The sequence below is a fragment of the Lagierella sp. ICN-221743 genome, from assembly GCF_037890055.1.
Classification (GTDB): Bacteria; Bacillota; Clostridia; order Tissierellales; family Peptoniphilaceae; genus Mediannikoviicoccus.
This window is the reverse complement of record NZ_JBBKBD010000007.1, coordinates 1-57,671: the sequence shown is the minus strand read 5'-3', so window position 1 is coordinate 57,671 and position 57,671 is coordinate 1. Positions and strand designations below refer to the sequence as shown.

At 32.8% G+C, this 57,671-nt stretch carries 56 protein-coding genes (1 of these 56 running past the window's edge); 32 read left to right on the top strand and 24 right to left on the bottom strand.

The features are described from left to right. The 3 genes in view from rbsK to WKS98_RS04840 are tightly spaced (at most 7 nt apart) and all read right to left on the bottom strand, a layout consistent with a single transcriptional unit that may run on beyond the window. Positions 1–276, bottom strand: partial view of a ribokinase gene (rbsK, locus tag WKS98_RS04850; RefSeq protein WP_498917384.1) — the start only. The gene continues 654 nt to the left of window position 1, outside the view; the window shows 276 of its 930 coding nt (coding positions 1–276); its start codon is at positions 274–276; its stop codon lies beyond the left edge, outside the window. 7 nt (positions 277–283) lie between these two features. Then, on the bottom strand, positions 284–922 hold the full coding sequence (deoC, locus tag WKS98_RS04845) for a deoxyribose-phosphate aldolase (RefSeq protein ID WP_498917383.1): 639 nt from the start codon (positions 920–922) through the stop codon (positions 284–286). 1 nt (position 923) lies between these two features. Next, a complete protein-coding gene (locus WKS98_RS04840; RefSeq protein WP_498917381.1) occupies positions 924–1,937 on the bottom strand; it encodes a LacI family DNA-binding transcriptional regulator in 1,014 nt (337 codons plus the stop codon). 166 nt (positions 1,938–2,103) lie between these two features. Here WKS98_RS04840 and WKS98_RS04835 point away from each other — a divergent pair, with 166 nt between their 5' ends. Then, positions 2,104–3,267 carry an amidohydrolase gene (locus WKS98_RS04835; protein WP_498917380.1) on the top strand — a complete coding sequence of 388 codons (1,164 nt, stop codon included), beginning with the start codon at positions 2,104–2,106 and terminating at the stop codon, positions 3,265–3,267. A 20-nt stretch (positions 3,268–3,287) separates the two neighbouring features. Continuing rightward, positions 3,288–3,989: an MgtC/SapB family protein gene (locus WKS98_RS04830; RefSeq protein ID WP_498917378.1), complete on the top strand. Its 702-nt coding sequence runs from the start codon at positions 3,288–3,290 to the stop codon at positions 3,987–3,989. Between the two features lie 100 nt (positions 3,990–4,089). Here WKS98_RS04830 and WKS98_RS04825 read toward each other — a convergent pair whose 3' ends face one another. Together WKS98_RS04825 and glpK are read right to left on the bottom strand one after the other, a co-directional pair. Beyond that, positions 4,090–4,632, bottom strand: a complete 543-nt coding sequence (locus WKS98_RS04825) for a TDE2712 family protein (protein ID WP_498917376.1) — start codon at positions 4,630–4,632, stop codon at positions 4,090–4,092. Between the two features lie 59 nt (positions 4,633–4,691). Further along, on the bottom strand, positions 4,692–6,185 hold the full coding sequence (gene glpK / locus WKS98_RS04820; protein ID WP_498917374.1) for a glycerol kinase GlpK: 1,494 nt from the start codon (positions 6,183–6,185) through the stop codon (positions 4,692–4,694). Between the two features lie 181 nt (positions 6,186–6,366). Between glpK and WKS98_RS04815 the strand changes: the two genes are divergently transcribed. From WKS98_RS04815 to WKS98_RS04780, 8 genes are all read left to right on the top strand, one after another. Continuing rightward, positions 6,367–6,873 (top strand): NADH-quinone oxidoreductase subunit NuoE family protein, encoded by a 507-nt coding sequence (locus tag WKS98_RS04815; RefSeq protein WP_498917373.1) that lies wholly within the window; start codon positions 6,367–6,369, stop codon positions 6,871–6,873. Positions 6,874–6,920: 47 nt separating this feature from the next. After that, a complete protein-coding gene (nuoF, locus tag WKS98_RS04810; protein ID WP_498917440.1) occupies positions 6,921–8,744 on the top strand; it encodes an NADH-quinone oxidoreductase subunit NuoF in 1,824 nt (607 codons plus the stop codon). A gap of 9 nt (positions 8,745–8,753) precedes the next feature. Then, the gene (locus WKS98_RS04805) at positions 8,754–9,719 is read left to right on the top strand and encodes an NADH-quinone oxidoreductase subunit G (protein WP_498917371.1); all 966 of its coding nucleotides are present in this window, start codon (positions 8,754–8,756) and stop codon (positions 9,717–9,719) included. After that, positions 9,712–10,167 carry a ferritin family protein gene (locus WKS98_RS04800; protein ID WP_498917369.1) on the top strand — a complete coding sequence of 152 codons (456 nt, stop codon included), beginning with the start codon at positions 9,712–9,714 and terminating at the stop codon, positions 10,165–10,167. Before WKS98_RS04805 ends, WKS98_RS04800 begins: the two co-directional genes overlap by 8 nt. Before the next feature lie 9 nt (positions 10,168–10,176). After that, complete coding sequence (fdhF, locus tag WKS98_RS04795) at positions 10,177–12,918, top strand: formate dehydrogenase subunit alpha (RefSeq protein WP_498917367.1); 2,742 nt, start codon at positions 10,177–10,179, stop codon at positions 12,916–12,918. 116 nt (positions 12,919–13,034) lie between these two features. After that, positions 13,035–13,340 carry a hypothetical protein gene (locus WKS98_RS04790; RefSeq protein WP_498917366.1) on the top strand — a complete coding sequence of 102 codons (306 nt, stop codon included), beginning with the start codon at positions 13,035–13,037 and terminating at the stop codon, positions 13,338–13,340. A 42-nt stretch (positions 13,341–13,382) separates the two neighbouring features. Continuing rightward, positions 13,383–15,881, top strand: coding sequence for a hypothetical protein (locus WKS98_RS04785; RefSeq protein WP_498917364.1), 2,499 nt, complete (start codon positions 13,383–13,385; stop codon positions 15,879–15,881). Next, entirely contained in the window at positions 15,860–16,696 is an 837-nt protein-coding gene (locus WKS98_RS04780; RefSeq protein WP_498917363.1) for an ATP-binding cassette domain-containing protein, read from the top strand. Before WKS98_RS04785 ends, WKS98_RS04780 begins: the two co-directional genes overlap by 22 nt. 31 nt (positions 16,697–16,727) lie before the next feature. Here WKS98_RS04780 and WKS98_RS04775 read toward each other — a convergent pair whose 3' ends face one another. The 4 genes from WKS98_RS04775 to WKS98_RS04760 form a co-directional block, all read right to left on the bottom strand. Beyond that, positions 16,728–17,933 carry an FprA family A-type flavoprotein gene (locus WKS98_RS04775; protein WP_498917362.1) on the bottom strand — a complete coding sequence of 402 codons (1,206 nt, stop codon included), beginning with the start codon at positions 17,931–17,933 and terminating at the stop codon, positions 16,728–16,730. 9 nt (positions 17,934–17,942) lie between these two features. Next, a complete protein-coding gene (locus WKS98_RS04770) occupies positions 17,943–18,770 on the bottom strand; it encodes a tRNA 2-thiocytidine biosynthesis TtcA family protein (RefSeq protein WP_498917438.1) in 828 nt (275 codons plus the stop codon). 91 nt (positions 18,771–18,861) lie between these two features. Continuing rightward, positions 18,862–19,338, bottom strand: coding sequence for a 23S rRNA (pseudouridine(1915)-N(3))-methyltransferase RlmH (gene rlmH, locus WKS98_RS04765; protein ID WP_498917360.1), 477 nt, complete (start codon positions 19,336–19,338; stop codon positions 18,862–18,864). Continuing rightward, on the bottom strand, positions 19,335–20,126 hold the full coding sequence (locus WKS98_RS04760; protein ID WP_498917358.1) for an MBL fold metallo-hydrolase: 792 nt from the start codon (positions 20,124–20,126) through the stop codon (positions 19,335–19,337). Before WKS98_RS04760 ends, rlmH begins: the two co-directional genes overlap by 4 nt. Positions 20,127–20,233: 107 nt before the next feature. Here WKS98_RS04760 and WKS98_RS04755 point away from each other — a divergent pair, with 107 nt between their 5' ends. Together WKS98_RS04755 and WKS98_RS04750 are read left to right on the top strand one after the other, a co-directional pair. Beyond that, positions 20,234–20,776, top strand: coding sequence for a CinA family protein (locus WKS98_RS04755; protein ID WP_498917356.1), 543 nt, complete (start codon positions 20,234–20,236; stop codon positions 20,774–20,776). Positions 20,777–21,232: 456 nt separating this feature from the next. Further along, positions 21,233–22,330 (top strand): hypothetical protein, encoded by a 1,098-nt coding sequence (locus WKS98_RS04750; RefSeq protein ID WP_498917355.1) that lies wholly within the window; start codon positions 21,233–21,235, stop codon positions 22,328–22,330. Positions 22,331–22,364: 34 nt separating this feature from the next. Here WKS98_RS04750 and rsmG read toward each other — a convergent pair whose 3' ends face one another. The 8 genes from rsmG to rpmH all read right to left on the bottom strand — a co-directional run bounded on the left by rsmG (position 22,365) and on the right by rpmH (position 28,741). After that, a complete protein-coding gene (gene rsmG / locus WKS98_RS04745; protein WP_498917353.1) occupies positions 22,365–23,072 on the bottom strand; it encodes a 16S rRNA (guanine(527)-N(7))-methyltransferase RsmG in 708 nt (235 codons plus the stop codon). Then, positions 23,065–24,963 carry a tRNA uridine-5-carboxymethylaminomethyl(34) synthesis enzyme MnmG gene (gene mnmG, locus WKS98_RS04740; protein WP_498917351.1) on the bottom strand — a complete coding sequence of 633 codons (1,899 nt, stop codon included), beginning with the start codon at positions 24,961–24,963 and terminating at the stop codon, positions 23,065–23,067. The genes rsmG and mnmG overlap by 8 nt, the downstream gene beginning before the upstream one ends. A gap of 1 nt (position 24,964) precedes the next feature. Continuing rightward, positions 24,965–26,329 carry a tRNA uridine-5-carboxymethylaminomethyl(34) synthesis GTPase MnmE gene (gene mnmE, locus WKS98_RS04735; RefSeq protein ID WP_498917349.1) on the bottom strand — a complete coding sequence of 455 codons (1,365 nt, stop codon included), beginning with the start codon at positions 26,327–26,329 and terminating at the stop codon, positions 24,965–24,967. Positions 26,330–26,408: 79 nt separating this feature from the next. Beyond that, positions 26,409–27,272, bottom strand: coding sequence for an RNA-binding cell elongation regulator Jag/EloR (gene jag / locus WKS98_RS04730; protein ID WP_498917348.1), 864 nt, complete (start codon positions 27,270–27,272; stop codon positions 26,409–26,411). Positions 27,273–27,284: 12 nt separating this feature from the next. Further along, positions 27,285–28,013, bottom strand: a complete 729-nt coding sequence (locus tag WKS98_RS04725; protein WP_498917346.1) for a YidC/Oxa1 family membrane protein insertase — start codon at positions 28,011–28,013, stop codon at positions 27,285–27,287. A 14-nt stretch (positions 28,014–28,027) separates the two neighbouring features. Then, positions 28,028–28,240, bottom strand: coding sequence for a membrane protein insertion efficiency factor YidD (yidD, locus tag WKS98_RS04720; protein WP_498917344.1), 213 nt, complete (start codon positions 28,238–28,240; stop codon positions 28,028–28,030). Further along, a complete protein-coding gene (gene rnpA / locus WKS98_RS04715) occupies positions 28,240–28,578 on the bottom strand; it encodes a ribonuclease P protein component (protein WP_498917342.1) in 339 nt (112 codons plus the stop codon). The genes yidD and rnpA overlap by 1 nt, the downstream gene beginning before the upstream one ends. 28 nt (positions 28,579–28,606) lie before the next feature. After that, positions 28,607–28,741 (bottom strand): 50S ribosomal protein L34, encoded by a 135-nt coding sequence (gene rpmH / locus WKS98_RS04710; RefSeq protein WP_055077886.1) that lies wholly within the window; start codon positions 28,739–28,741, stop codon positions 28,607–28,609. 451 nt (positions 28,742–29,192) lie between these two features. On the opposite strand from rpmH, the gene dnaA reads away from it, so the two are divergent. The 15 genes from dnaA (at position 29,193) to WKS98_RS04635 (ending at position 44,753) form a co-directional block, all read left to right on the top strand. Continuing rightward, positions 29,193–30,581, top strand: a complete 1,389-nt coding sequence (dnaA, locus tag WKS98_RS04705) for a chromosomal replication initiator protein DnaA (RefSeq protein WP_498917340.1) — start codon at positions 29,193–29,195, stop codon at positions 30,579–30,581. A gap of 233 nt (positions 30,582–30,814) precedes the next feature. Continuing rightward, the gene (dnaN, locus tag WKS98_RS04700; RefSeq protein WP_498917338.1) at positions 30,815–31,915 is read left to right on the top strand and encodes a DNA polymerase III subunit beta; all 1,101 of its coding nucleotides are present in this window, start codon (positions 30,815–30,817) and stop codon (positions 31,913–31,915) included. Then, positions 31,915–32,121, top strand: coding sequence for a S4 domain-containing protein YaaA (yaaA, locus tag WKS98_RS04695; RefSeq protein ID WP_498917336.1), 207 nt, complete (start codon positions 31,915–31,917; stop codon positions 32,119–32,121). Before dnaN ends, yaaA begins: the two co-directional genes overlap by 1 nt. A 9-nt stretch (positions 32,122–32,130) precedes the next feature. Further along, positions 32,131–33,246 (top strand): DNA replication/repair protein RecF, encoded by a 1,116-nt coding sequence (recF, locus tag WKS98_RS04690; protein ID WP_498917334.1) that lies wholly within the window; start codon positions 32,131–32,133, stop codon positions 33,244–33,246. An 11-nt stretch (positions 33,247–33,257) separates the two neighbouring features. Next, positions 33,258–35,171, top strand: coding sequence for a DNA topoisomerase (ATP-hydrolyzing) subunit B (gyrB, locus tag WKS98_RS04685; protein WP_498917332.1), 1,914 nt, complete (start codon positions 33,258–33,260; stop codon positions 35,169–35,171). 11 nt (positions 35,172–35,182) lie between these two features. Continuing rightward, positions 35,183–37,615 carry a DNA gyrase subunit A gene (gene gyrA / locus WKS98_RS04680; RefSeq protein ID WP_498917330.1) on the top strand — a complete coding sequence of 811 codons (2,433 nt, stop codon included), beginning with the start codon at positions 35,183–35,185 and terminating at the stop codon, positions 37,613–37,615. Between the two features lie 11 nt (positions 37,616–37,626). Continuing rightward, positions 37,627–37,935 (top strand): STAS domain-containing protein, encoded by a 309-nt coding sequence (locus WKS98_RS04675; protein WP_498917328.1) that lies wholly within the window; start codon positions 37,627–37,629, stop codon positions 37,933–37,935. Between the two features lie 3 nt (positions 37,936–37,938). Beyond that, on the top strand, positions 37,939–38,283 hold the full coding sequence (locus WKS98_RS04670; protein ID WP_498917326.1) for an ATP-binding protein: 345 nt from the start codon (positions 37,939–37,941) through the stop codon (positions 38,281–38,283). Between the two features lie 5 nt (positions 38,284–38,288). Further along, complete coding sequence (locus WKS98_RS04665; RefSeq protein ID WP_498917324.1) at positions 38,289–39,071, top strand: SigB/SigF/SigG family RNA polymerase sigma factor; 783 nt, start codon at positions 38,289–38,291, stop codon at positions 39,069–39,071. Then, the gene (locus WKS98_RS04660) at positions 39,058–40,089 is read left to right on the top strand and encodes a cell wall-binding repeat-containing protein (protein ID WP_498917322.1); all 1,032 of its coding nucleotides are present in this window, start codon (positions 39,058–39,060) and stop codon (positions 40,087–40,089) included. Before WKS98_RS04665 ends, WKS98_RS04660 begins: the two co-directional genes overlap by 14 nt. 20 nt (positions 40,090–40,109) lie before the next feature. Then, the gene (locus WKS98_RS04655; RefSeq protein ID WP_498917321.1) at positions 40,110–41,495 is read left to right on the top strand and encodes an aminopeptidase; all 1,386 of its coding nucleotides are present in this window, start codon (positions 40,110–40,112) and stop codon (positions 41,493–41,495) included. A gap of 155 nt (positions 41,496–41,650) precedes the next feature. After that, complete coding sequence (locus tag WKS98_RS04650) at positions 41,651–42,409, top strand: acyl-CoA dehydratase activase (protein ID WP_498917319.1); 759 nt, start codon at positions 41,651–41,653, stop codon at positions 42,407–42,409. Next, a complete protein-coding gene (locus WKS98_RS04645; protein ID WP_498917317.1) occupies positions 42,409–43,203 on the top strand; it encodes a 2-hydroxyacyl-CoA dehydratase family protein in 795 nt (264 codons plus the stop codon). Before WKS98_RS04650 ends, WKS98_RS04645 begins: the two co-directional genes overlap by 1 nt. Before the next feature lie 13 nt (positions 43,204–43,216). Next, a complete protein-coding gene (locus WKS98_RS04640) occupies positions 43,217–44,500 on the top strand; it encodes a double-cubane-cluster-containing anaerobic reductase (RefSeq protein WP_498917315.1) in 1,284 nt (427 codons plus the stop codon). Further along, positions 44,490–44,753, top strand: a complete 264-nt coding sequence (locus WKS98_RS04635) for a putative Se/S carrier protein (protein WP_498917313.1) — start codon at positions 44,490–44,492, stop codon at positions 44,751–44,753. Before WKS98_RS04640 ends, WKS98_RS04635 begins: the two co-directional genes overlap by 11 nt. 25 nt (positions 44,754–44,778) lie before the next feature. On the opposite strand, the gene WKS98_RS04630 is transcribed toward WKS98_RS04635, so the two are convergent. Next, positions 44,779–45,498: a YoaK family protein gene (locus WKS98_RS04630; protein WP_498917311.1), complete on the bottom strand. Its 720-nt coding sequence runs from the start codon at positions 45,496–45,498 to the stop codon at positions 44,779–44,781. 129 nt (positions 45,499–45,627) lie between these two features. Between WKS98_RS04630 and WKS98_RS04625 the strand changes: the two genes are divergently transcribed. Continuing rightward, positions 45,628–46,380: a DUF1287 domain-containing protein gene (locus tag WKS98_RS04625; RefSeq protein WP_498917309.1), complete on the top strand. Its 753-nt coding sequence runs from the start codon at positions 45,628–45,630 to the stop codon at positions 46,378–46,380. Between the two features lie 54 nt (positions 46,381–46,434). After that, a complete protein-coding gene (locus tag WKS98_RS04620) occupies positions 46,435–47,994 on the top strand; it encodes an ABC transporter ATP-binding protein (protein ID WP_498917308.1) in 1,560 nt (519 codons plus the stop codon). A gap of 21 nt (positions 47,995–48,015) precedes the next feature. Here WKS98_RS04620 and WKS98_RS04615 read toward each other — a convergent pair whose 3' ends face one another. The 6 genes from WKS98_RS04615 to WKS98_RS04590 all read right to left on the bottom strand — a co-directional run bounded on the left by WKS98_RS04615 (position 48,016) and on the right by WKS98_RS04590 (position 52,484). Beyond that, a complete protein-coding gene (locus WKS98_RS04615) occupies positions 48,016–48,297 on the bottom strand; it encodes a DUF5960 family protein (RefSeq protein WP_498917306.1) in 282 nt (93 codons plus the stop codon). After that, complete coding sequence (locus WKS98_RS04610; RefSeq protein ID WP_498917304.1) at positions 48,294–48,644, bottom strand: hypothetical protein; 351 nt, start codon at positions 48,642–48,644, stop codon at positions 48,294–48,296. Before WKS98_RS04610 ends, WKS98_RS04615 begins: the two co-directional genes overlap by 4 nt. Then, a complete protein-coding gene (locus WKS98_RS04605) occupies positions 48,641–50,053 on the bottom strand; it encodes a Y-family DNA polymerase (protein WP_498917302.1) in 1,413 nt (470 codons plus the stop codon). Before WKS98_RS04605 ends, WKS98_RS04610 begins: the two co-directional genes overlap by 4 nt. A 20-nt stretch (positions 50,054–50,073) precedes the next feature. Further along, positions 50,074–50,631 carry an ImmA/IrrE family metallo-endopeptidase gene (locus WKS98_RS04600; protein WP_498917300.1) on the bottom strand — a complete coding sequence of 186 codons (558 nt, stop codon included), beginning with the start codon at positions 50,629–50,631 and terminating at the stop codon, positions 50,074–50,076. Positions 50,632–50,659: 28 nt separating this feature from the next. Continuing rightward, on the bottom strand, positions 50,660–51,073 hold the full coding sequence (locus WKS98_RS04595) for a helix-turn-helix domain-containing protein (protein ID WP_498917298.1): 414 nt from the start codon (positions 51,071–51,073) through the stop codon (positions 50,660–50,662). A 448-nt stretch (positions 51,074–51,521) separates the two neighbouring features. After that, positions 51,522–52,484, bottom strand: coding sequence for a helix-turn-helix domain-containing protein (locus WKS98_RS04590; protein ID WP_498917296.1), 963 nt, complete (start codon positions 52,482–52,484; stop codon positions 51,522–51,524). 189 nt (positions 52,485–52,673) lie between these two features. Between WKS98_RS04590 and WKS98_RS04585 the strand changes: the two genes are divergently transcribed. The 3 genes from WKS98_RS04585 to WKS98_RS04575 are packed head-to-tail and all read left to right on the top strand — an operon-like array spanning position 52,674 to position 57,488. Next, on the top strand, positions 52,674–54,428 hold the full coding sequence (locus WKS98_RS04585; protein ID WP_498917294.1) for an ABC transporter ATP-binding protein: 1,755 nt from the start codon (positions 52,674–52,676) through the stop codon (positions 54,426–54,428). Beyond that, positions 54,412–56,133 (top strand): ABC transporter ATP-binding protein, encoded by a 1,722-nt coding sequence (locus WKS98_RS04580; RefSeq protein WP_498917293.1) that lies wholly within the window; start codon positions 54,412–54,414, stop codon positions 56,131–56,133. The genes WKS98_RS04585 and WKS98_RS04580 overlap by 17 nt, the downstream gene beginning before the upstream one ends. An 11-nt stretch (positions 56,134–56,144) precedes the next feature. Further along, complete coding sequence (locus WKS98_RS04575; protein ID WP_498917291.1) at positions 56,145–57,488, top strand: MATE family efflux transporter; 1,344 nt, start codon at positions 56,145–56,147, stop codon at positions 57,486–57,488. The last annotated feature ends 183 nt before the right edge of the window (positions 57,489–57,671 follow it).

Sequence of the window (57,671 nt, the reverse complement as noted above, 5' to 3'; positions counted from 1 at the left end):
TGTACTCTCATTAGTTTTTATTACATGCTTTTTATCCATTCCCAGGGAGTCCATGGTGTTAAGACATACTTTTGAAAACTCATCTTCCCCAAGCTTTGTCATCATAGTTACATCAGCTCCAGCCTTATGTGCTGCCACACATTGATTAAAACCCTTTCCTCCAGGTCCCATTGCAAAATCTGTTCCCTTTACGGTTTCTCCTGGACTTGGCAAATGTGGTCCCCTTGACATTAAATCAACTACAAAACTTCCAAATACGACTGCCTTTTTACCCATTTTGCACCTACTTTACTATATTTATTCCAGAGCTTGCTCCAATTCTATCAGCTCCTGCATCTATCATATTAATAGCATCTTCTTTAGTTCTAACTCCTCCAGACGCCTTTACTTTAAGCTCGTCTCCAACAACAGACTTCATAAGCTTAATATCTTCCACCTTTGCTCCACCTGTTGAAAATCCTGTTGAAGTCTTTACAAAGTCTGCCTTTGCAACCTTTGCAATTTCACATGCTTTTTTCTTCTCTTCTTCATCAAGTAAACATGTTTCTATAATCACTTTTACAACCTTGCCATTTGCAGCCTTTACAACTTCTTCAATATCTCTTCTAACCAAGTCATAGTCCTTGTCCTTAAGTGCACCGATATTTATTACCATATCGATTTCATCAGCACCATTATCCACACAGTACTTTGTTTCAAAGGCCTTTGCTTCAGTTGCCATGGCCCCAAGAGGAAAGCCTACTACACAGCACACCTTTACATCAGAACCTTCTAGCTCTTTTTTTACAGTTTTAACATGGCAGCTGTTTACACAAACAGACATAAAGTCATATTCTCTTGCTTCCTTGCAATATCTTAAAACATCTTCCCTCTTGGCATCCGCCTTTAAAATTGTATGGTCAATCATCTTATTTAAATCCATTTTACTCCACCTTTCTTTTCTCTGAACCTCTTAAAATCAATTCACTTGGCACTATAATCTCTTTGTTTTTTACAACCTTTCCATTAATCATCTCAAGTAGAAGCTTCATAGCTTCCATTCCCTGCATTTTTGCATGTCTATGGACTGTAGACAGATTGAAATTTAAAATGCTCAATACTTCAATATCATCAAAACCTACTAGAGAAATATCTTCACTAAGTTTTAATCCTTTTTCATTAAAGGCTTTTGTACATCCCAGTGTTGAAAAGTTATTTGAAGAAAAGATTGCCGTTGGAGGATCTTTTAAATCCAATAAACTTTTACAACCACGATAAGCCTTTTCAAGTCTAAAATCTCCATTTACTATATAATTTGGATTTATTTCTATATCGTAATCCTTGAGAGCTTTTAGGTAGCCCAAGTATCTTTCTCGACCTGGCTTAGAATTCATAGGCCCTGTTATTATTCCAATTTTCCTATGACCCTCATCCAACAATGCTTTTACAGCTTCGTAGCTAGAATTGATATTGTCTACGAATACTGAAGGTAATTCTAAACCATCTATATCTCTATCTATAAGAACTATTGGAAGACCTTGACTATGTAAAAGTTTCAATCTATCTCTGCAGTAAACATTGTCACAAGCTACGGGAGCAATAATTAGTCCTGCTAAGTCATGACCAACAATACCTTGTAAAAATTTATTTTCTATTTGAATATCTTCATTTGAATTTAAAAGCTGAATATTAAAATCTCTACTACCTGCAACTGTACTAATACCTGTGGTCATCTTAGAAAAAAATTCATTTTCAATATCAGGAATAACAACTCCGATGTATGATGACACTTTTTTACTTAAACTTCTAGCAGTAAGATTAGGTACATAATCATACTTTTTTATAATTTCTGTAACTTTTTTCCTTGTCGCATCACTTACATATCCAGAGTCATTTATAACTCTAGAAACTGTCGCTGAAGAAACACCGGCAATTTGAGCAATGTCCTTTATATTCAAGCTCTCACCTCCTGTAATCGTTTGCCTCCAGTGTCAATTGTGTAACCGATTACATTTTTAATATATCATCTTAATTTTACAATGTCAATATATAAATTTAACATTCTTGAATTTACAACTAGAGTGTAATAAACTGGTTTTAACGAAGTATAGAAAGGAAGATAAAATGTTACTTATAAAAAATATAACAATTCACACAATGGACGAAAAAATTTCTAAAGAAGGATTTTTTGGTTCCATTGTAGTTGAAGAAGGAAAAATTAAAGATATTGTTAAGGGAGATTTTGAAAAGGACTTTTCCGGAGAAGTTATTGATGGAAATGGTCTTGAAATATATCCTGGATTTATTGACTGCCACAGCCATCTTGGCCTAGACGGTTCAGGTATTGGATATGAAGGTCAGGACTTCAATGAGCTAAATAAATTTTTAACTCCTGAACTTAGGGGACTTGACGGACTAAATCCCATGGATCCATCTTTGAGAAAGGCATATGAAGGCGGGGTTACAACCGTTGGTACCGGCCCTGGCTCCGCAAATATAATCGGTGGAACTTTTGTAGCTATTAAAACTTTTGGAAAGCGCATTGATAACATGATTGTTAGGGACCCCGTTGCAATGAAATGTGCATTTGGAGAAAATCCTAAGAGGGTATACCGCGAAAAGGGAATCAGTACAAGGATGTCCACTGCTGCAAACTTTAGAGATATTTTAAATAAGGCCAAGGAGTATATGGAAAAGAAAGAATGTGCATCTGGTGATAAGAGTAAGAAACCTGAATTTAATTCGAAGTATGAAGCCCTTATTCCAGTTTTGAAAAAGGAAATTCCTCTAAAGGCCCATGCACATCAAGCAAACGACATCTTTACCGCCCTTAGAATTGCAAGGGAATTTGATTTAAATATAACTTTGGAGCATGTTACTGAAGGCCATTTAATTGCTGATGAACTTTCAAAGGAAAAAGTAAGACTTGCTGTGGGACCGTCTCTAAGTCACCCAGTTAAGTTTGAAATGCAGTATGTTACCTTTGAAACTCCAGGAGTACTATCAAAGGCAGGATGTGATGTTTCTATAATTACTGACGCTCCAGTAATTCCACAAGAGTATCTTCCACTTTGTGCAGGCCTTGCGGTGAAATGGGGCATGGATGAAGTAGAAGCCTTAAAGGCAATAACCATAAACCCTGCTAAGCATCTTGGTATTGAAGATAGGGTTGGTTCCATTGAAACGGGCAAGGACGCAGACCTTGTAATTACAAATGGAAATCCTATGAAAATTGAAACAGAAATAAAATATGTATTAATTGATGGAAATGTAGTTTTTAATCGTTAATATGGAATTGTAGGAATAAAATGGATGTAGTATTAACACCCACTGAAATAATTATTCGCCTTTTAATATCATCTTTAATAGGATTTGTAGTCGGCCTTGATAGAGAAAAACACTCATCTGCTGGAGTAAGAACCAATATGATACTGGCAGTTGGTGCATGCATAATAACTTTAGTTCAAGCAAATATGACAGAGCAAATTATAAAATGGAACATGAACCATCCCGATTATATTGGTGTACTAAGTGCAGATACAGTTAGACTTACTGCTCAAATTATTTCAGGTATTGGATTCTTAGGTTCAGGACTAATTTTAGTTAGAAATAAGGTAACCGTTAATGGAATGACTTCTGCCGTTTCACTTTGGACCGTTGCAAGTATATGTATTGCTGTAGGATATGGTGAATATGTAATATCCCTACTTGGAAGCGGATTACTAATTATAATTTTAACCTTATTGAACAATAAAAAGATAAGTCGAGGTATAATGACTTTAAAAATTAATTTTAGAGGAAACAAAATAGATAGAACTGAACTGGAAACTTTTTTAGAGGAGTATCACAGTAAAATCAAAAATTATACCATGGAAAATATAGTAAATAACGACGAAAATGAATATAGATATGTATTTGAAATAGAATATCGTGGATTTGTAGATAAGATAAAATTTATTGACAGCTATGTCGAAAAAAATAAAGATATAAATTATATTGAGCTAATTTAGAAAAACATAATGAAAAGCACCGGGATGTGTGAACTGACCCCCAAAAGTTAGACCAAAAACTAACTTTAGGAGGTCAGTTCAATGACCCAGTGCTTTCTTTTTACTTTTCTAGTAATTCAATTAATTTTTCTTCAATATAGTCATCCATTGGCTTTCCTGAAATGGTGATTTTTTCATTGTCAAAGATGTCAACCATTATCTTGAAGAAGTTTATAATTAGACGATTTCCGTCAATATAGTATTCGTCCATATGTCCTGGTACAAATACTATTTCAATCTTTTCGTATCTGTCCTTGTTAGGATGGTTATTTACAACTTCTAGGAATTTGTCTGAGTGAAGTTGCTTTACAGGTGTTACCATAAGATTTGTAAATCCTAAGTCTTCCATCATCCACATATTGTTGTTCCAGAATTTTCTTTCTGGTTTTGTAGTGTCGGATAAAAGTTCTCTATTTGAAATTGAAGAAAGAACTCTTCTTGCTTCTTCTTCAGTGAACTCATCGTTGTAAACATATTTCATGTCGTCCATAGAAGCTACTGATCTAATGTAGTCTTCTCCTGTCTTTTCCCCTTCACTACTTGCTTGCCAAAAATATAATAGAGATTCTATTATATCCAAGTTTGTTTTAATGCTTTTTGCCATTTTTTCCTCTCCTTATCAAATCAAATATTACTTCACTATATATTATACTACTAATTTTCTTATTTTTTAGCCCAAGATAGAGAATATGTCACTGCTTTTCTCCATCTTTCTATTTTTTCCATTCTAATTTCATCGCTCATACTCGGTTTAAACGAAACTTCTTTAATATCCGCCTGCTTTATCTCATCAAGATTTTTGTAATATCCCTTGCCCAGAGCAGAAATTAAATACGCTCCCAGCGCTGTAGTCTCTGTAAGACTTGGCCTGATTACATCAACACCTAGAATATCTGCCTGAAACTGCATAAGTAAATTGTTGTTGCTGGCTCCTCCGTCAACTTTTAAAATATGGAGTTTGTCGTTTAAATCTTTTTCCATAACTTCAATTACATCCCTTGAAAGATACGCCATGGACTCAAGGGTTGCACGAATGATGTGATATTTATTTACACCTCTAGTTATTCCAACTATTGCACCCCTTGCATATTGATCCCAATACGGTGCGCCAAGTCCTGTAAATGCGGGAATCACATAACAGTCATTGGTGTCTTCAACCTTTGACGCCATATACTCCGAGTCCTCTGAAGTATCTAAAATTCTAAGCTCATCCCTTAGCCACTGTATGGCTGACCCTGCAACGAAAATGGAACCTTCTAAGGCATAGTCCACTCTGTCTTCAAGTCCCCAGGCAATTGTGGTAACCAGTCCATGGTCCGAATACACTGGAGTATCTCCAGTATTCATAAGTAAAAAGGCACCTGTTCCATAGGTATTTTTACAATCACCTTTTTGAAAGCAGTTTTGTCCAAATAGGGAAGCCTGTTGGTCGCCAAGAACTCCAGTTATTGGAATTTCTCCTCCCATATATGACTTGTCTGAGTATCCAAAGTCTCCGGCAGATGTTCCTACCTCTGGGAGAATTGCCCTTGGTATGTCCAGTAGCTCCAATATTTCGTCATCCCATTTAAGTTCTCGTATATTGTAGAGCATGGTCCTTGATGCATTTGACTTCTCCGTCTTGTGAACTCTTCCTCCCGTAAGTTTCCAAACAAGATAGCAGTCCACCGTTCCAAATAAAATGTCTCCTATTTCTGCCTTTTTTCTTGCACCTGGAACATTATCAAGAATCCACTTTATCTTTGTTGCAGAAAAGTATGCATCGGGAACAAGTCCCGTCTTTTCCTTAATCATCTGATCATGGCCCTGTCTTTTTAATTCATCGCAGTAGTCGGCGGTACGTCTACATTGCCAAACTATTGCATTATAAACTGGCTCCCCCGTATTTTTATCCCATAGTATGGTAGTCTCCCTTTGGTTTGAAACGCCAATTGATATAATATCTCTCCAAGTTATACCAAGCTTTGACATGGCTTCCACACAACACCCAACCTGAGTGGACCATATGTCCGTAGGGTCTTGTTCCACATAGCCAGGACGGGGGAAAATCTGTCTTATCTCCCTTTGAGAAACGGATTTTACTTCTCCTCTTTCATTAAATAATATGCATCTGCTGCTCGTGGTTCCGGCATCTATAGCCATAAAATACTTTTCCATATTTCACCTCTTTTTATATTATACAGGATTTACAATTTAATTTATATCCAAGGTTCTTTATCTACTTAAAGGTAGTTGATAAAATCCATAATTTGTGAAATAATATAAGTAGTGAGTAAAGGCTAAGCGTGCATGAATACGTTTACTTTGAAAACATTTTCACAATCTAGGAGGGGTGTATATGAGCTTTGCGTTTGATTTTGAAGCAAATGCCGATAAGTTGGTAGAGTTTGAGAGCTTTATTGACGAAAAGAAGAATCAAAAGGGCTCTCTTATGACCATATTGCATGAGGGCCAAAATTTATTCGGATACTTGCCTATAGAAATTCAACAGATAATTTCAAAAAAGACAGGTGTTCCAATTGCAGAAATATATGGTGTAGTTACTTTCTACTCTCAATTTTCTTTAATTCCAAAAGGTAAACATGATATTGGAGTTTGCTTAGGTACAGCATGTTACGTTAGAGGTGCTCAAAAGATTTTAGATGAAGTTTGTGACAATTTAGGTATTGGAGTAGGTGGAACAACTCCTGACTTAAACTTCTCTATTCAAGCTACAAGATGTATAGGGGCTTGTGGACTTGCGCCTGTTATGACCATAAGCGGCGATGTTTACGGTAAATTAAAAAGTTCTGACGTAAAAAAGATTTTGGATTCATATAAAGAAAAAGAAGAGGTGAACAGTTAATGAACTTAAAAGAATTATTAGAAATTAAGGATAGGACATTACCTCAAATGGCTTTAAGGTCCAATCTTTTTGAAGATGTTAACAGTATCTATGAAAAACAAGTTCTTGTTTGTGGTGATACAGGATGTAGATCTTCTCATTCAGAAATTATTGAAGCAGAAATAAGAGAAGCTATTAAAAAAGCTGGCAAAGAAAAATCCATAGACGTTGTAAGAGTTGGATGTTTCGGCCTTTGTGAAGCTGGTCCAATTGCAATAGTATATCCTGGCGGAAAATTCTATGCATACCTTAAAGAAGGTGACGGAACAAGAATAGCTGAAGAAGACTTAATTGGTGGAAATACCGTTGAAGAACTAATCTATAAAGAAACTTTAACTGATGATATTTTAAAGTCAATATATGAAACCTCATTTTATAAAAAGCAAAAGAAAATTGCCCATAAAAACTGTGGCTTAGTAAATCCTAACTCTCTAGAAGAGTACATAGCTTTAGATGGTTACAGAGGTTTAGAAAAGGCTTTAAATCATATGACTCCTCAAGAAGTTATAGATGAAATCAAAGAAAGTGGACTTAGAGGACGTGGGGGCGGTGGATTCCCTACCGGATTAAAATGGCAATTCACTCGTGATGCACAAAATGATACAAAGTATGTTATTTGTAACGCCGACGAAGGTGACCCAGGTGCATTCATGGACAGATCCATCCTTGAAGGTGACCCATATTCAGTTATAGAAGCAATGACAATTGCAGCCTATGCTATTGGTGCACACCAAGGTTATATCTACATTAGAGCAGAATATCCATCAGCAGTAGCTCTGCTTGAAAAGAGTATTGAAAGGGCAAAAGAGCTTAACTTGATGGGAAAAAATATAATGGGAACAGGCTTCTCCTTTGACCTTGAACTTAGACTAGGTGCCGGAGCTTTCGTATGTGGTGAAGAAATGGCCCTTATCGAATCTATTGAAGGTAAGAGAGGTATCCCTAGAAATAAACCGCCATTTCCTGCAAATGAAGGACTTTGGGGTAAACCAACCCTTATTAATAACGTTGAAACCTACGCTAATGTGGCTCAAATCATATTTAGAGGTGCAGACTGGTTCAACAAAATTGGTACTGAAAAATCTAAGGGTACAAAGGTATTTACTCTAGGTGGAAAGATTAAGAGAACTGGTATTATAGAAGTTCCTATGGGAACAACTTTAAGAGAAATAATCTACGATATCGGTGGCGGCATTATAGATGACAAAGAGTTCAAGGCAGTACAAACCGGTGGACCTTCTGGTGGATGTATCACTAAGGAATATCTTGACACTCCAATTGACTACGATAACCTAACAGCTCTAGGATCAATGATGGGTTCTGGTGGAATGATCGTAATGGACGAAGACACTTGTATGGTAGATATTGCAAGATTCTTCCTTGAATTTACCGTTGATGAATCATGTGGTAAATGTACTCCATGTAGAGAAGGTACTAAGAGAATGCTTGAGATCTTAGAGAAGATTACCGAAGGAAATGGAACTCCTGAAGATGTTGACAGACTTGAAGAGCTTGGAAAAATAATTAAAGTTTCTTCACTTTGTGGTCTTGGTCAATCAGCTCCAAACCCTGTTCTATCTACTTTAAGATACTTTAGAGACGAATATGAAGCCCATGTTGCTGACCACACATGTCCAGCTCATCACTGTAAAAACCTATTAAACTACTTTATCACCGATGCATGTATAGGATGTACTAGATGTAAGAGAGATTGTCCTGTTGACTGTATTGAAGGAGAAGTTAAAAAACTTCATGTTATAGACGAAGAAAAATGTATTAAATGTGGCAATTGTATGGAAGTTTGCCCTAAACACGCAGTTGTTTTTAAATAGGTGATAAATATGAAATTTATTAGTTTAACTATTGATGATAAACCTGTAAGAGTCTTAGAAGGAACTAATTTAGTAGAAGCTGCAAAAAGGGTAGGGATAAAGATTCCAACCCTATGCTATAGCAAAAATCTTCCAGTGGTTTCTTCATGTCGTATGTGCCTTGTTAAAATCGAAGGTTTCAATAAACTGGTAACTGCATGTTCAACACCTGCCACTGAAGGTATGGTGGTTCATACTGAAACTGACGAGATAGTACAAATTAGGAAGAATTTACTAAGACTTTACTTGGACAATCACCCTTCTGACTGTTTAACCTGTTCAAAAAATGGTAATTGTGAACTTCAAGACCTTGCATATAGATATGATGTTAAGTTTAGAGTTCATGACGGAGCTAGAAGAGGTAGCGAAAAGGCCGGTTTCACCGATACTTCCAGTCCATATATACTAAGGGACGAATCAAAATGTATTCTATGCGGAAGATGCGTGAGAACTTGTGCTGTGGTTCCTGATAGAAAAATTTTACAATTTGGAAACAGAGGTTTTGATACTAAGATAATTGCAGACTACGACACAAGCCTAGAAAAATCTGGTTGCGTATCTTGTAACAGATGTGTTGTAGAATGTCCCGTTGGCGCTCTTGTTGACAGAAGAGCTTACCGCAAGGGAAGAACTTGGGAAAGAACCATTAAAGAAGTTAAATGTAAATCATGTGACTATGGTTGCAATATGAAACTTATTATAGACAGAAATAAGGTTGTTGCTGTTGAAGCTGCAAACCCTCAAAATGGTAGACCTCTTTGCTTAAGGGGTAGACTTTTAACTGAACTTGAATATGTTGACCTTCCTGAAAAGCCATATAAGAAGATTTATCATGAAGAAGGTAACGAATTTGAACAAGTTACTTGGGCAAAGGCTTTGAACTTAGACAATGTTTACGAAAAGATGAACGCACTTGATGAGGTAGAAAATGAATAGAGAAGATTTTAAAAAAGTAATAGATTTTGCAATCGGCGAAGAAGAAAAATCTTATGATTTCTATATGAAGGCCGCTGAAAAAATAGAAGATAAACTCCTTCATAAAACTTTTGTAGACTTGGCAAATGAAGAACTTGATCACAAGAAATTCTTAGAAGACTACAGAGATAACGAAGGGGAGTCCATGAGCTTAAGTGAACCGGTTGATTATGAAATCGCTGAGACACTTGACGCTCCTGAACTAAGCGTAGACATGAGTTTCCCAGATGCAATAGCACTTGCTATAAAGAGGGAAGAAGATGCAATGATAATGTATGGAGCTTTGTCCGATTCTGCTCATGAACCGGAAAAGAAGGAAGTCTTTACAAATTTAAAGAACATGGAAAAACTTCATAAGACAAGACTTGAAGAAATGTATATAAACGTAGGTTATAGAGAGATTTGGTAAGGTGAGAATATGATAAAACTCAATATTGATGGAGTGGATATCCAGGTTAAGGAAGGCACTTTACTGCTTGATGCTTGTAGACAAGCTGGTGCGAGAATACCTACTCTATGCCACGACGACAACCTTTCCCACTTCGGTGGTTGTAGAATGTGTGTCGTTGAAGTAGAGGGCTTTAGAAATCTCGTAGCCACATGTTGTACTACAGCAACTGACGGAATGGTAGTTAGGACAAATACAGACCTTGTAAATAAAACAAGAAGAACCGTACTTGACTTACTACTTTCAAACCATCCAGTTGAAGACTGCCTAACCTGTGATAAGACAGGCCACTGTGAACTTCAAAACTTGGCTTATGAATTTGATGTAAGACCAACTTTTGAAGGCGAAAAGAAACACTATGAAGTAGAGGCGAGAAACCCTGTACTTTTAAGAGATCAATCAAAATGTATACTATGTGGTAAATGTGTAAGAGTATGTAAAGAAGTACAAGTTACCACTGCAATAGACTTTGTTTCAAGAGGCTTTAACTCAAAGATAGCAGCAGGTTTCGACCTACCGCTTTCAGACGACAACTGTAGACTATGTGGTCAATGTATATCCGTATGTCCTACTGGAGCCATTGTGAACAAGCACTTTATAGGAACTAGACCTTGGGAAATTGACAAAAAGGTTAGAACAACCTGTCCTTTCTGTGGTACAGGATGTACTTTTGACTTAAATGTTAAAGATGGTAAGGTAATTGGCGTAACTCCAGCAGCTGATGCAGTTGTTAATGGCACTTCACTATGTGTTAAAGGACGAAGCCATATTGACCTAATAAATAGTCCCGACAGATTAAAGACACCTCTTAAAAAAGTTGATGGAGAATTTGTGCCAATATCTTGGGATGAAGCAATAAATACAATAGCAGATAAATTCTTAGACATAAAAGAAGAATTCGGTGGCGACGCATTTGCAGGACTTTCATCTGCAAGAACTACCAACGAAGACAACTACGCTTTCCAAAAGTTTATGAGAGTTGCCCTTGGTACCAACAACGTCGACCACTGTGCAAGGACCTGACATGCTCCTACAGTTGCAGGTCTTGCAACAACACTTGGTAGTGGAGCCATGACTAACTCCATTGAAGAAATCGAAAACGCCGATGTGCTTTTCGTAATAGGTTCTAACGCAACAGAAGCCCATCCTATTATTGGTAATAAGATGAAACGAGCTGTTAAATACAATGGCTGTAAGCTTATTGTAATAGACCCTAGAAGAACCGAACTTGCCTCCATGGCAGATGTTTGGCTACCTTTAAACTCAGGCTCTGACGTAGCTTTAATTAATGGTCTTATGAAGATTATCATCGACGAAGATCTAATTGACCACAAATATATCGAAGAGAGAGTTGAAGGCTTTGAAGAACTAAAAGAAGTAGTTTCAAAATACGATAGAGAAAAAGTTGAAAAGATAACTGGCATAGACTATGATAAGCTAGTTGAAGCTGCCCATATCTATACATCATCTAAAAAGGCTGGAATCTTCTATACATTAGGTATTACAGAACATACAAATGGTACTGAAAATGTTATGACCCTTTCAAACCTTGCCCTTATTACAGGCCATATAGGATTTGAATCAGCGGGAGTTAACCCTATAAGAGGTCAAAACAACGTACAAGGTGCCTGCGATATGGCTGCACTTCCTAATAACTTCCCAGGATATGCCAATGCATATGATGAAGATACCATCCAGAAATATGAAAAGATTTGGAATGCAAAATTAACTAGAAATAGAGGTTATAGAATACCTGAGATGTTTGAAAATGCCCATGAAGGCAATGTTAAGGCAATGTATATCATGGGAGAAGATCCAGTGTTATCAGACCCTAATGCAAACCACGTAAAGGCGGCCCTTGACAATCTAGACTTCTTAGTTGTACAAGATATCTTTATGACTCCTACAGCAACTCATGCCGACATCGTCCTTCCTGCAACTTGCTATGCAGAAAAGGATGGAACTTTCACAAATACAGAAAGAAGAGTTCAAAGAGTTAGAAAAGCAGTAAATCCTCCTGGACAAGCAAGACTTGACTGGAAGATTATTAGTGACATTGCAAAGGCTATGGGAGTTAATGGATTTGACTTTAAAACTTCAGAAGATGTATTTAACGACATCAGAAGATCTGCCGTATCCTATGCAGGTATGACCTATGAAAGAATAGACAAAAATGGTCTACAATGGCCATGTCCTACAATTAAACATCCTGGAACAAAATACCTACACAAGGGTATCTTTGCAAGGGGCGTTGGTAAATTAATGCCAGCAGAACATAAAGACCCTGCAGAATTAGTTTGCGACGAATATCCAATCTTACTTGCAACAGGTAGAATGTTATATCACTACAATGTTATGACTAGAAAGTCTGATACATTAAACAACATCAGACCATGTGAACTTGCAGAAATTCATCCAATAACTGCTAAAGAATATGGACTAGTTGAACATGATGTAATAGAAGTTAAGTCAAGAAGAGGTAAACTTTGGACAAGAGTAACAGTTACAAACAGAGTTAAACCAGGTATGCTTTGGATGACTTTCCACTTCTGGGAGTCTCCAGTAAACGAACTTACAAACGACGCTTACGATCCAATTACAAAGACTGCAGAATATAAAGTTGCAGCGGTAAATATTAAAAAGTCCGATCAAGAACCAGATAATTTAGTATTACCTGACTATTTGGACGACGTTGAACTTGTAACAGAATAAAATAAAACTGTCGGGAATCTTCTCGACAGTTTCGTTTTATTATTTGATAAATTTTATTTACCATGATAAAATTTAATTAATGGTAGTGAGTAGGAAGTATATATAAGTAGAAAAAAATGAAATCTAAATATAAAATTTTATTATTAGCTGCAATACTGTTATTACCATTGCAAACATTTTCATTTGCTGGTGAAACAACTCTTAACGAAAATAAATCTGCTACTGCAGCATATCAAAAATGGATCGTTGTAAAAAAAACATATAGAAAAGGCACAAAGATTCCTGAATATATAAGCTATAATGATGGATTTCTTGCTGGTAGATTAAAAAGACGAAACATAGTAAATTTAAATAATACTTGGGTTACTTACGAATTTAGTGGTTACTGTCACTGTATAAGTGATTGTCCAAGTATGAGATAGTATATTTAAACTTCCTACTCTTACCACCAATAAGGAGAAATTATGATTGCAAAAAGATTTTTTCAAAACAAGATACATATCTATCTTCTAATAATATCTGTTATTTTAAGTTCTTTTGTGTTCACTTTAGAAAAAAATAATTTTGCTTCTAAAGAAAATGAAGTCTATTTATTATTAGAAATTGAAGTTTATAATTTCCTTCAAGAAAATCTATCCCAAAATGATTTAAACTCCATTGTATTTGAGCGAAATGAAAATGTAAGTCCTGACTATAAAAATGAAGATAATAAAACAATTGAACAAATAGATTATTATTTAACTCTAAAAGAGATGTTATCAAATATTCAATCCTCTTTTTCAGGTGAGGAAGTTCCTGCGTCTAAATTTGCCGATGCTGTTCCAGCATCGGATATGGATAAGGAAGATTTCATAAAGGGACAAAAAGAGCTTATTGATCTTTATAAAGATACTTCTGATAAAGAATATAACATTCTCGATTCAAATTTTATGGACTTTGTCATAAAGAGATATGACAATCTAAAATCTAATGATTTTCAAGTTATTGATGAGAATAAAGTATACTTTAACTCATTGATTGCTTCAAAATCTAATAAAATATTTAATATCCCACTTTTAATACTATTATCATTGATTGGCGCATATGTGTTAAATCAAGACAAAATTTCACTAAGGCTTAATAATAATTTGTTTTTACTTAAACTGAAATCCCTAATATTTTATATAATTACACTTATTTTATTTTGCTTAAGTGTGTTGTTTTTTATTCTAATTTTGACATGTCTTTTTGGGGACGGTATTGGAAAATTTGATTACTACTATTTTAATCCACAGATTATAAATGGAAGCACTGTGTACATAATCGAAAAACCATTTCATATATTTTTATATAAGGGTGCAATATTCATAATTTTTGCCACTATCTGTTCAATATTTCTTAACTTTTTGTTTAAACTTTTAAATAAACTATATTTTAAAGTTTTGGTTTTAATTTTTTCAGCTTTAATAGCAATTGAACAGATATCAAAATCTAAGTTACTAAACTTTTCTTTAATTAAACTAAATCTCTTTAATCTTTCAAATAATTATAATTTTTCAAGTTTGAGTAGAGGAAATATTATTACTATTACATTATGCTTTACTTTTGCAATAATCATCTTATTTGTATCTGTTAAGCTTGAAATTAAAGACTTTATGTCAAACTTAAAGGGTATTTATTTGAAGAATCCTTTTACTTTAAATTATTATGTAAAATATCCTATTGTTAAAAGTTTTCCATATTTGTTATTAATATCCCTTCTTTTTATACGAGGAGTTTCTTTAAATAACCAAAAATATATTGAAAACTTCAACCATTACTTTAACATAAATTTCAAACTTTATAATAATACCTATAATAATAAAAAGAAAATTCTTGATAATTATCATGAATTATTCAACTCTTCTCGTAATCTAACTGATGAGGAAAGAGAAAATCTTGATGAAGATAGCAAATTGGAATTGGATTACTATGAAGAAGGTGAAATACAAACTCAAAAAGCTATAGTAGAAGATTCAAAAATGAGTCTGGATCATTATTTATCTTTTAAAAATCGATTTAATGACCCAGAAAAATATTATTATATGGAAAAAGCAACATTGAATAACGATTCTAGTATCAAATTTAATCCTTTTTTAAAAGATATGACTTCTTCTGAGCATACTTTAAAATTAAATGAAAGTTTTGTTAGCGAATATGAGAAGAGGGAAGCTCCTATTCCTGATACATTTTTAACTCCAATATTTTCTAACTTTGATTCTAGTAGATATTTGAGTTTAGACTATTTATTTAGAGAATATTTAGACTATGGTACTATTAAGGATAATTCTTCCTTTGGAAATCTTTATAATTTTTACCATCTAAAGCTAAGCTTGTTATTAGTACTAACTATTCCTTTATTCACTTCCATATTTTTATGGAGAAAGAATCATATAGTCTTCAATATCTCTTTGAAAAAAGATTTTACAAAAAGTTATATAGAAGCTTTTGTTGGAAGTTTTATTCCTGGAGTTGTAATATATTTTAGCATTATGGGACTAATATTTATATTGTCAGGAGTATTTTATAAAGTAGGATACTTTAATTATCCTGTAGCAATAACTTTTAAAGACAGCTTCAAATTTTATTCTATTGGAAAGTACATCTTGCTAAATGCTTTATTTTCCACCATAGTAATTTTAGCGATTAACTCATTGCTTGTATTTTTTAGCTTAATTTTTAATAATAAAACTACTATTGGAATCTACTTTTCCATAGTTCTTATTGGGATAATTATAAGCTTTTTAACAAAATATTCTCTTATACTGCCTACAACTTACTTAGATAGTGACTTTGTCCTTTCAGGTTTCCTAAGATCATATCATGGTACGAATGGATATAGTTTTATTCTAGGTTTGATTATACTTATATTTTGTTCAGCTTTATTGAATCTACTTAGCATTAAAAAATTAAGGAGAAATATATGCTTGAAATTAGAAATTTAAATTTTAACTATGAAAATAAAAAAGTTTTGACAAATGTATCTTTTAATTTAGATAAAGGTATTAAAGCCCTAGTAGCTCCAAATGGTGCAGGTAAAACAACATTACTAAACTGCATATCCCAGAAACTTTCAGCTAAGGGAAGTATTATGGTTGACGGAGAAGACTTTAACAATAGAGAAATCCTAAAGCATTTGACTTTTTTAGGTGACCATACAATTTTGGATAGGGAAATGACTTTATATGATTATTTAAATTATATTGCTAAGATATATGGAATATCTAAAAATAAAATTAAAGAGATAATGGACCTAACAGATGTATCACATTTTTGTAATGATAAGATTAAAACCTATAGTTTAGGCATGAAAAACCGATCTATGATAGCATTGTCAATTCTTCCAGATACAAAATATGTTTTATTGGATGAACCTCTTTCTGGTCTAGATCCAGGATCTGTAAAGAAAATGAAATCTCTATTGCTAAAATTAGCTGAAACTAAAGGAATAATTCTATCCTCACATATTTTAGATGATGTAAATGATTTAACTGAAGATATACTTTTTTTAAAGGATGGAGAAATAATAGAATACCACTCTTATGCATTAGATTCTTTAAAATTAATTACAGATAATGATTTAAAAGCTGTTGATTTGCTTAAGTCAAAGAATTTGTTGAAAATAGAAAATGAATTAATAATAAGTAATAAGAATTTAAATGATGTATTGGGAATACTTGTTGAAAATAATATTGAAATTTCTAGTATTTTAAATCTAAGGGATTCTTTAAAAAATGAATATTTTGATATGTTTACTTAGGGAGATGAAATTCATCTCCCTAAGTTTTTTATTATTTTTCAAGAACTTTTTCAGCCATTTCTTTAGCCATTTTTCTTAGTCCTTCAAGTTCCTCTTCGTGCATTGTTCCTCTTGCTTCTACAATGGTTTCTGTTAAATCAAAAGCGCTTCCCTCTGCAAATGCCTTTATATCCTTAACTGCTCCACCGCTCCATCCGTATGAACCGAATATTCCAAGAGCGTGGTTTTTAATCTTATTGTGTTTCAATAGATTTAGTAAATTATACATATTTGGATATACTGAGTTGTCATATGTTGCTGAACCTAGTATAAGTCCTTTGTACTTCCAAATTTCGGATATTATATATGAGAAGTGAGTCTTTGAACAGTCAAATATCTGTACATTTCTAACTCCTTCTTCTGCTAAAAACTGTGCAAGGTGGTCTGCCATAGATTCTGTATTTCCATACATTGAACCATAAACTATAACAACACCTTCTTCTGTTTCGTAGTTTGACCATTTTCTATAATCTTCTATGATTATTTCTGGATTCTTTCTCCATACAAAGCCATGAACAGGGCAAATTATATCAATATCTAGACCTTTAACTGCTTCCACTGCCTTTGCAGCAACCATTGAGTACTTTCCAACGATGTTTGCATAGTATCTTCTTGTTTCTGATTGGTAAATTGAGTAGTCCGCTTGGTCATCGAATATTGCTCCGTCCAATGTACCAAATCCACCAAATATATCTTGTGAGAATAGCACTTTATCAGTTGGTTCATAACTTACCATGGACTCTGGCCAGTGTACCATTGAAGTCATTACAAAGTTAAGTTCTCTCTTACCAAGTTTTAGTACGTCTCCATTATTTACTTCCATAAACTTTTCATCTGAAAGTTCTAGTTCTAATAAATCGTATAACATGGTTCTTGTTCTCTTGTTTCCAACGATTACAACATCTGGATAAACTTCTAAAACTTCTTTGATGCAACCTGAGTGGTCTGGCTCCATATGTTGCACTACAAGATAGTCAAGAGTTCTTCCGTCTAAAATATTTCTAATATTTTCAATGAATCCACCTGACTTATTAATTCTAATAGTGTCTAAAAGTGCTGTTTTTTCATCTTTAATCAAGTAGCAGTTGTATGATACCCCTCTAGGTAGTGGTAACATATTTTCAAATAACTCTGTTTCCCTATCATTTGCACCTATATAGTACAAATCTGATAGGATTTCTTTGCATATACTGTTCATAATATCCTCCTAATAATTATCTAAAAATGAATGTTTTCCATCTTCATTTATATACCCAAGTATTCTGTCCATATCTACGTTTTCGCAAGATCTAAATATATTTATTGCAACATTTGTGAAGCCGTCATCTTCAAGTTGTTTAATAAGATCTTTAATTCTATGTCTAGTTGAGCCAATCTTTTTTGCAGCCACCATACATGCGCAGTTCAACGGCATAAGGCCTGTATAGCTCATCCATCTTATAATACTTTCTTCTCTTATAAGGTACATTGGCCTTATAATTTCCATATCGTCAAAGTTTTGAGCCTTTAGTTTTGGCATCATCGTCTTGAAATTACCTGCACAGAGTATGTTTAACATATTTGTCTCTATAACGTCATCAAAGTGATGTCCCAGGGCAAGTTTATTGCATCCAAGTTCCTTTGCCTTTGCATATAGTGAACCCCTTCTCATCCTTGCACACATATAGCATGGATAGTCTGAAGAAATTTTATCTGCAACCTTAAAAATATCTGAATCGTAAATAGTTACAGGAATATCTAAATATTTGCAATTTTCTTCTAAAAGAACTCTTATATCTTCATGATATCCAGGATCCATTGCAATAAATTCCAGCTCAAAGTTGTTCTTGCCATTCTTTTGTAACTCTTGAAATAATTTTGCCAATAGCAAACTGTCCTTTCCACCGGATATGGCAATGGCAATTTTGTCATTATCCTGTATCAAATCGTATTCCTTAATAGCTTTAATAAACTTGGACCATATATGTTTTCTATATCTTTTAATAATGGCTCTCTCAATATCTTCCAATGATTTTAATTCTTCTGTTACAACCATTTGAGGACAAAAGCCATTTTGTAAACCATTATCAGCCAAATTAACACCTCATTATTAGTATACCATGAATTAATACTTAACTAAATAAGCCCTACTTGTGGTAGGGCTCATTTTTAGAAATCTTAATCCATCTATAAATTTGTTCAAATAATATCAACTTCATTAACTGATGTGGAAAAGTGAACTTAGAAAAAGATAGCTTTAAATTGGCTCTATTTTTAATTTTCTCACTTAGTCCATATGATGAGCCAATTATATAGACAAAGTCGTTATAACCGTCAATTTTAAGCTCCTCAAGCTTTTTAGAAAATTCTTCACTGTCATATTGCCTTCCTTTAACATCCAGAGCTATTACATAGTCTCTGTTGCTAATCTTTGATAATATTTTATCAGCTTCGTCATCTAATGCCTTTTCAATATTGGAACTACTTTCATCAGTTATTAATGTTTCTTTTAATTCAATTTCCTCTAGATTAGCATAGGGTTTAATTCTCTTTTTAAATTCAGCTATACCATCTCGTATAAAACTCTCTTTTACACTTCCAATTGTTATAACTTTAACATTCATTTTATATCAATCCTATTACTTACGCCATTTCTATCTGCCACAGTTAGAGAAATATCTCTATTTATATCTAGTCCCAAATCTATTAAATGATCTGAAACTGTGTTATAGGCTATTTCTGCTGTATTATTTTCTCCACTCAAATGTGCAAGAATAACTTTTTCTCCATTTCCACTAAGAACCTCTTCAAGGGTGTAAGCGCAGTCAAGGTTTGATAAATGACCTCTTGTTGAAGCAACTCTTCTCTTTAATGCCGGTATATAAGGTCCATTCATTAGCATAATTGGATCATGATTTGACTCTATAAACAAAACATCTGAGCCGAGTAATTGTCTCTTTATTCTTTCATTTACAGTTCCTGTATCTGTCATTATAGATATTTTCTTTTTTCCATGATTAATTGCAAAACCACAGCTGTTGGCAGCGTCATGAAAAGTGCTAAATGGATGAATATCCAAATCTCTTAGAGTAAAATCATAATCATTTTTAAAAACTAAAATATTATTGTCTTTAATTGGACCTATCTTTTTAATCATAGCTATCCAAGTCTCTTCATTTGCAATAATCGGTATGTTGAAGCGTCTACTCATAACGCCAGCTCCCTTAATATGATCATTGTGTTCATGAGTGACAAGTATTGCATCTATAGTCTCAGGTAATACACCTGCGTCTTTAATCAAAGCTTCCAGTCTTTTGCCTGTAAAGCCTGCGTCTACTAAAATTCTTGTTTTGTTAGTTTCTATTAATAAGGAATTTCCTGAAGAGCCACTGGAAAGTGATGTAAACTTCATTTATATCAACTCCTATTTTGTCCATTCATCATTATATAACATGCTAGTCAATATAACAAAGGTTTTTAAATTAAAAGAACTGAGTTATAATCTAATTGGGTGATAAAATGAAATACACAGTATTAAAGGAAGTAAAAGAATTTAAAAGTTCATTAAATTTAGAAGAATCTTTTGTTCCTTTTTTAATAGATAATAAAATAACCGTTTCCACAGGAGAGTCACTAACTGCAGGATTAATAGCAGCTTCCATAGCAAATATTGCTGGTGCAAGTAATGTTTTAGAATTAGGCGCAGTAACTTATACAGAGGAAGTTAAAATGAAACTATTAAATGTTTCACGTGAAACATTAAAGAAACATACTGCTGTAAGTTTTGAAACAGCAAATGAAATGTTACGAGGATTAAGCGAGATTTCAAATTCTAATTTAAATATTGTAGCTACGGGATATGCTGGGCCAGGAGAAAATAGTGGATTGGTATATCTTGGCATAGGATATAAAGATTCAGAAAATCTCTATAGGTTATCTATCAAAGGATCCAGAAATGAAGTCAGAAGAAAAGTTGTGAACCTTTCTTTTTATTTAAGTAAAAAAATAATAGAGGATTATGAAGGAAGTAAATTAAATGTAGGCAAAGTATTTCTTGCTTAATTTATGTTTCACGTGAAACATTTTAATTCAATTCGAAACACTGTTTCACGTGAAACATTTCTTTTATCTTTTTAACTATTTTTAAATTTACCATCAATATACTATTTTTTTATCTGTTATCTTATTTTAAAATTCTAACTTTATCCACATTTTACTTTTGTGAATAAATTTTATCCACAAAAACAAATTTTTCATTTTTTTAATTCATTTACATAATAGAATATAAAATTACTCATACACATTTTAATGTGTATTTTTAGCTCTTTTAATATCTCTGTTTTATTTCTAATTTTTAATTTTACTCATACAGTCTAACTTATACTAATCACTTACTTATCCACAAAGTTATCCACAGGTTTATCCTATAAATATCCACAAAGTTATCCACAATCAATCTTAATAATTTTGTAATATCTTAAAGTCCAAAAATATGATATCATTTAATGGGTGATACATTTGAAAAAGAAAAGATTTTTATTTGTTGGAGTCTTATCGCTTTTAATTATAGCTGGCTCCATTTATATAAATAAATATGATGCAATTTTTAATAAGAGTAATAAAATAGAGACTGTTGATTCAAGTAAAACAAAAATTGAACCTACAAATACTTCTCCAATTGAAGAAAATGATTATATAGGATCTAAAATAGTTAACGAGGGACTTTTATTTAATGCTCCTAATCATTTAGATATTCCAACTTATGTGGAAACGGATAATCAGGCTATACATCCTTCAATTTTCCACGACTCAAGCCGTAAGTTTGGATATGAGTACATTTTAGCATTTACACCATATAGTTTTTTAAATGATTCTACTGAAAATCCAAGTATTGTAGTTTCTGATGATGGGGTGAACTTTAGAACTATTCCTAATTTGAAAACTCCTCTTACTATGCCTAGTCAAGACTGCCATCTTTCAGATGTATGTCTTTTTAAAAAGGATGATACTTTAGAGCTTTGGTATAGGGAGTCCAATAAGAAGACAAGACTTTCAAGAATTTTAAGAATGACCACAAAGGATTTAAAAAGTTTTACAGATCCTGAAGTTATCATGGACTTTGGTACAAGTGGTTATGGACTTGGAGCACCTTCTATTATATATGAGGATGGCACTTACAAGATTTACTACCGTAAGAATATGAATATAGGGGAGGACGCCTATGTTTACACTGAGTCCAAGGATTTAAAAACTTTTACTCCCGTCGTTCCTATGAATATGGAAAAGGGATCTTGGGCAAACTATCATCCTTGGCATTTGGAAGTTCAGAAGATAGGGGATACCTACTACTGCTTAACCATGGACTGTCCCGATGGAAAAATGGATACATCTGCATTATTTGTCCTTACATCGAAGGATGGAGTAAATTTTGTAAATCCAATTAAGGTATTGGAACCTTCTGAAGCTGGCTTTGATAATTGGCTTATATATAAATCTACTTTTATGATAAAGGACGATACAGTACATTTATACTATTCATCCATTGATAAGTTGAAGAGATCTTTTATTTCACTACTTAAAGGACCTGACTTCAAACATCTTTCTCCCATAGAATAAAATAACCCTCAAGGGCATGCCTTTGAGGGTCTTTTTATAATGGTTTATTTTTTGGTTTTCCTCCACCTCGTGGATATTTTTTTGGGGTATGGGATATTTTTTTTATTACTACTAGAGTTCTATCTGAGTCTTCATAATCAAGTTGATACTCTATTATATCTGCAATCTCTCCACCTAATAATTTTATAGCATTTTTAGCTTCTTCCGCTTCTTCCTTTCCACTAGGTCCCTTCATGGATATAAAGTATCCTCCAACTTTTACAAATGGTAAACTATACTCTACCAATGTGTTAAGTCTTGAAACTGCTCTTGATATTGCGTAATCATACACTTCACGATACTGTTTTTGTCTACCAAGCTCTTCTGCTCTTCCATGGATTGCATCTATTTTCGATAGTTCCATTTTATATATAGTATCTTTCAAAAACTTTATTCTCTTATTAAGTGAATCTAAAAGGGTTATATCAAGATCATCTCTATAGAATTTCATAGGAAGTCCTGGAAAACCTCCACCGGTTCCTATATCTATGACTTTGGCATTTTCTATAAATTCTATTTTTTTCATTGGAAGAAGGGAGTCTAAAAAGTGTTTATAATTTACTTCTTCATCTTCAGTAATTGAAGTTAGGTTCAAATACTTATTTGTTTCAAGAAGAGTCTGTCTAAACTGTTCAAACTTTTCTGCACATTCCTCAGTTAACTCTATGCCTTCACTTTCCATTACTTTAATTAGGCTAGTCATTTTTATTCCTCTTTCTACTTTCAAGATATATAAGAATTACATTTATATCTGCTGGGCTAACTCCAGAAATTCTGCTGGCCTGTCCCAATGAGTCTGGTCTTATTTGATTTAACTTTTGTACAGCCTCGTTGGAAAGCCCTTTTAGTTCAGAATAATCATTAATAAAGCTTATATCTTTTCTCTCAAGCTTTTTAAATCTTTCGATTTGTTGCTTTTGCTTTTCAATATAGCCTTCATATTTAATATGGGTTTGTACTTGAATCTTTATTTCTCTATCTAATTCTGGAGCTTCCTTGTCGAAGACTCTTACCTTTTCATAGTCAAGCTCTGGTCTTCTTATAAGCTCTGTTAGACTAAGGGATTTTTGAAGTTTTGTAGAACCAAGGCTTTCGATTATTTTATTATTTTCTTCGCTTGGGTTTACTCTAATGGAGTCAAGCCTTTTAAGTTCGTCTTCAACTGCCTTAAGTCTGTCGTTAGTCTTTTCCATTCTCTCTTCAGAAACAAGACCTATGTCGTAACCATACTTTGTAAGTCTAAAGTCTGCATTATCCTGTCTAAGTGTTAGACGATACTCCGCCCTTGACGTCATCATTCTGTATGGTTCGTTGGTTCCCTTTGTAACCAAATCGTCAATTAAAACTCCTATATATGCATCGGAGCGGTCCAATATAAAAGGTTCCTTTCCCTTCAGTTTTAAATAGGCGTTTATTCCAGCCATAAGTCCCTGTGCCGCAGCCTCTTCATATCCTGATGAGCCGTTTATTTGTCCAGCGAAGTACAGTCCATTTATATCTTGATGTTCCAAGGTTCTCTTTAAGATTGTAGGATCGATGCAATCATACTCTATTCCATAGGCAGATCTCATAAATTTCATATTTTGAAATCCTATAATGGTCTTATACATCTCTTTTTGAACATCTTCCGGTAATGTTGAAGACACTCCTTGAATATACATTTCCTTAGTATCAAGGCCCTCAGGTTCAACAAATACCTGGTGCTCATCCCTTTCGCTAAATCTAACTACTTTATCTTCAATGGACGGGCAATATCTTGGTCCAACACCCTTTACAATACCTGCATACATTGGACTTCTATGCAAATTGTCCTCAATTATTTTCTTAGTTTCCTTTGTAGTGTAAGTTAAATAGCAATGCTCTTGCTCTCTACTTATATCCTTTCCAAAATTCATAAATGAAAATGGTATTATCTCTTCATCGCCCGGTTGAACTTCCATTACGGAAAATTCCAAACTATCTCTGTGAACCCTCGCTGGAGTTCCTGTCTTAAATCTTCTAAGCTCTATGCCCAGTTCTTTTAATGAATCGGAAAGTAATTTTGAAGATTTTAACCCATGGGGTCCCGACTCTGTTTGAAGCTCTCCTTGCAGGATAAGACCCTTAAGGTATGTGCCCGTAGCAAGAATTACTACCTTTGTTTCATAAATGGCACCGTTTAATGTCTCTACTGAAACCACCCTGTTATCTTCCACATTTATCTTTGTAATTTCTCCCTCAACTAGGTCGAGGTTCTTTGTGTTTTCAAGTACCTTTTTCATTTCTCTATGGTAAGCTGGTTTATCAGCTTGCACTCTCAAGGAGTGAACAGCCGGCCCCTTTGATGTGTTTAACATTCTAGATTGAATAAAGGTCTTGTCTATAATTAGAGCCATCTCTCCACCAAGTGCATCAATCTCTCTAACCAGATGTCCCTTTCCAGTACCACCTATATTTGGATTACATGGCAAGTCCGCTACCGAATCCAAACTCATTGTCATTATTACTGTTTTAAGTCCAAGTCGTGCAGTCGCAAGGGCAGCTTCCGTTCCTGCATGGCCTGCTCCTACAACTACCACGTCTACTGGTTCTTCTTTATATTTTTTTATTTTCATCTTATTTCCCAATACAAAAATCTCTAAATATTTTATCTAATACGTCATCTTCAATGGTTTCTCCAGTGATTTCTCCTAAAATTTCCCATGAAGATCTCAAATCAAGTTCTATACAGTCAATTGGAACTTCCATCTCCAAGTCATCCAGGGATGACTTTAAATAGTCCATAGCCTTTTTAATTATATCTCTATGTCTTACATTGGTAACCAAAAGGTCCGCAGATGATTTAATATCCCCTTGATAAAACATATTAATAATCTCTTTTTCTAAACTTTCAATTCCCTTGTTTTCCTTGATGGAAACTTCAACTACAGGAATTTCACTGTCAATATCTAAATTCTCTATGTCAAACTTTCTTTCCAAATCTGACTTGTTTAGTAGAACTATGGATTTGCATTTTGAAAGTAATTCCATAACTCTCTTATCGTCTTCTTCCAATGGCTTAGAAAGGTCGAATATGGCAATTATAAGGTCTGCAGTCTTTGCGTAGTCCAAAGATCTGTCCACGCCAATTTGTTCCACAATATCTTCACTGTGTCTAATACCTGCGGTGTCTGAAATTTTTAGCATTATGCCATCAAGGTCAATGTACTCCTCAATAACATCTCTTGTAGTTCCTGGAATATCTGTAACTATGGCCTTGTTCACCTTTGCCAGGGAGTTTAATAGTGAAGACTTACCAACATTTGGCTTTCCTATAATGGTTGTGTTAATCCCATCTCTTATAATCTTTCCCTTATTGGATGAATTATATAACTTTTCAAGCCTTTCTAAAACTTCTCGACCCTCTTGTAAAATAATATTTTTGTCTGGCTCTTCCTGGCCATCTTCAGTAAAGTTTATGGTATATTCAACCCTTGCAAGTTGATCTAGTATTTTATCCCTAAGTTCCTTAATCTCTTTTTTTAGAGAACCTCCCAGTTGGTTCATAGAGGCTTCATAGGACTTGTCCGTCTTTGCCTTTATTAAATCTATAACAGCTTCTGCTTGAGACAAGTCAAGCCTTCCATTTAAAAAGGCCCTTTTGGTAAACTCACCTCTATCTGCAATTCTTGCACCTTCTTTTATAGTTAGATCAAGCACCTTTCTAACGGCGATAATACCACCATGGGTATATATTTCAACCATATCTTCTCTTGTATAGGTTGAAGGTCCCTTCATAAAGCTGATTAGTACTTCGTCTATTATTTCGTCTTTGTCATAAATATGACCATAAATAAGTTTTCTATTTTCAAAATCTCTATTTGTAGACTTAGGTTTAAATATTTTATTAGCCACTTCAAATGCAGTTTTACCGCTCATTCTTACAATTCCAATGCCAGCTTCTCCTGTCGCTGTTGAAATAGCTGTAATTGTATCTTCCATTTAGTCACATCCTTTTTTATGATTATACCATATGAAAAAGACTAAAAGAAAAGCCTGCAATAGCAGACTTTTATCTTTCCTAATCTTTTTTTATTTTAATTACCACTCTTCTGAAAGGTTCATTACCTTCACTCACAGTATATATTCCATCAAAGGATTGAAGACTTGAGTGAATTACCCTTCTTTCAAATGGATTCATAGGTTCCAATCTCATATTTTTATTGTACTTAATAGCCTTGTTAGCCATTTTTCTAGCTAAAGATTTTAAAGAGTTAACTCTCTTGTCCCTATAGCCATTACAGTCCACAGAAATTCTAATGTATCTGTCAGTGTTTCTATTGGCAACAAGGTTTGCAATATATTGGATTGCATCAAGAGTTTCCCCTCTTTTTCCAATAACAATTCCAATATCATTTTCATTCATAGGAATTATATTAAATTTAATACCAAAGTCATCAGTAAAAGTTTCGATATTTGATTCGATACCCATCTTTTGAATAACAGAATTTAAAAATGATTTAATCTTTGTTTTAAATTCTTCGTCTATTTCAATAGGTTCTATCTCTTCATCTGAAATTTCTTCAACTTCTTCAACCTTTTCAGTTTTTTCAACCTTTTCTTCTTCAATTGAAATTTCTTTGTTTGAAACTTTAACAGGTTCATCACTTACTTTTTCTAAAACTTTTTCTGGTTTAGTATCTTTTTTAATATTATTTTCTACTTTGGAGCTGTTATCGGATATAACTTCATCTAAAAGTTTACTTATATCTTCTTCACATGAAACTCTAACCATGGCATCTTTTGAACCAAAAAGTCCAAATATACCGGATTTAGGTTCCTCTATTACTTCTATAACAGCTTCTTCCTTTGAACAATTTAGTTCCTTAATAGCAAGTTCAACCGCTTCATCAACGGTTTTTGCCACTTTAACTGTCGATTTCATCTAAGCTCCTTCCTATTTCTTACCTTTCTTAATTTCCTTAGTGCTTACTACTTTTTCTTTATCGTTTCTATTGATGAAAAATCTAAATATCATTTCAATGATATTACCAGTTATCCAGTAGATGGATAGGGCTGGTTGATAATTTCTTGCAAAGAAAAAGAACATTATAGGCATTGCATATTGCATTGCAAAGTTCATTCCCTGCATAGGATTATTTTCATCCTTAGGCATTTCTGGAGTCATCATCTTTGTAAATAAGAACTGAGTAAGAGCCAGTGCTATAGGAAGTATTAAATCCTTTGAATTAGCAACTGTTATATCCTTAATCCAAAAGAAATTAAGGTTTATATCCTTACTTAACTCCAAGTACTTAAGAGGTTCTCTCATTACAGGGAAAAGTGCCCAAATAATAAGAATTTGTATAAGCATAGGCAAGCAGGAAGCTAGCGGATTATAACCCATTTCCCTTTGAAACTCCATAACCTTTTGTTGGTAGAGTTGAGGGTCATGTTTATATTTCGCTTCAAGCTTTTTAAGTTCCGGTTGGAACTTTGCATTTAGCTTTTGCATTTTAAGATTGGAAATTGTAACCGGAAACATTACCAATTTGTATATCAATGTTAGTATAAGAATTGATATTGCAAAGTAGGAAATATTCTTTGGCTCATTTCCAATTTTCGATACAGTAAGATAAATTACTTCAAGTATCTTGCCAATTATCGAACTCAGTAATTTTGTCATATACTCTCCTAATCTTATTTTAATGGATCATAGCCGCCCTTACTGAAAGGATTACATCTTAAAATTCTCCATGCAGATAATAAAGTGCCTTTAAACACTCCATATTTTTTATAAGCCTGTATGGCATAATTTGAACATGTAGGGTAATACTTACACTTGTTTTGCCCTAAATATGGCGAAATAAATATCTGGTATAGTCTTATTAGAAAAATCGGTATTTTTCTCATTATTTCACCTTCTTTGATATTTTCCTTATAAGATGCATACAAGATTTTTCAAGCTCTTCATAACTTAACTCTTTAGTGTTTTGTTTTGGTATTACTACAATATCGTAGCCTTGAATCAAAGAGTCAAAGTTTAGCCTAAAAATCTCTTTTAGTCTTCTCTTCATTTTGTTTCTAGTAACGGCATTTCCAAATTTTTTAGTAATGGAGAAACCAACACGAGATCCAGGTAAATTATTCTTTTTTACAATAAAGGTAAAATTCCTATTGAAATATCCATCGCCCTTTTTGTAAACACTTCTAAAATCTCCATTACTTCTCAATCTTTTATCTTTTTCCATAAATAAATTAAAAGACCATTAAAATGGCCTAAGCTGAAATAACTTTTCTACCTCTTTTTCTTCTTCTTGCTAAAACTCTTCTACCACCCTTAGTAGACATTCTCTTTCTAAAACCGTGGTCTTTACTTCTTTTTCTTCTATTTGGTTGATATGTTCTCTTCAACTTCTTCACCTCCATAAAAAAATACAAAACACTATGATGATTATATAGACGAGAGGCGAAACTGTCAAGAAAATCATGAAAAAAATAGTACTTTTTAATCATTTTTTATCTTTTCGTCAAAACATTGTGGATAAATGAAATATTCATTGAAAAATCAATACCTTAACATAGTTTTTTATTTGAAGTAAAACCTTCTATTTGATATAATAATAGCAGTAAAAAATAATTTTAATTCACAATTTTAAAAAAGCTTTTGTGGATAACCCCACATTGAAAAGGGAATTTGTACAATTAAAATGGCTAATTCTCTCTTTTTTTAAGTAATTTTGGCTTTTTCTTATATTTTTGTGGATAACTTCATGTTTTTGTGGACAAATTTAAATAACTTGAACATAACAATAAAAAGTTATCATGATATTGTGGATTAATATGTGCATAACGGAGGTGAATAATGGATCTCAATACTTTATGGTCTGAATTGCTTTCTGTTCTCGAAGTAAATATGGATACGGTAGTCTTTGAAACATGGATTATGGCATTAAAACCAATCAAACTGACATCTTCTGAACTTGTACTCTCCGCTCCCAATGGTTTTACCAAAAAGATGATCGAAAAGAGATACTTAGATGATATTGTGGAAATACTTAGTTTTATACTGAAAACTGAAGCTTCTATAAAAATAGTACTTCCAACCGACTCAAACTACAGTCAATATCAAGTTAAAGTTCAGCCTGGAGGCCAACAGTATTTCTATGACAACAAACAGGAAGTAAGCACTACCAAAGAAGATGTGGAAAAACTTAAAATAGAGCAAATGTTAAACCCAAAATATACATTTGAATCCTTTGTAAAGGGAAAGAGTAACGAGTTTGCACTTTCAGCGGCAATGGCAGTTGCAAAAAATCCTGCAACAGCTTACAATCCATTATTTATATATGGAGGTCCAGGACTTGGAAAGACTCACTTGATGCAGGCCCTTGCCCATGAGATTATGGATAACTATCCTGAACTGAAAGTGATGTATATTAGTAGCGAAAAATTTACAAATGAGCTTATTTCATCAATAGGTGATAAGTCTAGTAAAAAAAATATTCAATTTAGAGATAAATACAGGAATATAGATGTGCTTTTAATTGACGATATACAGTTTATTGCTGGGAAAGTTGGAACGCAGCTGGAGTTCTTCCACACATTTAATGATCTATACGCTCAAAATAAACAAATAATACTATCTTCCGACAAGCCTCCTAAGGAGATTGAAACCTTGGAAGAAAGACTTGTATCACGTTTTGAGTGGGGACTTATGGCTGACATTCAAATGCCTGACTACGAGACCAGAGTTGCAATACTTAAAGCAAAATTAAATATGGAACACGCTTATGTGTCGGACGAAATATTGGAATATATTGCAATGAATGTGAAGTCTAACATAAGAGAACTTGAAGGAGCCCTTATGACAGTACTTGCACATGCACAACTTTTAGAAGGTGATATTGATTTAGACCGGGCAAAGATTGCACTAAATAAAGTTATAGAAGAAAGTGAAAAGAAACCAGTAACTTTAGAATACATTCAAGAAGTGGTATGTGAAAAGTACAACCTTGAAATGAAAGACATGTCATCAAAGACTAGGGCAAGACAAATTGCATACCCAAGGCAAATCGCAATGTACTTGTGTAGACAACTTACTGATCTTTCACTAATTATGATTGCAGAGTCCTTTAATCGTGACCACTCCACAATTATGCATGGGGTTGATAAAATAACTAAAGATATTAGCGAAGATATGTCTTTTGCTGAAGAAATAAATAGTTTAGTTCAAACTATAAAAGGTGAATAATCCACATTTTTATGTTGATATATATGTGTATAAAATGTTGATAAGTCCAAAAAATTATTTTTATTATTTTTTCTGTGGATAATGTTCATAACTTCAAATTTATGAATATTTTATTCACAGGGATATAAATATCAAAAAACAAATAGATATCAGTAAAATCACACTTATCCACATAATACACAGTACTACTACGACTACTACTAAATTCTTATTATTGTTATTAGGAGAAAAAAATGAAATTTGAAATAAACCAAAGAGAATTATTAAAACACATTAACATTGCTCAAAAGGCAATTTCTGCAAGAACAACTCTTCCTATATTAGAAGGAATTTTATTTGAAGTAAAAGACAACAAATTGACTCTTAAATCAACTGATTTAGAACTTGGAATAAAAACCACCACAGATTGTATTGTAGAAGAAGATGGAAATATCGTTATAAATTCAACTATGATTGGAAATATAGTTAGAAAGCTACCTGATTCTAATATAAAATTCAATATTACCGGTGAAAACATACAAATTCGTTGCGCAAATTCAGAATTCAACCTTATTGGCTTCGATTCCTACGATTATCCTCCACTTCCAAATATAGATGTGGAAAAAAAGATAGAAATTCCTGTGGAGGTTATGAAAAAGGCCATAAGAAACACTGTATTTGCAGCTTCAATAGACGAATCAAGGCCTTCACTAACTGGAGTTATGATAGAAGTTGAAGAAAATTATTTAAATTTTGTTGCACTTGATGGCTTTAGAATTGCACTTATGAGATATGACAGTGAAATAACTGAAGAGATAAAAGAGATTGTACCTTCAAGATCATTAAATGAATTAAGTAAGATAATGCCTGAAGATGGAGATATTACTCTTAGTTTTGTAAAAAACAATATAGTATTTGATTTAGGGGACACTTTAATCTATTCAAGACTTTTAGATAGAAACTTCTTTGACTACAAGGGAATAATATTCTCATCATCAACTTGTAAAGTTGATGTATCAAAAAAAGATTTTCAAGATGCCCTTGAAAGAGCTTCACTATTAGCAAGGGAAGAAAAGGCAAATCTTGTAAAAATGTCCATAACTGACAATAACATACACATTACATCAAACTCTGAATATGGAAATGTGTCTGAAAATATATATTGTGAAAAAGATGGAAACGACTTGGAAATAGCTTTTAACGCCAAGTATCTACTGGACGGATTAAAGGTAATAGACTCAGAGGAATGTACACTTAATTTAAATGACAGTTTAAAACCTTGTATCATCAATCCTTTAAATTCTGAAGACGAGTATTTATACTTGGTATTACCGGTTAGATTAGGGAGACAATAATGGAAGAAGTAAAAATAGAAACTGAATTTATAAAACTTGAACAGTTATTGAAGTATGTAAACATTGCTTCTTCAGGTGGTATTGCAAAGGAAATAATCCAAAATGGAGAAGTTTATGTAAATGATGAAGTTGAAACCAGAAGGGGAAAAAAATTAAGACAGGGAGATAAGGTTCAGTACGAACAGTATGTCTATGTAATAAAATAGGTGAAAGTTTTGAAGATAAATAACTGTTATCTTTTAAATTTTAGAAATTTCGACAATTTAAATATTAAATTTTCAGACAAAATAAACATAATAACTGGATCTAATGCAGTAGGAAAGACAAATATACTGGAGGGAGTCTACTTCAGTGCCAAGGGAAAATCATTTAAGGCAGTAAGTCAAGAAAATCTGATAAAGTTTGATAAAGGTGAGAGCTTTATAAGAACTGATATAAACTCCGATGGACTTGAAGAAAAAATAGAGGTAAAACTGTCTAGAAATGGACAAAAGGTTGTAAGGATAAACGAAAATAAAATAGATACAATGCAAAAGCTTCGTACTTTTTTCGACATAGTAACCTTTACTCCCGAAGATATTAAAATCATAAAGGAGACTAAATCCTATAGGCGAAACTTCGTAGATGAGGTTATTTCAGGAATCCTTCCAGGATTTAATATTGTTTTAATAAAATACAACAATATTTTAAATCAAAGAAATCATTTACTAAAAAATCAAAATAGAGAGAAGTATTTTAAAGAACAGATTATTGCATCAACTAGGCAAATGGCAGAAGAAGGTGCAAAGATATTAAAAGTTAGATCTAAATATATAAGGATTATTGAAGAGTTTGCAAAGACCATTCACATAAGGCTAACGGATGAAAGTGAACAGCTTAGCATTTTATATAACGGACAGTCGGAGGACTGTTATAAAGATATGGAAAGTAATTATAAAATGCTTTACGAAAAAATGTTAAATTCCCTGGAAAAAGACCTATACAGAGGTTTTAGTTCCGTGGGACCACATAGAGACGATATAGAAATATTCATAAACAATATGGATTCAAGAGTATTTCTATCACAGGGACAACAAAGGACGTTAATATTAACACTGAAACTTGCACAACTTAAAATGTTTCATGATATTAAAGAGATAGGTCCTGTAATTCTTTTAGATGATGTCTTTTCAGAACTTGATGAAAATAGGACAAATTATCTTTTAAATGAAATTAAAGATTATCAGAGTATAATAACTGCAACATCTGAATCTTTTATAAATGGATATGATGGAGAGTATAGAGTTTTTGAGCTACAGGATAGTAAACTTAAAGTTAAAAAGTATAGATGAAAGGAAAAAATATGACTCAAAATAGAGATTATGGTGCTAAGAATATTAAGGTTCTAGAGGGACTGGAACCAGTTAGACTTAGACCAGGGATGTATATAGGTTCAACTGGACCAAAAGGACTACATCATTTAGTTTATGAAGTAGTTGACAATAGTATTGACGAAGCATTGGCAGGAGTTGCAGATACCATAACCGTAATCATTTATGAAGATGGATCTGTTTCCGTTGAGGATAATGGATCAGGTATTCCTGTTGAAAAGCATCCTCAAACTGGAAAATCAACTCTTGAAACAGTACTTACCATACTTCACGCCGGTGGTAAGTTCAACAATGACGCATATAAAGTTTCTGGAGGGCTTCATGGTGTAGGTGTTTCTGTAGTAAACGCATTGTCATCATGGTTAAAGGCTACAGTTAAGAGAGACGGATATGTATTTACACAAGAGTTTTCAAGAGGTAAGGTTACAAAGGAAATAAAAAAAGGCGAAAAGACAGATGAAACTGGAACAAAAATTCAGTTTATGCCCGATGATGAAATCTTTGAAACCATTAATTTTGAAAAAGATGTTCTAATAAATAGATTTAGAGAGATGGCATTTTTAAATGGTGGAATAAAGATAATCTTTGAAGATAAAAGAGACGACACCAAGATAGAGTTTCACTACGAAGGTGGAATAAACTCATTTGTTGAGTACCTAAATAGAAATAAAAATGTATTACATCAAAAGCCAATCTACATTATAGGAGAAAGAGAAAAGAGTACTGTAGAAATATCTATGCAATACACAGACTCATACTCTGAAAATGTACTGCCTTTTGCAAATAATATTCATACGACAGAAGGTGGAACACATTTAATAGGATTTAGAACTGCACTTACAAGATCTTTAAATGATTATGGAAGAAAATACAATTTAATAAAGGAAAAAGATCAAAATCTTCAAGGTGATGACACTAGAGAAGGTCTTACTGCCATAGTTTCAATAAAGCTTTCAAATCCACAATTCGAAGGTCAAACCAAGTCAAAACTTGGAAACTCAGAGTCTAGAGGAGATGTGGAAACTACGCTTTATGAAGGGCTTTCAATCTTTTTAGAAGAAAACCCTGCAGTTGCAAAAATCATAATTGAAAAGGCACAGTCTTCAGCAAGGGCAAGAGAAGCTGCTAGAAAGGCAAGGGATTTAACTAGAAAGAAATCAATTTTAGATAATACCACATTGCCAGGTAAACTTGCAGACTGTATAGAATCAGATATTTCAGTAAATGAAATATACCTAGTGGAAGGGGACTCCGCCGGTGGATCTGCAAAGGGTGGAAGAGATAATAAATACCAAGCCATATTACCACTTAGAGGAAAGATTTTAAATGTTGAAAAGGCAAGACTTGATAGGGCCCTTTCTTCAAATGAAATAAAGGCAATGATAACAGCATTTGGTACTGGAATTGGAAAAGAGTTTGATATTTCAAAACTTCGTTATGGAAAGATAATTATAATGACCGATGCGGACGTTGACGGTGCACATATAAGAACATTACTTCTAACATTCTTCTTCAGATATATGAAGGACTTAATAAAAGAGGGACATATATACATCGCCCAACCTCCACTTTATGGAATAATCAGAGGTACTAAGGTTGTAAGGTATTGCTACACAGAAGAAGAGCTGGATTCTTCACTTAACGAACTGGGAAGAGGTTCAAACTTAAAGGTTCAAAGGTACAAAGGTCTTGGGGAAATGAACGCAGACCAACTTTGGGAAACCACAATGAATCCTGAAAATAGAATGCTTTTAAGAGTAACTATTGACGACGAAGAGCTTGTGGAAATAGATGAGACATTTAATATTCTTATGGGAGACAAAGTTGAACCTAGAAGAGAGTTCATTGAAGAAAATGCAGTATATGCACAAAATATTGATGCATAGGAGGTGGTAAAGTGAGTGAATTAATAAAAGGACATGACAATGTTATAGATGTTGATATAGATAGAGAGATGAAGAAATCCTATTTGGATTATTCAATGAGTGTTATAGTTTCCAGAGCTTTACCAGATGTTAGAGATGGACTTAAACCCGTTCATAGAAGAATAATCTATTCTATGCAACAACAAAGTATGTTCCCAGATAGAGGATTTACAAAATCTGCAAGACTTGTAGGGGATGTAATGGGTAAGTTTCACCCTCATGGTGACTCAGCAATATATGACGCAGTAGTAAGACTTGCACAAGACTTCAATATGAGATATCCACTTGTACAAGGTCAAGGTAACTTTGGTTCAATTGACGGTGACGGAGCAGCGGCACCAAGGTACACAGAGCTTAGAATGAACAAGCTTTGCCTTGAGATGTTAAGGGATATAAACAAGGAAACTGTAGACTTTCAAGAAAACTATGATGGTAGAGAGCTAGAACCAGTAGTACTTCCATCAAGATTTCCAAACCTAATTGTAAATGGTTCTTCAGGAATTGCAGTAGGTATGGCAACTAACATGGCTCCTCATAACCTAGGAGAAGTTATAGATGGTATAGTTTCATACATCGACAACAGAGATATAACAATAGATGAACTTAGAGAATATATAAAAGGACCTGATTTCCCAACTGGAGCACATATTATGGGGAAACAGGGAATTTCCGATGCATATAATACAGGTAGAGGAAAGATTGTAATAAGAGCGGTTGCAAATATAGAAGAGCATCACAAGAAAGAAAGAATTGTAATTACAGAAATTCCTTACCAAGTAAACAAGTCCAATCTCATTATGAAGATAGCAGAACTTGTAAAGGACAAGAGAATTGAAGGCATTTCAGATTTAAGAGATGAATCAGACAGAAAAGGTCTTAGAATTGTAATTGAATTAAAAAGAGATGCAAATGCTCAAATAGTTCTTAACAATCTATATAAATATAGTCAGATGCAAGTTACCTTTGGTATAATAAACCTTGCACTTGTAAATGGAGTTCCAAAGATTTTGAACTTAAAAGAACTTATTAAGTACTATGTGGAACACCAAGAAGAAGTAATTACAAGAAGAACAGAGTTCGATCTTAAAAAAGCCAAGGACAGAGCCCATATTGTAGAGGGACTTTTAAAAGCAATAGACAATATTGACGAAATTATTAAAATAATAAGAGAGTCATATTCAGATGCTCTGGAAAGACTTATGGAAAGATTTGGATTTAGTGAAGTTCAAGCTCAATCCATTCTAGATATGAGACTTAGAAGACTACAAGGCTTGGAAAGAGAAAAGCTTAAAGATGAATACGAAGAGTTAATAAAAGAGATTGCAAGACTTGAAGATATACTTTCAAATAGAAGATTACTTCTTGATATAATTAAAAATGAACTTACAGAGATAAAAGAAAAGTTCGGTGACAGTAGAAGAACAAAGATAAAACCTAACTACAATGAAATAGACATAGAAGAGCTTATTGAGGAAGAAGATGTTCTAATAACTGTAACAAAACATGGTTATGTAAAGAGAATCCCTGCAAGTTCCTACAAAGTACAAAATCGTGGAGGAAAGGGTGTAATCGGACTTAATCTAAAAGATGGTGACTATGTTGACTCACTATTTGTAACATCAACCCATAGTAACATTGCATTCTTTACAAATAAAGGTAGGGTATACACTCTTAAGGCCTACGAAATTCCTGAAGGAAGTAGACAGGCAAGAGGACAGGCCCTTGTAAATTTAATCCAAATTTCGAAGGGAGAAATTGTACAAGCTGCAATACCATTTGATGAGGACGAAGATGATAAATACCTATTAATGGCAACAAAATCTGGACTCATTAAAAAGACTAAGATAAAATTATTTGAAAACCTTAGAAAATCAGGACTAATTGCAATAGTTTTAAGAGATAATGACGAACTTATTTCAGTAAGGTCAATTGGAAAAGATGAAGAGGCCATGATTATAACTAAAAAGGGACAATGTATAAGATTTAAAGCAAAAAACATTAGACCTATAGGAAGAGCTGCCCAAGGTGTAAAGGGAATCACTTTAAATGAAGGTGACGAAGCAGTTTCAATGGATATTCTAAAGGACAACGAATATCTACTAGTTGTTTCAGAAAATGGATATGGTAAAAAGACCTTAGTAGATAAATACAAGGTACAAAATCGTGGAGGTAAGGGAGTTATAACCTACAAGATTTCAAAGAGAACTTCAGATATTGTATCTGCAAAACTTGTAAAAATTGATGACGAAATAATTTTAATGTCAGCTAAGGGAGATGTTATCAGACTTAAGGTAAGACAGGTTTCAACCAAAGGAAGAGACACCATGGGAGTTAAAATCAGAGAAGTAAATGATGAAGCTGACAAGATTGTTGCAGTTGCAAAATATATAGAAGAAATCGAATAATGGAGGTACAAATGGGGTTAAATTACGATATTAACGAAGAAAAAGATCTAATTAAAATTTCCCTCGATGGAGATTTAGATGCCTATTCAAGTGACGAATTTAAAGATGCGGTACTAAATAAAGTACCTAGCTCAAAGGATATACTAATAAACGCCAAGAAGTTGAATTTCATTGATTCCACAGGACTTGGCAGTTTAATAAGTATATATAACAACATAAAAGAACAAGAAAAGACCATAAGTATTGAGGAGATAAAACCGAATGTCAAACAGATATTTGAAATAACTGAACTTGACAAACTCTTCAATATTAAGGAGTAGAATATGGAAAAATATTATTTATCATTTGAATACACTCCAGAAAACATTGCCCTTGCAAGACTAAATGTATCATTTATTGCAAACAAAATTGGATTTGACATTGAAGAAGTTGAAGATATTAAAGTTTCACTTAGTGAAGCTTTAAATATCTTACTTGGAAGTGCAAAAGAGGTTAAAATAGTATTCTTTTCATCAGAAGACAAACTAGATATTGAAGTTGTAGCAATAAGACCAAATGGTAATAAAATAGAGATAAATAAATTTGCTAAAATTATTTTAGAAACTCTTATGGATGAAGTTTCAATAGAGGAAGGACTAATTAAACTTAGTAAAACGCTTAAGGACTAGAAATTATGACCAGAGATAAAAAAGAACTTAAAAATATTGAAACAAAAGAACTTTTTAAAGAATATGATAAAACTAAAGACATGGCCATAAGGACAGAACTTATAGAAAGACATATCTATATTGCGGAAATCCTTGCGAAAAAATATGCCAACAGAGGAATAGAGTACGACGATTTATTCCAAGTTGCAAGCCTTGGACTAATCATGGCTATAGACAGGTTTGACATATCTAGAGGATTTGAGTTTTCAAGCTATGTTACCCCTACCATAGTCGGAGAAATAAAGAAGTACTTTAGAGACAAAGGATGGGTTATTAGAGTTCCAAGAAGAATCCAAGAGATGTCAAAAAAAGTTAATAATGCAAAGACTCAACTTTCACAACATCTTCAAAAGACGCCAACTATTGGCGATATTGCAGACTATTTAGAGGTTTCAGAAGAAGAGGTAATAGAAGCAATAGAGGGAAGTAAGGTCTATGCACCTTCATCACTTGAACTTACCTACGACTCACAAAATGATGATAAGGAAGTAAATATTCAAGAACTAATTGGAGTTTTAGACGAAGATTATGAAAAAATTGAATTAAAAGATTTGATAGATAGAGTTATGGAAAGACTTAATGAAGTTGAGAAAAAAGTCATCATAGAGAGATACTTTGAAAAAAGAACTCAAATTTCCATAGCAAATTCGCTGGATATAAGCCAAATGTCCGTTTCTAGAATTGAAAAGAAGGCTTTGGAAAAGTTTAGAGAAGAATTTGAAAAGGATGGAATAAATGATAAAGAATAAGAAAATTTTATTATTACTTTTAGTTTGTCTAATGAGTCTACCTACAAAAGCCCTTGCAAATAAAAAGGTTTATCTATACAGAATTTCTGAAAGAAGTAGATATGGAACAGCTGTAGAAACTAGTAAAGTATCTTATAAGAAGACTGTAAATGCAGTTTTAGTAAGTGGAGATAACTTTGCAGATGGACTTGCTGGAGGAGTATTAGGCTCTGTATTAAATGGTCCGGTTCTACTTATGTCAAAAACAGAAGTACCACAGGAAGTTAAACAAGAACTTCAAAGATTACAAGTTAAAAATGTCTATATAGTTGGTGGAACAAATGCAATTTCAGAAAGTGCTTTAAAAGGACTAAATGGATATAACGTAAAGAGAATAGCAGGTAAAAACAGAGTAGATACTGCAGCAAAAGTTGCAACTTTTATTAAAACTTCTGGTAAGAATTATGATAAAAGATATTTTGCAATTGCAAATGGACAAAACTTTGCCGACTCACTTTCAGCAAGTGGATACCTTGCAACGACAAGAATACCACTACTACTAACAGATGGAAAAACTTTGGAAAAAGAAAACCTTGGCTATATACAAAATTCTGGAAGCAAAAAGGGAATTACTGTTGGGGGAAAGGGTTCTGTTAATCCTAGTATTTTATATAACAATAATCTTAACAAGATAGAAAAGACCAATTTTTCAGGTAAAAACAGATATCTAACCTCTTTAGATGTAGCTAAAAAGGGCTTTAGTGATGTTCGTACAGTAATTCTTGTTAGTGGCGAAGACTTTCCAGATGCACTTTGTGCATCAAATGTTGCAAAGTATGTAAGTGGACCAATACTACTATCATCGTCAAAGGCAATAGACAAAGAGATAGTAGATTATATTAAAGGTGGTGAAATAACCAGATTAATTGTAGTTGGTGGAACAAAATCACTACCTGACAAGTTGTTAGAAGTAATAAACAAAGACCAAATAAGAGGACCGGAAGAAATAGGAAATCCTAAGGAAGATCCGGTGGGCTAAAGAATAGAAAGAAGGTAAAGATGAATTTAAATTATGAAAAGAAAAATATCTGGGAAGAACTTTCTGAAAAAGAAATAGGAGAAATTTTTGAATATGGCGAAAGATATAAAAATTTCTTAAACCATGCAAAAATCGAAAGAGAAGCTACAGTTACAATAATTGAAAAAGCTAAAGAACATGGATATATAAGTCTAGAAGAAGCTTTAAAGGGCAAAATTAAAAAAGGTGACAAAATCTATTTAAACAACAAGAACAAATCAGTGATTATGATGGTTGTTGGAGAAGACATAACAGAAGGTATGAATATACTTGGTTCCCATATAGATTCACCAAGACTAGATTTAAAACAAAATCCTGTTTATGAAGAAGGACATATGGCATACTTCAAGACCCACTACTATGGTGGAGTTAAGAAATATCAATGGGCTACAATTCCTCTAGCACTTCATGGAACAGCTTTCACAAAAGATGGAAAGAAGCTAGATATTGTAATTGGAGAAAAAGAAGATGATCCAATATTTTATATTTCAGACCTTCTAATTCACCTTTCAAAGGACCAAAGAAAGAAATCCATGGACGAAGGAATTACAGGAGAACAATTAAATGTAATCATCGGCCACAGATCATATAAAGACAAAGATGATGATAAGAGTCCTATTAAAAATAGTATTTTAAAATACTTAAACAAGGAATATGGGCTTGTGGAAGAAGACTTTTTAGTTGCAGAACTTACAATAGTTCCTGCAGGAAAGTCAAGAGATGTTGGATTTGATAGATCTCTAATAGCCTCATATGGACATGATGACAAAGTTTGTGCATATGCATCCCTAGAAGCTATGTTAAAAGTTGAAAGTCCTAAGAGAACAGCAGTTTCACTATTCGTTGACAAAGAAGAAATAGGATCTGTTGGTAATGCATCCATGGGAGCGAACTACTTCCACAATATGGTTGCAGAGATTTTAAATAATCAATTCGAAAACTATTCAGATGTACTCTTAAGAAGAGCATTTGCAAATTCAAAGGTTCTTTCAGCAGACGTTACAGTTGCATTTGACGCTAACTTTGCAGAAGTTACAGAAAAGAATAACGTGGCACTTATGGGACATGGTGTGGCAATTGCAAAATACACTGGATCAGGTGGAAAGTTTGGTTCAAACGATGCAAATACAGAATTTTTACAAGAACTTAGAACCCTATTCAATGAAAATGGTGTAATTTGGCAAACTGGAGAACTTGGAAAGATAGACCAAGGTGGTGGCGGAACAATTGCATATATACTTGCAAAATATGGAGCAGAAGTTGTTGACATTGGAACAGCTATGCTTTCAATGCATGCACCTATAGAACTACTTTCAAAGGCAGATGCATATATGACTTCAAAAGCATACGAAGTATTTGTAAAATAAAAAATTAAAACATCCTCTATTGGAAACAAGAGGGTGTTTTTTATTTTCTCAAAGGATTATTAATATAATATTTTTTAAAAAAGAAGGAAATATAAAATTTAATAATAAATTTTTCAAGATTAATATTTAATGATATAATATATCTGGTGATGCATATGTATAATGTTGGAATCGATATAGGTTCAACAGCTTCAAAAGTTGTTGTACTAGATGATTCAAAAAAAGAAATTGTTTTTAAAAAAGTCATGCCTACAGGCTGGAGTTCAGTTCAAGCTAGTAGAGATATTGAAGAATGGCTTTTAGCAAATGGAGTAACAGAGGATAATAGAAAAGTTGTTGCCACTGGATATGGAAGGGTTTCTGTACCTTTCGCTGACAAAGTTATAACAGAAATAACATGTCACGGAAAGGGAGCAAGCTTCTTTAATCCTGGAAAAGATATCACGATTATAGATATTGGTGGACAGGACACAAAGGTTATAAGCTTCAGAGACAACTTCGTAGACGACTTTAAGATGAACGACAAATGTTCTGCAGGAACAGGAAAGTTCTTAGAGGTAATGGCGGGAAGACTGGGTGTGGACCTAGATGAGATGTTTGCACTTGCAAGAAAAGGAAAAGATATAAAGATATCATCCATGTGTACAGTATTTGCAGAAACTGAAATCATCTCATTAATCGGTAAGGGAACACCAAAGGAAGACATTGCATGTGGAGTTATTCACTCAATAATCAACAAGGTTATTATACTTGTAAATAGAATTCCTAAGTCAGACAACTATTTTCTAACAGGCGGTTTTGCAGGAAATGACTACATGGTTGAACATTTGCAAGAACTTTTAAAAGCCGATGTTAGTACCCATGAGGATGGTCGATTTGCAGGTGCCATAGGAGCTGCAATGCTTGCAAAATAATGGAATATTTAGATATAAGAAAAAATGCTTATATTGAAGCACTGACTTTAAGTGAAACAGGTAAAGTTATTTCGCTTTGGGGGAGAGTTCCATGGGAGATAGTAGAAAGCTTTGGTTATAAGGGACTATACTCATATGGAATTGATAGACATGTTACTGAAGGGTATGACGATAACAACTACTGTGATATGTTAAACTCCTCATTTGCATATTTGGAACTTGGCAAATGTCCATTCATGTTCTCTTCAAAGTTTTTTATAGTTGATGATAGCTGTAAGATAAGATATGAAAAATTAAAGGAGAAGACGGACAAAGAAGTTTATCTTTATAAAGACAACGATTACAAATCTCTAATTAAATTTATGGAAGAAAAGTCAAAAGAGCCTTTTAATATGGATAAATTTGTGGATATTGTGGAAAAGTCAAAGCAGATTTCAAGTGCAATAGAAAAGCTAAGAAAATGTGATTTGGATGAGAAAAGGATATACGAAGTAGAATACTTTTCTAAGTTTATTTTTGATATAGATGAGAGACTTTCATTTATAGGGGGACATATTGATGGAAGTTTTAGAGAGAAGAAAGTAGCTAAAATACAAGCGGGAGCTGGAATTTATAAAAAAATTGTTCAATTAATCAATGAAGGTTATTTTTGTGAGGGAGAACTTCATAAAAACTACGAAAGTAGTGGTTTTGAATTTATAGAAGAAAAATATGGAAAGTTTGATTTAAAACCCGACTACATAATTCGAGGTTGTAACCAATTTGATATTGAAAATAAATCCATTGAATATTAAGGGGGAATAATTCATGGCAGATTACAGAGAAATGTGGGAAAATTTAGGAATGGACGTAGAAACACACGATGTTTTATGTGAAGTTCTACCACAAGCATTTGGTGATGTTTATCTATCACAAGAAAACAGACCAGAAAAAATGGATTACTTCAACATGGTTGTTGCAGAAATCCACGGAATCAGACCAGCAGAACTAATAGAGTTCCAAAAAAATGGCGGAAAAGTAGTAGGAACATTCTGTATCCACGTTCCTGATGAAGTTGTATTCGGTTGTGGAGCAATTAATACTGGACTTTGCTCAGGATCACAATTCTGGGTACCAGGAGGAGAAAAACATCTTCCAACAGCAACTTGTCCACTAATAAAAGCATCTTTAGGTGCTAGATTTGAAAGAACTTGTCCTTTCTTCAGAATAGCAGATCTATTCGTTGGAGAAACTACATGTGATGGTAAGAAAAAAGCTTGGGAAATCCTATCAAAAGATGCACCAATGTACGTTTTTGACTTACCACAAATGAAGAGAGATAAAGACGTTGAGTTCTTTAAGGACGAAGTTTATAGATACATAGACAGAATCGAAGAACTTACAGGAAACAAACTTACTGCAGAATCACTACATGATGCAATAGTTCTACTTAACAACAAGAGAAGAGCTATGCAAAGACTTTGGGAATTTAGAAAATTAGACAATGTGCCAATAAGCGGTAAAGACTGTCTACTTATTTCACAAATTGCATTCTATGACGACCCAACAAGATTTGCAAAAATGGTTAATGAACTTTGTGATGAACTTGATAAGAGAAAAGAAGAAAATGTTTCTGTTTACAAGAAAGGTGCTACAAGACTTATGCTTACAGGAACACCACTTTCAATTCCAAACTGGAAACTACATCACATTATAGAAAGCAGCGGAGCAGCTGTAGTATGTGAAGAAATGTGTACAGGTTCAAGATACTTTGAACTTACAGTTGACGAATCTGGCGACACAATAGAAGAAATGGTTTCACATCTAACAGATAGATACATGAAGGGAATCAACTGTGCATGCTATACTCCAAACCACGAAAGAATTGAAGACATTATAAGACTTGCAAAAGAATATAATGTAGATGGAGTTATAGACGTTAACCTTAAATTCTGTAACATCTATGATACAGAAGGTCACTTAGTAGAAAAGGAACTTAAAGAAGCTGGAATTCCTGTACTTGGAATTGAAACAGACTACACTGATGAAGACGCTGAACAATTAAAGACAAGAATCGAAGCATTCGTTGAAATGATTGAAAATGAAAAGTAAACAAAACTATATTTTATTTGAAGACGTACAAAATGGTCAAAAGCTATACAAGCTTATAAAAGAAAATAATATTAAAGCAACTATCGCCCCAACACCAAGGGTTCTAGATGTGTGTTGTGGAATATCAATTCTCTATGACAACATAGAAGACAAGGAAAAGATTGAAGAAATCATTAAAGAAAATGACATAGTCATTAAAGGATTTCACGAAATAGAAAGAGATATTGATCCAAGTAGAATGAAATTTCTATAAAGACACCGGCCATAAGGTCGGTGTTTTAATGTCCATGGGGTTTTCTATTAAACATTTCCCTTTCAATTACCCTATCTGCATAAAAAAGTTTTACAAAGATAATCAAAAGTAATATACAAGCTCCCCAAATTGATTTATATTCAAAAAATTTAATGCTTACAGTTCCAAGCACGGTTCCCAAAATAAAATAAAAAATCATAGAGCCGTGAATCTTTAATTTATTCCTAGAGTAATCATCTTTCTTTCTCAAATAAACGGAAAGGTTTGAACCAACTTGACGAATGTGATTTGTTACAAAAGTTGTAGCTGCCGGTGTTCCGCGAACTTGTCTAAAGGTGTTAAACTGCATTGAACAAATGAAATTTAACGCAACCTGACATATTTGGTCCGGCGCAGACTTTGGAAGTAAACCTAAAATAAATACAATTATGATTTCTATTCCAATTAATAAGGTATCCCATCGTAAAAAGAAAAATTTTTTTATGGTTTTTCCAAGATGTTCCGACAAAAAGGAACCAAAAAAGTATACTGAAATCGGTAAAAGTAGATGCATTGCCCTGGTCCAATCAGCTTTACCAAGAGCTATGGCAAAAAGCACCACATTGGCAGTTTGGGCATTACAAAAAACTCCCCCTCGCAGTATAAAAGTATATGCTCCAAAAAAGCCTCCCACAGTAATTAAAAGTTTATATATAAAAGGCTCTTCACATGTTAAGTACACATCTTTTAAATTATTTTCATCCATAAAAATCTCCTCTCATACATTCTACATCTAATATAAAAACATTAAAAGGGTGAAAATTGTTACAATATGTCAAAGTTAGTGAAATATAATGAAATAAAGTATAAAATAGAGCTAAGAAAAGGTGGCGACATGAAAACAGAAAAAAGATATATTATAATTCCAATTTTAATAATAACAGCCCTATTTGTTCTATTTCTTTACAAAAGTGAAGATGCAAGAATTATTTTAAATGGACCAATCTTTAGTAGATTTTTATTTGAAGATGGAAAGAATAAAGAATTTAAAAAATTAAATATAAAATCAAACTCCGATTACAATGAAAATGGAATAGATGACTATACGGACTTTGTAAACGGCGCAAGAAAAGATGCAAAAAACCATCCAAAATACGTTCCCGATTATGTAAAAGATAACAATGGCTATCCAGATAAATATAGCGGCGTTTGCACCGATGTCATTTGGCGAGCCTTTAGAGAAGCAGGTTACTCTTTAAGATCCATGCTAATTAAAGATATAGAAAGGTCCCCACAGAACTACCCAATGGTGAAAAAGCCCGACAACAACATTGACTTTAGAAGAGTTAAGACATTAAGACCATTTTTTGAAAATTACTGCAAAGTTTTGACAAATAAATTAAAAGATCCAAAGGACTTCCAACCAGGAGATATTATAATCTTTGGACCAAACGACTTTCATATAGGAATGTGTTCAGACAATAGAAATGACGAAGGTTTTCCATTTATATTTCACAATGGAGGACAGCTTAAGAGAGAAGACGACTACATTAAACGCTCCCCAATAATGGGACATTACAGATTTGAAAGGGAAAATATTCCAACTGATGTAATAGTTCCATGGGATGAAGATGAATATAAACAGTAGAACATTCGAAACTATATAAAGGTATATGATTTTATATAGTTAAATGAGGAAATTATGATAAGAGATAAATATAAAAATAATTTTTCTAAAATTTTATTACTATTTTTAGCAGGGATAATCGTAGGAAGTTTAAGTATATTTCCCATGATTTTCATTCAAAAGGTAATAGATTATTTAACAATGGGTAACACAAGTGAATTTATAAAAAACATAATCTTTTATTCACTGGTATATATTTTTGTTAATATGTTTAGGATTATTCTTGTTAACTTTGGTTCAAAATTTGAACTTAATTTGAATAGAGACATAAGAGATGAAATTGTTGAGAGCATTCTTAGCACAAAGATTGACCTACTAGAAAAAGCTGGGCAAAGTAATATTTTTAACGTTATAATTGATGATTTAAAATCTCTTGATGACAAACTTATACCTCTTGTTTTTGAATTAGGTTTTTCAATATCAAGTTTTGTAATTGGTTCGATTATAATAATAAAATATGACTATATTATGTTATTTGCTATGATTTTAATTTCTGCTATTTCAACTATTGTAATTCAAAAGATTTTAAAGAATTCAGAAATAGCATCTAAAAAAAGTCAAATTCAAAGACTTAATGTTATAAATAAATTTTTTGACATAATCGTAGGTGCTAGAGACATTAAATTATTTAACAAAGAGAAAGTTTTTACTAGTGAATTTTACAAAGAAAACCATGAGTTAAATATTCTGGATAAAAAAATTGTAAACATTAAAAATATATCTCAAGCTCTTGTAAGTTTACTATTTAATCTTATTATGGCTATTTTAATTTTTATTGGAGGCATGCGTGTTAGCCAAGGTAGTTTATCTGTTGGTGCATTAATCGCAATCATTTTATATGCATCAATGATTACTGATCCAATATTTAATATAATAGAAAATCAAAAAGAAATTTCTGCTTTTAAGAACTCCGTTAAGAGAATAGATGAGACATTTGAAATCATAGAGAAGGAAAATACAAATTTAATTGAAGATTTTACTAAAATTGAATTTAAAGATGTTTCATTAAATTATGGAGATAATCATATTTTAGAAAATTTTAATTTAAGCATAAATAAAGGTGATAAATTAAAGATAAATGGAAGGACTGGATCAGGGAAATCTACTATTGCAAAATTAATTACCAATATGTACAAGGCGACTTCTGGTAATATATATATTGATGGCAAAGAAAATAAAACAGTATCCCTATCAGCAGTTTTTCAAGAAAATAAATTATTTAATATGTCAATTGTAGATAACATTACATTTAAAGCTAATGTGGAGGAAGATAAATTAAATCATATCATTAAAATCTGTAGATTAGATGAAGTTATCAAAAAATATCAAACAAAGGACATAGGATTTGATAATAGTACTCTATCTGGTGGAGAAAGGACAAGAGTTTTAATAGCAAGAGCACTGTATAAGGAATGTGAACTATATATCTTTGATGAAATTAGTACAGGACTAGATGAAACTCTTTTCTACGAAATACTTGATGATATTATGAAATACTTAGAATCAAAAACAGTCATTATCATTGACCATAAAAATATTGATGAAAATTACTTTACAAAAAATATTTCCATATAAAAAGCCCACCTATTGGTGGGTTTATCTACATTGATGGCCTAAGTAGGAATATACTATAATATTTTTATTTTCCTCAATATGGTTTCTCTTAAAGAAAAAGTAATGTTCTTTTTTGTCCTTTGAATTTTTATTGTTAAGCATAAAGTAATTTTTATTGGACGAACTTAAGCAGTGGAGAATATCATCAACTAAAAAAGTAAGGGGAATATTGGTATCTACAAATTCATAAAAATCTTCCTCAAATTTCTCATAGTTATTTGAAAAGTAATCAAATTGAATACTGTTTTTTTGTAATTCATTCATGATTCATTCTCCAAGAGTTTTAATCTAATGATATTTTTACATAGAATCTTCTTAACTGCCGATTCCGTTCTAAAATAGATGCTTAAATTTTCCATATCTATTATTTTACCAATATAGGGCTTGTAATTTTCATTAGTATATAAAGCAATTTCTAGATTGTTTAAATAGACCTGTCCCAAGAGCATAAGAATTTCTTCTTCCTTCATCTTTTTTGAAAAATCTATTTCATTTCCCATTTGTAATAGGGCACTAGTGTGTTCAGAAATGAAAAAGCCCATCCACTTTACCATTCCTCTATCCAGATACTTTCTTGCTGATTCATATTTAAGATAATCCCTTAAAATCATATGATACCGTCCATTCCACCAGCATGGCCACCGATTAATTTACTTCTTTCAATAACCCTAGATCCTTCCATTAGTGAAAATCCAGGAAGGACAGAGGTATAACCAAACTTATCTCTTATTTCATCAAATGTCTTATCTAAAATTTCTTGTTTTTGTAACTCCCGTACATCATCTAAAAGAGTATAATTAAAAAAACTGTCATCGACTAATTTGCCATAGGTCACACCGATATTTCTAACGGCGCCACCCCTATACCTTTCCCTAAAGAGTTTTATTACTTCCCTTGATAAAACTTTAGTGGAATTTGTTAGATTTATACTCCTTTGAGCCTTAATAGACTTAATGTCTTCCTTATATGAAAAACCGATGTAAATGGAAATTCGACCAGTTTTTTTATTCTTTTTTCTAATTCTTGTGGCAACTTGCTCTGCCATTTCCCTTAAAACTATTTCAATTTCACTTTGACTGTGGTAGTCCCTTGGTAGAACTTGTGAATTGCCATAACTTTTTGATCTTGCTATATAGGTGACATTTACCTTAGATTCATCAACGCCATTTGCATGAAACCAAAGCTGCACACCGATTACACCAAATTCCTTTTTTAAAATATCCACATTATAATTAGCCAAGTCCCTAATTGAATAAATTCCAAGTCTATTTAGCCTTGCAGCCGTTCTACTTCCAATTCCCCAAAAGTCCGTAAGATTTTTTATATTCCACACCTTAGTTTCCACATCTTCATAGGACCAGTTTGCCCTCATTTGCCTTGTGGTCTTTGCCTCATTATCAAGGGCCAGTTTAGCAAGTAATGGATTAGCATTGCTCATTCCAACCGTTGAATAAATACCAGTCTCCTTCCAAATTTCATTTTGAATCTTTGCTGAAACACAGTCCAACTTATCCTTCTTAGTCATGTTTTTATTAGAGACAAAATAATTTAACGACCCTGTTAAATCAATAAATGATTCATCAATAGAATAGGGATGTACTTCATCCTTTGGAGCATAATTTTGAAAAACTTTTTGAATTTTTAAATTTTCTTCAATATATAAGCTCATTCTTGGAGGGACAATCAAAGTCTTTTCCGCCCATTTTTCCACATAGTCAATGTATTCTTTTGTAATATCTAACTTTTGATTTTTTGCATTTTCAAAGGAAAATTTTCTAGTTTGGATATCAAAGGGGAGATCCCTAGCTCTACCAACATTTTTCTTACCAAAAACCCTTTTAAAAGTGGGGCTACTGGCAAGGGTAAGCCCAGAAGAATTATCCGAGTTACTCATTACACAAAGTGATGTAGTAAGAGGATTTAGATTTCTTTTAACACATTCAACGCTGGCATAAAAACTTTTCATATCAACAAAAGCAATATCAGATTTTGGTTCTAAAGAATAATCAATAATACTCATAACCCCTCCTTCTACTACTTTTAAAAAATCTCTTCGTTTCCCTTATCAGTTCCATCAATTTTAGTAAAGAACTGATTATTATGAGGCAAATCTAGCCGATTAATTGGATAGCCCATTCTATACATTTCATTTAATTTAAATATCATTAGATTGATGTTTACATTGAAAATTTTTGAAAGATTTTCATAATCTTCGCCAAGTAAAATATGTTCCATAAGTTCATCTTCGTCAATTAAAAGATGGGAAGCAAATATATTTGCTTCAAGCTCAGTGGAGTTAGTTATATTGAAAAGTTCGTATTCAAAAATTTCCTTTTTTCTAGCCAAATTGCCGTGGTAGATATTGTGTCCAAGCTCATGGGCAAAGACCATATTTAAAATCCTTTCATCAACATATGGATTGTAAAACACAAATTCATTTCTAAGAATAACCTTGTACATTCCCAATAACTTCGTTTTTTCCTTAAAGGGAATAAGCATTACATTTCTTTCTTGCAAAATAATTTGAGGGTCCCTAGTACCATGCAAGCTTATTAAATTTTGTACATCATCATATATTGTTGATATTTGATTACTCATGAAACCCTCCTTTCAACAATACTCCAATTTATTCTTCTTCAATTCTAAACTTCTTCGGCGTATATTTCTTGTTTTCTATTTTTGCCATATAAAAAGCTTCCTGCATAGCATTTAATATGGTTGCCTTATCTTCCTCAGGAAGTTCGCCACCGGCCATTAGTCCAATCACGCCATTGACTATGTCTTCAGCACCCTTTGCTCCTTTATAACCAAATTCCTTTTTAACATTAAGTAAAAAATTGGTCTCTTGAGATAAAAAATAGTCCGCTTCAACATCAAGGGCAATAGCTAGCTTTTCATAATACTTTTCAGAGCGGGGAACAGTTTCACCCAGTTCATACCTCGATATAGATTTTATAGAGATACCAGATTTTTTTGAAAGCTCTTCTTGAGTTAAGTTCTTTTTTATTCTTAAGTCCTTTAATTTTGTGGCAAAGTTCATACTCATCCTCCTTTATGGTCATTTAAAGTCCAAATGTTTCTAAAATACAAGTCACTTAACGACTTAATAATACTTAATAAGACTTTTAATGACTATATTATACTTTTAAAGTCCTATTAAGTCAATTAAAGTTTTAAAATATGTATAGTTATGGATGAAGATGGATGGGAATAAAAGTTAAGTTGAATTATGGTAGTAATTTTATTGATTAAAAATAAATATTTCTAGAATTAAACCAGGAAGTATTTGAGAGATTTTTAAAATAGTAGAAAGAAATGGAGGTTGAAAGATATGATTTAATATTGATAAATTTAGCTATTTTTAGCATCAGACTAAGAGTACCATGACTTAAAGGTCTTATATTGTTCCTAATAGGGTAGAGTTACACACCAATATATATTTAGACGCACATAATATATGGGTGTGTAACTGGTAAAATAAATTTTTATTAATCACAGTACTCGCATTTTAAATTATGATGATTGCAAGTTAAATCGCGTACCTCGCTAGGAAGCTTTCCCTTGTATCTTTTATAATAGATAGAAAATTTGCTAGCAGATGAATATCCAACAGATTCTGCTATCTCTTTTATAGGTAGTTCAGTGTTTAAAAGAAGAATCTCAGCAACATTCATTCTTTTTCTTTGAGTGTACTCTGTAATACTTTGACCATATTTTTCTTTGAACAAATTTTTTAATTTAGTTCCACTCATTTTAGATATTTTTTCAAGGATTCCTTGATTTACATTCGTTGCAAAATGATCTTCTAAAAATCTAGCCACATCTTCAAGCGCTTTATCATCATCAATTTGAATTTTATATTTTTTTCTATTTAAGTACGTATCAATCACTATACTTATCCACTCATTTGCCTTTGCATTAAAGAAAAAATCAGCGGCAGGAGCGTCCATCCTACAATTTAAAATTTCCATTGCCACTTTTTCTAAGGACTTTGTAAGTATTATTTGATTTGTTTGGAGCAAAGTGGAATAAAAAGATTCTGAATCAATATTAATGGCTGATAGGTGTTTTTCTAGAAGCTCTCTTTTAAAGCCTATAGAAACGGCAAGATAATAACAGTTCTCGTGTAATAAAAACAGAAAGTCATCTTTTATATTGTCAAAATCAAAAGTGCATAATGAGTTAGAAGTCAAAGTTTGATATGGATTAAATTTTTCGCCATTTGCACTGACTATGTAGCTTGTGTAAATTGAAACATAATCTTCCATACTATAAGTGCTATTTTGAACTACTTCCTCTCTGATATAAAAATCATGTATATCAATAATGAAGCCATCTCCTTCATAAAACCAATACAGGCCTTCTGCATAAGTTAAATCTTCTTTATTCCAACAAAAAGTGTGCCCTGCACTTGAATATTTCTTATTGTTTTTACATTCATCTACTTTCATATAATATTTTACAAAATCTTAGTAAGTCATAATGTACCTATCCCTTTTAGACAATATTCCAATTAGCCTTATATTTAACAAGTTATTGCATTACTGATTATAGCAGATGTATACTGTAAAAGCAATGATAATTAATATCATTAAATGAAAATTAATCTAAAAGGAATATCAAAGAAAGGAGATAAGATTATGAAGATTTACAAAAAACTATTTGCTTATGTGCAGGATAAAAAATATCTTGGTTTTTTAGCTATAGTCTTTTCTGCTATATCTGCTGTACTTACGGTATATGGATTTTATTTAATCTACAAATTTCTGGATAATTTAATAATTAATTCAGGTTTATCTGGTGCAGAGAGCATAGCATTAAAATCTGTTATCACACTAACATGTGGAGCAATATTTTATTCTGTTTCAGGAACATGTTCTCACATACTAGGTTTTAGGCTTGAAACAAATTTAAGAAAAAGGGGGATAGACGGCTTAGAGAAAGCAAGTTTTAGGTTCTTTGACTTAAATCCATCTGGTCAAATAAGAAAGATCATAGATGACAACGCCGCGCAAACTCATCAGGTTGTAGCTCACATGATTCCCGATAGTTCTCAGGCAATAGTTACACCCGTACTTGTACTTGCACTCGGCTTTATAGTAAGTATAAGAGTTGGCATAACTTTGCTTGCTCTTACCATAATCGATGGCTTAATTTTAGGTGCAATGATGGGAGAGCAAGAATTTATGAAGATATACCAAGAAGCTCTATCTAAACTAAGTGCAGAGACTGTTGAATACGTTAGAGGTATGCAGGTAGTAAAGATATTTAGAGCAAATGTAGAGTCATTTAAAAGCTTTTACAAGGCGATAAAAGATTACTCGAAGTATGCTTATAATTATACACTATCTTGTAAAAAACCTTATATTTTGTACCAATGGCTATTTTTTGGTTTAATTGCAATTTTAATTATTCCTATAGTTTATTTTATGACTAGCTTAGGCAGCGCCAAGGTGATTTTACTTGAGCTTATTATGATTTTATTTTTATCAGGAGTTCTCTTTGTTTCATTTATGAGAATGATGTGGTACTCTATGTACATTTCTCAAGGCAATTATGCAGTAGATACTTTAGAGGCACTTTACAATGATATGCAAAAAGATAAATTGGTCCATGGCAATGTCAATAATTTTAAAAACTACAATATAGAATTTGACAAGGTAAGCTTTGCTTATAACGACAAAGCTGTCATTGAAAATTTATCCTTTAAATTAGAAGAAGGAAAGTCCTATGCACTAGTCGGTTCATCTGGATCAGGCAAATCAACTGTAGCGAAACTTATATCGGGTTTTTACAATGTTAATCATGGAAGCATAAAGATAGGCGGGATTCCAATAAGTGAATATTCTGACGAAGCCTTAATTAAAGCTATTTCCTTTGTTTTTCAAGATTCGAAATTATTCAAGAAAACTATTTATGATAACGTCGCTTTAGCTAATAAAAATGCAGGCAAAGATGACGTTATGAGAGCCTTAAAATTAGCAGGATGCGATTTGATACTAGACAAATTCCCAGAAAGAGAAAACACAGTCATAGGCTCAAAAGGAGTTTATTTATCAGGTGGAGAAAAACAAAGAATTGCAATTGCTAGAGCAATTTTAAAGGATTCCAAAATTATTATTATGGATGAAGCATCAGCATCTATTGACCCAGATAACGAGTTTGAATTGCAAAAAGCTTTCAAAAATCTGATGAAGGATAAAACGGTTATCATGATTGCACACAGACTATCTACAATTAAAGACCTTGATGAAGTTATTGTAATGGATAGTGGAAAAATTATAGAAAGAGGTTCTGACAAAGAATTAATGTCAATTGATACAAAGTATAAGAGACTGCAAGAACTCTTTAACAGTGCGAATGAATGGAGGGTTTCAAATGAAGGAGTTTTATAAAAAAAGATTTGCTCTTACAGATAAAGGAGCAAGAAATTTAAGTAAAGCAACACTGGCTTCATTTTTCGTTTATTGTATAAACATGCTTCCTGCCATATTACTAATGATTTTTGCTCAGGAAGTTTTGGAAAATATTGTTAAAAGCAAGGGATTTTATATAGCATTCTCAGCCTTGACCTTGATAGCAATGTATATTTTGCTTTCTATCGAATATGATAAATTATTTAGCACAACCTATCAAGAAAGTGCGGACTTAAGAATAAGGACAGCAGAGAATTTATCAAAACTACCTCTATCATACTTTTCTAAACATGATATTTCAGACCTAGCGCAAACAATCATGTCTGACATTGAAGGAATAGAGCATGCAATGAGCCACTCGATACCAAAAGTGGGCGGTATGGCACTCTTCTTCCCACTAATATCCATTATGATGCTAGTGAGCAATGTGAAGATGGGTTTAGCTGTAATTATACCAACGATATTAAGCTTTATATTTATACCACTATCTAAAAAACATCAGGTTAAGGGACAAAAAAGATATTATGACGTCTTAAGAGAAAACTCAGAAAGCTTTCAAGAAAATATCGAGATGCAAATGGAGATCAAAGCCTATGGCTTATCAGAGGAAATGAAAGATAAGCTATATGAAAAAATGGATAAAAGTGAAAAAGTGCACTTAAAGACAGAGATAGGACTTATTTTAATTATGTCATTTTCATCAATTTTTAGCTTTATTTCCCTTGCTGTTGTGATATTTGTTGGTGTAAATTTAATTATTAATAAAGAAATAAGCCCTCTATACCTCGTAGGCTATTTACTAGCAGCTATGAAGATAAAAGACGCTCTTGATGCATCTAAAGAGGGAATGATGGAGATATTTTATTTATCGCCTAAAATTGAAAGATTAAAAGAAATTCAAAATCAAGATTTACAAGAAGGCGATGACTATGAACTAAAAAAATTTGACATTGATTTAAAAGATATTGAATTTGCCTACAATAAAGACACAAAAGTTTTAAATGGTGTAAGCTTTAAAGCTAAGCAGGGAGAGGTAACTGCTTTAGTAGGAGCAAGTGGCTGTGGCAAAACAACTATATTGAAACTTATATCAAGACTTTATGATTACGACAAGGGACAAATCTTAATCGATGGCAAAGATATAAAAGAAATATCAACAGAATCCCTTTTTGATAAGGTGTCTATTGTTTTCCAAGATGTAGTTCTATTTAATCAAAGCGTTATGGAAAATATTAGGATCGGAAAGCAAGATGCAAGTGACGAAGAAGTTAAAAGAGCAGCAAAACTTGCAAACTGCACAGATTTTATAGAAAAAATGGATAAGGGTTTCGATACAGTTATTGGTGAAAACGGTGCTGAACTATCAGGCGGAGAAAGACAAAGGTTATCAATAGCCAGAGCCTTCTTAAAAGATGCACCGATATTGATCTTAGACGAGATAGCAGCAAGCCTTGATGTTGACAATGAGAAAAAAATTCAAGAGTCTTTAAATAATCTAATTAAAGATAAAACAGTTGTCATCATTTCACACAGAATGAAATCCATAGAAAATGCAGACAAGATTGTAGTTCTTGAAAACGGAAAATTAGAAAGTGAAGGCAAACATGAAGAGCTTATACAAAAATCAAAAGTTTACAAGAATTTAATAGAAAAAACAAAAATGGCAGAAGAGTTTATATATTGAAGAAATTAAAAATGAAACAAAACATGAAAGAACAGTTATTGACCAAGAAGCCATTGTCTTTAATGTTTCAATTATCTATACCAGCAGTAATTGGCATGGTGATTATAGGTCTATACCCACTTATGGATGGAATATTTGCTGGACAAATAATTGGTGAGAACGCTATGGCGGCTTGCTCAATAGCTATGCCACTTACCTTTTTTAATAATGGGATTGCAACGCTTATAGGGATAGGTTCGGCATCAATTTTATCAAGAGCCATGGGAAAGGGTGATAATAATACTATAGACAAGCTTATGGGAAATCTTATCTATTGGATTATATTTTTTTCAACGATCATAACAATAGGAGGAATGCTTCTAGGACCATATTTTTTAGATTTAATTGGAGCAACAGGAGAAATAAAAGCATTAGGCATAAGGTATTTAAGAATAATATTTCTAGGCTCAATTTTTGTAAACTTTACCCAGTCAGCCAATATGGTTATGCGTGGTGAAGGACTTATGAAAAGAGCAATGAGTATCATGGGACTTGGTGCCTTTATCAATATAGCTCTTGATCCAATACTAATGAAATTAATGGGTGATTATGCCATTGAGGGAGCAGCTATAGCAACTGTAACAGCACAAATAATTCAAGCGGTTATTACTCTTTATTATTTTAAGAGTAAAAGTGAAAATGTAAAAATAAGAAAAATAAAAAAAGAAAAAGATATATCAAAGGAAATGTTTGGAGTAGGAGTATCAGCTATGATCATGCAAGTATTTTTCATGGTTCAACAAACATTGCTTTATAGACAAGCTTTTAGATATGGAGGAGATCCAAATGCAATATTAATGTCGGCAACTTTGAGATTTTATGGATTTTCATTTATACCAATTTGGGGAATGAGTCAGGGGTTACAGCCGATTATTGGTACAAACTTTGGAGCAAAACAATACGATAGAGTAAAGGAAACTATGAATATATTTTCTATAGGAGGAACAGTACTTGCAGCAATTTTTTGGTTACCAGCACAAGTATTTTCAAAACAGTTACTTGGTTTATTTAAAGTAAGTCAGGATATAATTTCAAGCGGAGTTAATAATTTCAGAATGTTCTATTCAGTATTTATTCTTTATGGAATTATGATTATGACAATAACTTTTTTCCAAGCGATAGGGGATGGAAAAAAAGCTGGAATGATTGTAATGTTAAGACAGCTAATACTACTTGTTCCAGCCTTACTTATATTGCCAAGAGTATTTGGAGCAGGGGCTGTTTGGTGGACAGAACCAGTTGTAGATTTTACTATGATAATGGTAGGTTTAGCAATGCAAGCAAAGGCTCTTTCAAATATGAATGTAAATAATTAAAAATAAAATAAAGAGAAAAACAAAAATGACAGAAGAATTTATTTATTAGGAGGCCAGGAGCAAAGACTTGCAATAGCATTTCTTACGTTTAAGGATTCTACGTTTGTTTATTTCGACGAACATACAAGTGGTATGGATTATTCCAATATGATAAAAATTTGGGCAGTCTTCGGACTGCCTTTA

Coding starts and splice junctions, on each gene's coding strand:
- WKS98_RS04600 (WP_498917300.1), bottom strand. CDS start 50,631: ATGAGTAATCAAATATCAACAATATATGATGATGTACAAAATTTAATA.
- WKS98_RS04815 (WP_498917373.1), top strand. CDS start 6,367: ATGAGCTTTGCGTTTGATTTTGAAGCAAATGCCGATAAGTTGGTAGAG.
- WKS98_RS04655 (WP_498917321.1), top strand. CDS start 40,110: ATGAATTTAAATTATGAAAAGAAAAATATCTGGGAAGAACTTTCTGAA.
- WKS98_RS04800 (WP_498917369.1), top strand. CDS start 9,712: ATGAATAGAGAAGATTTTAAAAAAGTAATAGATTTTGCAATCGGCGAA.
- WKS98_RS04650 (WP_498917319.1), top strand. CDS start 41,651: ATGTATAATGTTGGAATCGATATAGGTTCAACAGCTTCAAAAGTTGTT.
- WKS98_RS04830 (WP_498917378.1), top strand. CDS start 3,288: ATGGATGTAGTATTAACACCCACTGAAATAATTATTCGCCTTTTAATA.
- WKS98_RS04630 (WP_498917311.1), bottom strand. CDS start 45,498: ATGGATGAAAATAATTTAAAAGATGTGTACTTAACATGTGAAGAGCCT.
- WKS98_RS04610 (WP_498917304.1), bottom strand. CDS start 48,644: ATGATTTTAAGGGATTATCTTAAATATGAATCAGCAAGAAAGTATCTG.
- WKS98_RS04835 (WP_498917380.1), top strand. CDS start 2,104: ATGTTACTTATAAAAAATATAACAATTCACACAATGGACGAAAAAATT.
- WKS98_RS04825 (WP_498917376.1), bottom strand. CDS start 4,632: ATGGCAAAAAGCATTAAAACAAACTTGGATATAATAGAATCTCTATTA.
- WKS98_RS04645 (WP_498917317.1), top strand. CDS start 42,409: ATGGAATATTTAGATATAAGAAAAAATGCTTATATTGAAGCACTGACT.
- rlmH (WP_498917360.1), bottom strand. CDS start 19,338: ATGAATGTTAAAGTTATAACAATTGGAAGTGTAAAAGAGAGTTTTATA.
- WKS98_RS04580 (WP_498917293.1), top strand. CDS start 54,412: ATGAAGGAGTTTTATAAAAAAAGATTTGCTCTTACAGATAAAGGAGCA.
- WKS98_RS04620 (WP_498917308.1), top strand. CDS start 46,435: ATGATAAGAGATAAATATAAAAATAATTTTTCTAAAATTTTATTACTA.
- WKS98_RS04770 (WP_498917438.1), bottom strand. CDS start 18,770: ATGGTTGTAACAGAAGAATTAAAATCATTGGAAGATATTGAGAGAGCC.
- mnmG (WP_498917351.1), bottom strand. CDS start 24,963: ATGAAAATAAAAAAATATAAAGAAGAACCAGTAGACGTGGTAGTTGTA.
- WKS98_RS04595 (WP_498917298.1), bottom strand. CDS start 51,073: ATGAACTTTGCCACAAAATTAAAGGACTTAAGAATAAAAAAGAACTTA.
- WKS98_RS04660 (WP_498917322.1), top strand. CDS start 39,058: ATGATAAAGAATAAGAAAATTTTATTATTACTTTTAGTTTGTCTAATG.
- deoC (WP_498917383.1), bottom strand. CDS start 922: ATGGATTTAAATAAGATGATTGACCATACAATTTTAAAGGCGGATGCC.
- gyrB (WP_498917332.1), top strand. CDS start 33,258: ATGACTCAAAATAGAGATTATGGTGCTAAGAATATTAAGGTTCTAGAG.
- nuoF (WP_498917440.1), top strand. CDS start 6,921: ATGGCTTTAAGGTCCAATCTTTTTGAAGATGTTAACAGTATCTATGAA.
- WKS98_RS04760 (WP_498917358.1), bottom strand. CDS start 20,126: ATGAAGTTTACATCACTTTCCAGTGGCTCTTCAGGAAATTCCTTATTA.
- WKS98_RS04775 (WP_498917362.1), bottom strand. CDS start 17,933: ATGAACAGTATATGCAAAGAAATCCTATCAGATTTGTACTATATAGGT.
- WKS98_RS04805 (WP_498917371.1), top strand. CDS start 8,754: ATGAAATTTATTAGTTTAACTATTGATGATAAACCTGTAAGAGTCTTA.
- WKS98_RS04780 (WP_498917363.1), top strand. CDS start 15,860: ATGCTTGAAATTAGAAATTTAAATTTTAACTATGAAAATAAAAAAGTT.
- WKS98_RS04575 (WP_498917291.1), top strand. CDS start 56,145: ATGAAACAAAACATGAAAGAACAGTTATTGACCAAGAAGCCATTGTCT.
- rsmG (WP_498917353.1), bottom strand. CDS start 23,072: ATGACTAGCCTAATTAAAGTAATGGAAAGTGAAGGCATAGAGTTAACT.
- glpK (WP_498917374.1), bottom strand. CDS start 6,185: ATGGAAAAGTATTTTATGGCTATAGATGCCGGAACCACGAGCAGCAGA.
- dnaA (WP_498917340.1), top strand. CDS start 29,193: ATGGATCTCAATACTTTATGGTCTGAATTGCTTTCTGTTCTCGAAGTA.
- WKS98_RS04665 (WP_498917324.1), top strand. CDS start 38,289: ATGACCAGAGATAAAAAAGAACTTAAAAATATTGAAACAAAAGAACTT.
- WKS98_RS04585 (WP_498917294.1), top strand. CDS start 52,674: ATGAAGATTTACAAAAAACTATTTGCTTATGTGCAGGATAAAAAATAT.
- WKS98_RS04790 (WP_498917366.1), top strand. CDS start 13,035: ATGAAATCTAAATATAAAATTTTATTATTAGCTGCAATACTGTTATTA.
- WKS98_RS04625 (WP_498917309.1), top strand. CDS start 45,628: ATGAAAACAGAAAAAAGATATATTATAATTCCAATTTTAATAATAACA.
- WKS98_RS04590 (WP_498917296.1), bottom strand. CDS start 52,484: ATGAAAGTAGATGAATGTAAAAACAATAAGAAATATTCAAGTGCAGGG.
- yaaA (WP_498917336.1), top strand. CDS start 31,915: ATGGAAGAAGTAAAAATAGAAACTGAATTTATAAAACTTGAACAGTTA.
- WKS98_RS04640 (WP_498917315.1), top strand. CDS start 43,217: ATGGCAGATTACAGAGAAATGTGGGAAAATTTAGGAATGGACGTAGAA.
- WKS98_RS04670 (WP_498917326.1), top strand. CDS start 37,939: ATGGAAAAATATTATTTATCATTTGAATACACTCCAGAAAACATTGCC.
- WKS98_RS04615 (WP_498917306.1), bottom strand. CDS start 48,297: ATGAATGAATTACAAAAAAACAGTATTCAATTTGATTACTTTTCAAAT.
- WKS98_RS04725 (WP_498917346.1), bottom strand. CDS start 28,013: ATGACAAAATTACTGAGTTCGATAATTGGCAAGATACTTGAAGTAATT.
- rnpA (WP_498917342.1), bottom strand. CDS start 28,578: ATGGAAAAAGATAAAAGATTGAGAAGTAATGGAGATTTTAGAAGTGTT.
- WKS98_RS04755 (WP_498917356.1), top strand. CDS start 20,234: ATGAAATACACAGTATTAAAGGAAGTAAAAGAATTTAAAAGTTCATTA.
- mnmE (WP_498917349.1), bottom strand. CDS start 26,329: ATGGAAGATACAATTACAGCTATTTCAACAGCGACAGGAGAAGCTGGC.
- jag (WP_498917348.1), bottom strand. CDS start 27,272: ATGAAATCGACAGTTAAAGTGGCAAAAACCGTTGATGAAGCGGTTGAA.
- WKS98_RS04635 (WP_498917313.1), top strand. CDS start 44,490: ATGAAAAGTAAACAAAACTATATTTTATTTGAAGACGTACAAAATGGT.
- WKS98_RS04605 (WP_498917302.1), bottom strand. CDS start 50,053: ATGAGTATTATTGATTATTCTTTAGAACCAAAATCTGATATTGCTTTT.
- dnaN (WP_498917338.1), top strand. CDS start 30,815: ATGAAATTTGAAATAAACCAAAGAGAATTATTAAAACACATTAACATT.
- yidD (WP_498917344.1), bottom strand. CDS start 28,240: ATGAGAAAAATACCGATTTTTCTAATAAGACTATACCAGATATTTATT.
- WKS98_RS04675 (WP_498917328.1), top strand. CDS start 37,627: ATGGGGTTAAATTACGATATTAACGAAGAAAAAGATCTAATTAAAATT.
- WKS98_RS04785 (WP_498917364.1), top strand. CDS start 13,383: ATGATTGCAAAAAGATTTTTTCAAAACAAGATACATATCTATCTTCTA.